Here is a 56,796-nt window from a genome sequence, read left to right on the forward strand (position 1 = left end):
CCATCAGCATCGGAGGAGGCCCGCCCTCATTGGCGGAGCCACACGGGTGAGCACTTTCAGAGATCAGATCTGGGCACTTTCACTGAGCGCCGTCAGTGAGGGGATTAGTTTTCCACAGGTCGATCTGAACCAAGATTCGTCATTGGTTGTCGGTACGGTTCGGGAGAACCTTATGCTCGGAATCGATGGTGGTGTATCCGAGGATGCCATCTGGCGATCCCTTGGTCAGGTTTGTTTAGCCGAGAGAGTTCGTCGACTTCCTGCCGGCTCGGACACTGTTATCGGAGGTGGCGTTGAACTTTCTGGTGGAGAGCGCCAGCGGCTTGCGCTGGCAAGGGTCTTCATGGTTGATCGACCGCTGGTGTTGCTTGACGAACCGACATCGAGCGTGGACAGCAACAACGAACGGTCGATCGTCGAAAGCTCGACTGAACTTTCGGTTCGGAGCTCCGTAATCGTGGTTACGCGCAAGTCGGCTATTGTTGAGGGTGCAAATACCGTGATTACGGTAGAAGGTGGTCGCGTGCAGAGCACGCTGGGTGTCTAAACCCCGTCGCTATTTAGATTACGCTTGTTCTCTATCTGACTACATTCGATGGTCGGGGTCTCCGGAGCCTTACTAGACCTGGCTGGCGGGCCAATTCTTTGCGCATTGAGGGGTGGAGAATCGGTCAATCTCATCCTGGCTCTTGGTGTTTGAAGTGGTAGTCTGAAACGTATGAATGAAGCAAGCGCGGCCTATTTCGGAATAGTCGTTTTTGAGCTGGGGAAGGTGGACGGTAGCGGTTCATACTTTCGTGAGGACTTCTATCTAGTTCAAGCGCGCGATGAATCGTCGGCGAAAGCGAGTGTGGAGGGTCTTGCGAAGGATCAAGAGTACGAACCTGGCGACTCAACGGACCGTTCATTTGTTCGATTGAAAGCTGTCGTCGACGTTGCGCCCACGTTACGGGAGGTCGCTGGTGATCGCGTGGATCTATATTCCCGGCACTTCGCTTCCTTCGATACATATTCGTCACTCGAAATGAATTTGGGCGGTCGCGACCCTCTGGCGGAGTAAGTCAAAGTGTGCGCCGCGAGTTCTGCACTACTTTCTGTACAGACTGTCGTGTTGAACGTAGTGCGGCGACCTTGGCATTAGATCTAACTCGGGAAACGCATACATCGTAAACTCGACTATTGCCGGAACCACCGGTGCAGATGGAATCGATTATGGTGCGATCACATAAGGCAACCAACGGTCCATAACAACGTCCACCGAAGCGCACGGCTTCGAGCAGTCCGTAGCCCCAACGGAACACCGGGGTTGCGGCTTCTTCCCGTGGTTGGGCCGTGAGTGGAGACATCCTGCTACCCCTGCAATAGCAGCACCCTGCGCCCGACGGTCCAGCAGCCGGCCGTCGGGCGCAGCCGTGGTGTTACGTTCGACCCGCACCCGACGGCACGACACGAGGCGGACGATGTGACCCGGTACGAAGCACTGACAGAACTGCTCGACGAGAGGTACTCGTGCCGGCAGTTTCTGCCGAAGCAGGTCTCGCGCGAGGTACTCGAACAGCTACTGTCAGCCGCCCGACGGACTCCCTCCTGGTCCAACACCCAGTCGTGGCAGATCATCGTGACCGAAGGCGATGCCACCCGGAAGTTCTCCGACGCATTGGTGGAGCACGTGACGTCCGGGGTGCCGCAGCCGGACTTCCCGTTTCCGGCCAACTACAACGCCCTGCACCGAGCGCGGAGACGTGAATGCGGCGGCGCGCTGTACGAGAGCATCGGCGTGGTCAAGTCCGACACCGAGGCGACGACTCGCCAGTTCATTCGTAACTACGAGCTGTTCGACGCCCCGCACGCGGCCATCATCACCACCGACGCCGATCTGGGTGTGTACGGGGCGGTCGACTGCGGGCTGTATCTCCAAACTTTTCTGCTTGCCGCGCAGAGTCTCGGTCTCGGAGCCATCGCTCAGGCAGCGCTCGCCGCATACTCGCCGTTTCTGCACGACTGGTTCGACATCCCGGACACCCGAAAAGTGGTGGCCGGCATCTCCTTCGGCTATCCCGACGAGACTCACCCGATCAACGGATTCCGTACCAACCGAGCGCCTCTCGATGAGACGGTGAGATTCGTCAGCAGCTAGGGAGCGAGCTGCGGCCCGAACTTCGCCTCGATCTCGGCGAAGTACGCGTCGGCCAATCCGACGAACTGTTTCTCGTCGAGCGCGATTCGATCGCCGACGGCGTACCCCAGAATGCTTTTGGCGGGATCCAGATTTATGGTCGGATCGTTGGTCATGATGTCGTCGGCCGTCGTCATCGACGCGGCCAGGACTCGGACCTCGTTGAGTGGATTGCCGTTCTTCTTCTCCTGGCCGCGCATGCGGTGCAGGAAGTACACCTCCAGCGTCAGGACGAGATTGTTGAAGAAGGCGACGTCGAATGCCTCGTCCAACGCAGTTGTCGTCGTTCGATTCGACGCAACCGCACGGTATGCGGCGAGCTGAGAATCGAGGCGCGCACGGCAGGCGTCGATGTATTCGCGGGAGTACGACTTCACGGACAGCACGCGGGCGATCTTAATCCGGCTCGTGGGCTGACGCTGGGCAAACGTCAGTGCGAGAGGCGTCCAACCAGTTCTCTGCCCACATCGGTTCCCGAACGCCAGGCGCTCTCCACCCGGGGCACTCCGGATTCGCACCACTGATCGCCCGCCAAACCGACGTAGCGTCCGTCTTGCTGCTGCAGTGCGAAGTTGGAATCGTGTTGCGCCGCAGGCTTGGCGAAGGTCCAGCGATGAGCGTGAGTCCATGTCGGTTGCGCGGTGACGACGGACAATTCGCGTAGCGCGTCGAGAACCGGGGCGATCGCGTCGTCGGGGAAGTCGAGATGCTGCTGCGCGCGTTCCGACGTCGTGTGCACCACCAGAACCGGAGCGCCGTCTCCGCGCCGGGCACCGTCGTCGACGACGAAGTCGATGTCGGGATGATCGTTGACGAATGCGGCGTCCCGAAAGGGAATGTCGAGCCCGTCGAACCCACACGCCACCGCGATGACAGGAACGTAATCGACGGCATCGGGGACTGCGGTCAGTCGCGTCGCCTGCGGATCCGGCATCGCGACCACGACGTGACCGTCGGGCAAATCGGTCAACTCGGTGGGATGTTGGATGTCGACGCCGTCGAGCATGTTGCGTACCAGCGATCGCAGTCCGTTCGGGGTCGCCCAGCGAACCGGCCCGGTCGTCGTGCACGGTGCCGTATCGGGCTTGAGGATGCCGAACGTGTTGGCCCACTGGCGCGCCAATCCACCCGACTCCCACTCGGCGACCACCGTCGAGAATTCCTGATCTCGGACGGTGAAGTAGCCGGCACCCAGGTCGACGCGACGTCCGTGCAACTCGGGCGAGGACATTCGCCCGCCCGGAGCGCGTCCTCTGTCGACGATGCGGAACGGCACGTCTGCGTCGCGGAGAACCCGCGCACAGGCCGCACCGGCTATGCCGGCACCGACGATGGTGACCGGATCGGTGATGCGGCCCGTTTCGGAGTTCATCGGTCCAGTATGCCGGGATCAGTCGGTCGCGTCGGTGAGCCGAAGGAATTCGGCACCGCGGGGTGAGATGCGGTAGCCCGTCTCGAGGCTGATCGTCAGCCCTAGAGTCTTCAGCCGGCGTACACGGGCTTTGAACGTCTTCGTATCCAGTCCGGCCTGCTCGGCAAGGTCCGCTGCGCGGCGTCCGGGTTCGGCGGCGATGGCCGTCAATACTTCTCGTGTCCAAGCAGATTCGGACCGCGAGTCCATCCGCGAAAGAGTCGTCCTCAAAGCGTCGAGTGCGGTCTCGTCCAGTGCGGCATCGTCGGCCAGGGCATCACGAGGATCGGCACCGAGGTACGAGACCTCGATCAGATAGGTGGGATGCGAGCTGGGGCCGAAGAACGACTTCTCGAGGTGACTACGCGATATTTCCCCCGCGGCCCGGGCATCCGCGTCGGTCAGCCCGTCAGGATCCACCTCGCGGACGGAGTCGATGCGAATCATGCCCGAGGGTGAGCGCTGAATCGACCCGGCAGTCACTTTCGGACTCGACCACCGCCGATAGACCCGGCTGACTGTGCCGTCGGCGATGGCTCGAGCGACGGCGACAGTGAAGATCACGAGCCTGCTTTCATGAATCGAGAGGATATCAATTCTGCTCGTCGTGCGGAAAAGATCTGCACCAGAGGCATTCTGGACAATTCGGTCACCCGCTGCATCGGCGTTCACTTTGTGTTCGACTACAGGGATGTCAATCACGGATAAGCCGGAAACCGATGAGCAAGGACTCGGCACCAGCCTGAAGCCACGGCACGTGACGATGATTTCGATTGCCGGAGTCATCGGTGCGGGATTGTTCGTGGGTTCGGCCAACGCCATCGCGACGGCAGGCCCAGCGGTGCTGCTGGCGTACCTGTTCGCGGGAACACTCGTGATCCTGGTGATGCGCATGCTGGGGGAGATGGCGACGGCCAATCCTGACACCGGCTCGTTCTCCACGTATGCCACTCGCGCGCTGGGTCATTGGGCCGGATTCTCGGTCGGATGGCTCTACTGGTGGTTCTGGGTGCTGGTGATCCCGGTCGAAGCCACCGCGGCTGCATCGATTCTCACGAACTGGCTCGGCGGAGCCCAATGGATGTGGGCACTGCTCATCGTCATCGCCCTCACCGCGACCAACCTGATCAGTGTCGGCAACTACGGTGAATTCGAGTTCTGGTTCGCCCTGGTGAAGGTCGTGGCCATCATCGCGTTCATCGGCCTGGGGATTGCGGCGATCTTCGGGTTGCTACCCGACTCGGAAGTCAGTGGTGTGGACCAACTCTGGGCCTCGGGTGGTTTCATGCCGCTGGGATTCGGCGCGGTGATCGCGGCCATGCTGACGACGATGTTCTCGTTCATGGGCTCGGAGATCGTCACCATCGCTGCGGCAGAATCGAAGGACCCTGCCAAGGGAATCACCCGCGCCACGAACTCTGTCATCTGGCGAATCTCGATCTTCTACTTCGGTTCCATATTCGTCATCGTCGCGTTGGTGCCGTGGAACGAACTGGATCCCAACACGGGGTCGTATCAGTTCGTCCTGTCCAAGATGGGGATCCCGCACGCCGAGACCATCATGGACATCGTCATTCTGACTGCGGTTGCCTCGTGCCTGAATTCCGCGCTCTACACCGCGTCGCGAATGCTGTATTCGCTCGGCGATCGAGGCGACGCACCCAGGGCGGTCAAGAAGATCACCACGAACGGGGTGCCGTGGGTTGCGGTGATCGCCTCGATGGTGCTCGGGTTCCTCGCCGTGGTCGGAAATTACATCCTGCCCGAGAAACTCTTCACCTACCTGCTGGCGACCACCGGAGCCGTCGCGCTCTTCGTCTACCTCGCCATCGCCAGCAGCCAGTTGGTGCTGCGGCGTCAACTCGACCGCGACGGCGAACGCCCTGCCGTTCGGATGTGGCTCTACCCGTGGTTGACCTACCTGGCCATCGGGTTCATCGTGTTCGTACTGGTGATGATGGTGGTCCGGCCGGAGCAGCGGTCGTCCATTCTGCTGTCGGCAGTGCTGGCGGCCGTGACCGTGATCGGTGGAATTGCGGTGCAGCGCCGAAATGCGCGGCGCGACACTGTCGTCGCCCGCGCATCGGAGTGAATGCGATCAGATCCCCGCGTACACCTGCCGGTACAGATCGACGATCTGCTCGGCCGTAGGCACAACCGGATTGTTGCCTGGGCTTCCGGACGCGAGCGCCTGCTCGGCCATGAGCGGCAACAGATCGTCCCACCTCGCCTTGTCGATACCGAAGGTCTCCGGCGTCGGAACCTCCACCTCACGGCACAGTGTGACGATCGCATCCTGCAACTTGCCACCGGCAAGCTGATCCGAATCGCTTTCCGATGCCGCGCCCAGTGCGCGTGCGCAATCGGCGTAACGCGCCTGGGCCCCGTCGATCGAGAATGCCGTGACGGCAGGCAACAGCATCGCGTTGGAAAGTCCGTGTGCAACGTGGAAGTGCGCGCCGATCGGTCGACTCATGCCGTGCACCAAACAGACACTCGCATTGGAGAACGCCATCCCGGCCTGCGTCGAGGCATGCATCATGGCCTCGCGCGCCTGCCGGTCGTCGCCGTCCCGATACGCCCGCAGCAACGACGTTCCGATCGTGCGAATCGCACTGAGCGCCAAACCGTCGGAAATGGGGTTGGCCTTCTTGCTGACGTACGCCTCGATGGCGTGGGTGAGCGCATCGACACCGGTATCGGCCGTCAAGCGCGCCGGCATCGACATCGTCAACTCGAAGTCGATGATCGAGGCGATCGGGAGGAACGACAGCCCGGGGCACAGCATCTTCTCGTCCGAGGCGACGTCGGTGATGATGGTGAACTGAGTTGCTTCCGAACCGCTTCCGGCCGTGGTGGGAATGGCGATGATCGGCAGGGCCGGGCCGGTGGAGAGCACCGGAGCCTTGAAGTTGCGCATCGTGCCGCCCTGCACCGCGAGAATGGCCAGCGCCTTGGCCGTGTCCATCGGACTACCACCGCCGAACCCGATGATCGAATCGGCCGAATGCTGCTGCACCGCTTCGAGACCCGAGACCAACGAATCCGTCGTCGGATCCGGAACGGTGCCCGAGAACAATGCCGGCGTCTTCCCGGCCTCGGTCATGATCTTCATCAAACGATCCGCCGACCCGTTGCCCGCCATGAACGCATCGGTGACGAGCAACGGCCGGGACACGTCGAGATCGGTCAGAACCGTACCCAACTCTTCGACGGCACCGCCGCCCAGCTTGAGGAACCGAGGAAACGAAATATTGGCAACCATGGTGTGCTCCTTTGTGGGTGACCATGTGCGCGGAACTTCGTAGTGGGCTACGAGGTTCCGCGCACATGGGTTTTGTAGAACTCAGCTGTTTTCGGGGAATCCGAGGTTGATGCCGCCGTGGCTGGGGTCGAGCCAGCGACTGGTGACGGCTTTGCCACGGGTGAAGAAGTGAACGCCCTCGGTGCCGTGGGCGTGGCTGTCGCCGAAGAGGGAGTTCTTCCAGCCGCCGAAGCTGTAGTACGCCATGGGAACCGGGATGGGGACGTTGATACCGACCATGCCGACTTCTACCTCGTTCTGGAAGCGGCGGGCCGCACCACCGTCGTTGGTGAAGATGGCGGTGCCGTTGCCGTACGGGTTGTCGTTGATCAGCCGCAGTGCGTCGTCGTAGGCCTCGACACGGACGACCGAGAGCACGGGTCCGAAGATCTCGTCGGTGTAGATGCTCATGTCTGGAGTGACGTTGTCGATGAGGGTGGGGCCGAGCCAGAATCCGTCGGTGCCGCCGTCGGGCTGGACGGTGCGACCGTCGACGACGAGGGTGGCCCCGGCCGCTTCGCCTGCGTCGACGTAGGAGGCGACCTTGTCCCGGTGTGCCTTGGTGACGAGCGGGCCCATGTCTGCGCCTCGGGTTCCGTCGCCGGTGACCAGCGGCGTGGTGCGTTCGGCGATCTTGGCCACGAGTTCGTCGGCGATGTTCCCGACGGCGACGAGGGCAGAGATCGCCATGCAGCGTTCGCCTGCGGAGCCGAAGCCCGCGTTGACCATCGCGTCGGCGGCGAGATCGAGATCTGCATCGGGGAGGACGACGGCATGGTTCTTGGCACCGCCGAGTGCCTGGACGCGTTTTCCGTGGGCGGTGCCGGTGGCGTAGACGTACTGGGCGATGGGAGTGGAGCCGACGAAGGAGATCGACTTGATCTTCTTGTTCTCGAGGAGCTCGTCGACGGCCACCTTGTCGCCCTGGAGGACGTTGAAGACGCCGTCGGGCAGGCCGGCCTCGGCCCAGAGCTGTGCGAGCCAGATGCTGGCGCTCGGGTCTTTCTCGGAGGGTTTGAGGACGACGGTGTTGCCGGCGGCAATGGCGATGGGGAAGAACCACATCGGGACCATGGCGGGAAAGTTGAAGGGGGAGATGATCCCGACGGGTCCAAGCGGTTGACGGATGGAGTAGACGTCGACGCCGGTGGAGGCGTTCTCTGTGTATCCGCCCTTGAGCAGATGTGCCATGCCGCAGGCGAATTCGACGACTTCCTGGCCGCGGCCGATCTCACCCAGAGCGTCGGAGAGAACCTTGCCGTGTTCGGCGGTGATGATCTCGGCGAGCTCGTTCTTTCTGGCGTTCAACAGCTCTCGGAACGAGAACAGGATGGAGGTGCGCTTGGCGAGGGAGGTGTCGCGCCACGCCGGGAACGCGGCTGCGGCGGCGTCGATGACCGCGCGGGCGTCCCCGGTGTCGGCCAGGGTGAGCGTGCCGGTGACCTCACCGGTAGCGGGGTTGGTGACAGGGGCGGTCCGGTCGGAGGTTCCGGAATAAGTCTTTCCATCGAGCCAGTGCGCAATGACGTCGGTCAACGTTCGATCCTTCCATCGGTGTGTCTCGAGTCTCACTTGTACAGATGCACATGTCAAAGGCCAAAACCGCAGATCGCTGTGCAGAAATGCACACCGGCGATAGTCTCGGCGGGTGTTCAACGCAGACCATCTCCGCTACTTCCTCGAAGTGTCGAGGACCGGGCGTTTGACCGACGCCTCGCACACTCTCGGTGTGGACCACACCACCGTCGGCCGGCGCATCACGGCGCTCGAGAAATCGGCCGGGCAGCGCCTGTTCGACAGAACGCCGTCGGGTTGGCGACTGACCGAGGCGGGTCGACGCCTCGTCGCGTATGCCGAGACCGTCGAATCGACACTCATCGCCGCGTTCGAGGACCAGACCGCCGATACCGGATCGCTGCGAGGGACCGTGCGCATCGCAGCGCCGGACGGGTTCGGGGCATTCGTCCTGACGCCCAAACTGGGGCTGCTCAGGGACAAGCACCCCGATCTCGACATCGAGTTGGTCACCGCCACGGAGCACAATTCTTTGGCTACCAGGGAATTCGACATCGCAATCACGTTGGAGCGGCCGTCGCCGAGATTCGTGGTGAGTCGCAGGCTGGCGACGTACTCCCTCGGGCTCTACGCTGCCGCAAGGTATCTCGCTGCGATGCCCCCTGTCGACACCGTCGAGGATTTGCGAGAACACACTCTCATTTCGTATGTCGACGCTCTGCTCGACGTTGCGCCACTGCGAATACTGGACGCCATTCTTCCCGACGGGCGTGCACGGATACAGACCAACAACATCACCGGTCAGTGGATCGCCGCGAGGTCCGGGGTGGGAATCGCGCCCTTGCCCAGTTACATCGGCGAACCGGACGACGCTCTGACGTCGGTGTTGCCCGGAGTCGTCTCGGTGGAGCGAACCTATTGGACTGTGGTGCCGCGAGAACTGACCGGTCTCGCGAGGGTGAAGGTGGTCGACGAATTCCTCAGATCGGTCGTGACCGACGAACAGCATCTCTTTGCTGTGCAACAGAAACCACAGTAGATCCGCACAGCCCGAGAGTGTCGGTGGCCGTTGGCATTTGGACGTTCAGATGAGACGTCCGTCTCGTGATGACGGACACACGTGACGCCGACCTCAAAAAAGTGGGAATCGGCCAACATAGGGGTAACAATCTGTTACAGACAAGTCCGCAATGGCGGATCCACCCGAGATTCTGGGGGAATCATGACACTGTTCGTAATGGCAACGGTCGGCTTCGTCGGCATGGCAATCGCACTGCTCAACGACGGAAGCGACATGAATTTCCGTGGTCGCCAGTTGGCGGGCGCGTACCGCCAGCGCTGAGTCCGGCATACCGAATTCCCGCGCCGGGTGCGCAGTTGGCAAGATTCGTGGGATGTGGACACACCCCCGAGCGGTCGGCTTACTGGTCGGCTACGGCCTCGATCGAGTGTTCGCAGACCCGCAACGCTGGCACCCGGTTGCAGGATTCGGTACCACGGCACTGCGCGTCGAACACGTCCTCTACCGCGACAGCCGGGCTCTCGGCGTCGTTCATGCGGTCGCGCTGATCGGCTCGGTGACCGCACTCGGCTTCGGGTCGACTCGCGTGGCCCATCGTGTGGGTGTACCTGCTGAGGTTGCTCTGGTCGCGGCCGCTACCTGGGCCGCGCTCGGAGGCACGTCCCTATCGAAGGTGGGTCGGCAGATGGCGGACCACCTCGACAACGACGACCTCGAGAGCGCACGCGCACTGCTGCCGTCACTGTGCGGTCGAGATCCGGAACCACTCGACTCCGACGGCCTCGCACGCGCTGCACTGGAGTCCATCGCGGAGAACACCTCCGACGCGACGGTCGGGGTGCTGGTGTGGGGAGCACTGGCCGGGGTGCCAGGAATTCTGGCCTACCGAGCGAGCAACACGCTCGACGCGATGGTCGGCTACCGGTCTCCCAAATATCTGCGCTTCGGTTGGGCCGCAGCACGAATCGACGACATTCTGAACCTGCTACCGGCTCGCGTCACCGGCGTAGCGACGGTTGTCGCAGCTCCCTCGGTGCAGGGTTCGCCCGCCCGAGCCCTGAAGATGTGGCGACGCGACGCTGCGCAGCACCCCAGCCCCAACGCAGGTGTTGCGGAGGCGTCGGCTGCCGGGGCACTGGGGCTGCAGCTCGGCGGCAGAACGCAGTACCGACATGGCGTCGAGATCAGACCGACACTCGGTGACGGCCACTCGCCGACTGCACGCGACCTTCGTCGATCGGTCGCACTGTCGAGCCGAGTGCAGGAACTGTCTGCTCTCGCGTCAGCGATTCTTGCCGTAGCGATCGGCCAAGCGAGGATCCGACGGCGTCGTCGAGCGTGACGCCGCACGCGCCCTGGCTCGCTTCTCGCGGCGTGTGGGCAACGTGAACTCTTCTTCGTCCTCGGGACCGAACTCGGGTTCGGCGTCCGGCTCGCCGGACATCGCGTCGGCGAGTTCGGCACGGGAGTTACGGCGTTCCCGTATCTCCGCCCGTGCGAAATACGCCAGGCCCAGCGGTGCCATGATGCCGAACGCCAGCCACTGCAGACCGTAGGACAGATAGGGGCCTGCGTCGGTCTGCGGCAGTTCGATCAAGCCGAGACCGCCCGGCTGAGCGTCGTCGAGCTGTAGATATCCGTCGACGGCGTCGACTCCGACCGCTGCGCCGATCTGTTCCGGATTGATGTTGTAGACCTGCAGCCGACCGTCGTCCTCGACGGGCTCGCGCGAGGTGCCCTCCGCTTGGCGTAGCCGCGCGTTCAGCGTCACTTCACCGGCGGGTGCCGCCTCGAACTCGGGCGCTCTGGTTCCCTCCACCGGCAACACGTACCCGCGGTTGACGAGGACGGTGGGCCCGCCGTCGATCACGAACGGGGTGATGACCTCGTATGCGGGCTGATCACGGATGCTGCGCAGCCGCACCAGGACGTCGGAATCTGCGACATAGGACCCGGGGGCGATGACCCGACGCCACTCGTCCTCGGCCGGGAACCCGTTTGCGGTGAGAACATCGGAGATCGGCACCGGATCCGCGTCGACGGATCGGGTGATCAGATCGTTGCGCTCGGACGTCGAGGTGTTCTTTCCCAACTGCCACGGAGCGAGCACGCTGAAGCACAGGAACGCAAAGGCCAGCACTACCGCAGCCAGCACCAACCATTTGGGTCGCAGCAAGAACGCTAACTTTCGCACTCCACCACGGTAGCCGGGTCAGCGAGAGAGTCGAGACCGTGCCCAGTCCAGGATGCCGGGAACGGCACTTTCTATCTGCTCGCGCACCTCGGCGAACGCCGAATCGGAGGAGTAGTACGGATCGGCCACCGACGAGTCGTCGGCATCGGGATCGAACGACCGCAGCAGTGCGACACGATCTGCCGGAGCGCCGAGCTGCAGCAGGGCGCGCGCATGGCCGGTATCGAGCGCGACGATCAGATCTGCCGCGAGGTGATCCGGGCCGACCTGCGCCGCTGCGTGCTCGCTGTCGTATCCGTGGGCGTCGAGCTCAGCGACGGTTCGTGGATCTGCGCCGTCGCCCACATGCCAGCCGCCGGTCCCGGCGCTCGAGACACGCACCGCGTCGTCCAGACCGGCGTCGCGCAGATGCCCCGCGAAGACCTTCTCGGCCATCGGCGATCGGCAGATGTTGCCGGTGCACACGAACGTCACATGCAGTGGCTCGTTCACAGCACGGCCGCCGTGTTCTGCTCGAGCACGGTGGCCAACTCGTCCATGCTCGACGCAGTGAACGCGGCGTCGTCGCTCTCGCCGTCGACGCCGTAGCCCCACTCCACGTACACCGTGGGAATGCCGAATCGAGCGGCACCGTGCACGTCGTGGTCACGATCACCGATCATGATGACCCCGGCCGTGCCGCCGTCCGCGGACTCCACCGGGTCGATACCGAGGTTGGTCAGCGAATGCGCGATCACATCGGATTTCGCCCGCCGGGCACCGTCGTTGCTGGCACCGCCGATGAACTCGAAGTACCGCGACAGGCCGAAGTGGTCCAGAATCCGAACGGCGAATCGCTCCGACTTCGACGTCGCCACACCGAGGCGGACGCCGCGATCCTGCAAGCGCGTCAACACCGACTCGATACCGTCGAACGCGGTGTTCTCGGCCCAGCCCCGCTCGTCGTAGCGCTCGAAGTACGCCGACAGTGCACGTCGCGCCGCAGCCTCGTCCAGGCCGAGACCGCGCAACGTATCGATCAGGGGCGGCCCGACGACCATCGACAGCTGTTCCTCGGTCGGTTCGGGGGCGTCCACCGACGCCAATGCATGACGAAAACCGGCATGAATCCCCGGTGCGGAATCGGTCAACGTCCCATCGAGATCGAACAGGACAACGGACGCGGGAGCATCGACAGACATGGTCGAAGCGTATCGGTGCGGGCTGTTCGGTGACGGCGAGGCTACGCTCGTCGCGATGTCCGACACAGCTGCCGATCCCGATGCGCTACTCCGTCACCACGGAGACGTCGAGGTCGATTCCGGATTCGTCGACTTCGCCGTCAACGTGCGGGGTGACGGTCCGCCGGCCTGGCTTCGCGATCGGCTGAGTGCGGCACTGAGTTCGTTGGGTTCGTATCCTTCTCTGGCTGCGGAGAAGGCCGCGCGCGAGCAGGTTGCCGCACACCACGGCCGCTCAACGGACGAGGTGTTGCTGCTCAGCGGTGGTGCCGAGGGTTTCTCGATGCTGCCGCGCCTCGAGCCGAAGCTGGCGGCCACGATCCACCCGTCGTTCACCGAGCCCGACTGGGTGCTCGAGCAGGCGGGCATACCGGTGCACCGAGTGATCCTGCCGCCGCCCTTCGAGCTCGATCCGACGCTCGTGCCCGACGCCGCCGACATGGTGATCCTCGGCAACCCGACCAACCCCACCTCGGTTCTGCACCCACGCGAGATGGTCCTGAGACTTCGTCGACCCGGCCGCACACTGGTGATCGACGAGGCCTTCGCCGACGCCGTGCTCGGGGCGGGGGAGTCGGTAGCGTCCCAGAGCCTGGACGACGTGTTGGTTCTGCGGAGCCTGACGAAGACGTGGGCGCTGGCGGGATTGCGATGCGGATACGCACTCGGCCACCCCGACGTCCTCGCGCGACTGCAGCACGGACGCGCGCACTGGCCCCTGGGGAGTCTGCAGCTCGAAGCGATCCGCGCCTGCACCGAACCGTTCGCCGTCGATCAGGCACGCGCCGAATCCGAGCGCATCCACCGCGAACGCATCGCGATGATCCCGCGACTCGAGGCTCTTGGCCTCTTTGTCGCAGGCCCGGCCCGGGGGCCGTATCTATTGGTGCGCGTCCAGGATGCCGATTTGGTTCGAGAACGCCTGCGCACGATGGGGATCGCGGTTCGGCGCGCAGACACGTTCCCGGGGCTCGACCGTCACTACCTGCGCGTCGCAGTACGGGACTCGCAGCAGGTCGACATACTGGTGGACGCGTTGAACACCGTTCTGTGAGGAGAGCAGCGAACATGGCAGTGACACTGGCAGACGTCATCGAGATACTCGACGACGCGTACCCACCCCGCCTGGCGGAGAGCTGGGACTCGGTGGGCCTGGTGTGCGGAGATCCCGAAGCTGTTGTGCAGCAAGTCGTGTACACCGTCGACGTCACCGATGCAGTGGTCGACGACGCCATCGCCCGGGGTGCAGATCTCATCGTCGCCCACCATCCCTTGCTGCTCAAAGGCGTCGACACCGTCGCGGCCGACACCGCGAAGGGATCGGTGATCCACCGCCTGATCAAAGCCGACTGCGCGCTGTTCACCGCCCACACCAACGCCGACTCCGCCGATCCCGGCGTCTCCGACGCACTCGCAACCGCGCTCGGGGTGATCGACACCAGGCCACTCGACCCCATTCCTTCTCCCGCACACGACAAGTGGGTGGTCTTCGTGCCGACCGCCGACTCGGCCGCAGTGCGGCGGGCCCTGTTCGACGCCGGAGCCGGGCAGATTGGCGACTACAGCGAAGCCAGCTGGCAGAGCGCGGGTCTCGGCCAATTCCGTCCTGGCCCGAACGCACACCCGACGCTCGGTGTTCTGGGAGAGGTACACACCGAGGCGGAGGATCGCATCGAAGTCGTTGCCCCCAAAGGGCTACGTGCTCAGGTGCTTTCGGCGATGCGTCGGGCACACCCCTACGAGGAGCCCGCGTTCGACGTCTTCGAATCCGCGGCTCTACCGTCGTGCACCGGCCTGGGCCGCATCGGAAAGCTGCCGAGTCCGATGACGTTGGCCGAATTCACCGAGGTCGTCCGCGAGGCGTTGCCCACTACGACTTGGGGAGTACGCGCTGCAGGAAATCCCGAGGCCACGGTCTCGGTGGTTGCGATGTGCGGGGGAGCGGGTGACTCGTTCCTTTCCGCGGTGGCGCGCACCGACGCCGATGTGTACGTCACTTCGGACCTTCGGCACCACCCCGTCGACGAGCACCTGCGCGCAGGCGGCCCCGCGGTGATCGACACCGCGCACTGGGCCTCAGAGTTTCCGTGGTGCGAACAGGCGCGAGGAATCGTCGACGCCGCATTCGGCGACACCGACGGGTGGAGTAGCCGGGTTACCGAGGTCCGTACCGACCCGTGGACGCTGTGACCCGGCTGCTGGGCCGGAGTGGAGCCTGCAGAAACGACCCCGATGGGCCGGAGTGGAGCCTGCAGAAACGACCCCGATGGCTTGTATCCGGCGCTCTCGCCGTTCTGCAGCCGGTAGGGTGATCGGAACCAACTTCCATAGTCGCAGGAGTCATCAAGCGTGAACGTCGATCCCAAAGTCCAGGCCTCGCTGCTCGAATTGGCCGGTGTGGATACCGAACTCTCGCAGATCGCCCACCGCCGCAAGAGCCTCCCCGAGCAGCAGGAGGTGGACAAGCTCGAGACCGAGCGCACCACCCGCAAGGACGCCGCGGTGACGGTGCAGATCTCGATGGACGATCTCGATCGGGACATCCGCAAGCTCGAGGGTGAGGTCGACGCGGTTCGGAAGCGCGAGGCCCGCGACAAGAAGATGCTCGAGAGCGGCACCATCGCGCCGAAGCAGATGACCGAACTGCAGCACGAACTCGGCAGCCTCGAGCGTCGCCAGGGCATCCTCGAGGAGGAATTGCTCGAGGTCATGGAGCAGCGTGAGGCCAGTGAGCGGGACTACGAGCACGCCGGCGCGCAGCTCACTCAGATCGAAGACGAATTGGTCGATGCCGGCCGTCGCCGCGACGACGCCGTCGCAGACCTCGATGTCGCCGAGAAGCGCAGCGCCGAGCGCCGCGAGTCGTTGGTCTCGGGATTGCCCGCGGACCTTCTTGCGCTCTACGAGAAGCAGCGAGCGCTCACCGGCCGCGGTGCTGCACTGCTGCAGGCTCGCCGATGCGGAGCGTGTCGCATCGAACTCGATCGCAACGAGATCGCAAGCATCGCCAACAAGCCCGCGGATGCTCTCATTCTTTGTTCCGAGTGCAATGCAATCTTGGTGCGCACCAAGGAATCCGGAATTTGAGTCAGGTATCGAGGGTCGTCGCCGAGGCCGACGGTGGATCGCGCGGTAACCCCGGCCCGGCCGGGTACGGCGCGGTGGTGTTCAGCGCCGATCGTTCGCAGGTTCTCGCCGAACGTCGGGCATCGCTGGGCGTCGCCACCAACAATGTCGCCGAGTACAACGGTCTGATCGCGGCTCTGAGCGCGGCACGCGATGTCGGGGCTCGTGAGGTTGCCGTCCGGATGGACTCCAAACTCGTCGTCGAACAGATGTCCGGGCGCTGGAAAGTGAAGCACCCGGACATGATTCCGCTGCAGCGCAAAGCCGCCGAACTGGCTCGCGGCTTCGACTCCGTCACCTACGAATGGATTCCGCGCTCGCAGAATTCACACGCCGACGCGCTGGCCAACGAGGCGATGGATGCAGCGGCCGAGGGTGTGGACCTGTCTGATCTGCCCGACGCCGAGCCGGTCGCAACGAAGCCTGCGTCGCCTGGGTGGACCGGTGCGATGGGGGAGCCGACCCGCCTGTTGTTGCTGCGTCACGGCCAGACCCCGATGTCGGTCGACCGGCGATACTCCGGCCGCGGCAACCCGGATCTGACCGAACTGGGTCGACGGCAAGCCGATTCTGCTGCAACGGTTCTGGGCTCACGGACGGATATCGACGCCATCGTGGCTTCGCCCCTCGCTCGCGCCCAACAGACTGCCGCGGCAACAGCCGGCCGTCTCGGATTGCCGGTTACCACTGTCGACGGACTCATCGAAACCGACTTCGGTGACTGGGAAGGGCTCACGTTCTCCGAGGCCATGGAACGTCACCCCGAGGGCCACAAGGCGTGGCGCGGCGACACCTCCGTCGCACCCCCGAACGGGGAGAGCTTCGACGCGGTGCGCGTACGTATCGAAGCAACCCGCGATCAGTTGCTCACCGAGTACGCCGGAAAAACCCTTCTGGTGGTCACCCATGTCACCCCGATCAAGATGCTGCTGCAACTTGCACTCGACGTCGGCCCGTCGCTGCTGTATCGACTGCACCTCGACCTCGCGTCGCTGAGCATCGCCGAGTTCTACCCCGACGGTGGGGCCTCGGTGCGATTGGTGAACGACACCTCGCACTTGACTCGACTGGCCTGATCCTTTCGGAGCATCGAAGGAGGGCGCGGTTCGTATGTCCGAGAACAGTATTCGCGAGCCTGTGGCGGCCCGCTGGATTGTCTTGGCGGCGTTCGCATCGGCCGTTGCCGGTCTGGCAGTCGCGTTCGGGTGGCGGTACGGGGTGAAGCGGAGTTGGCTCGATGCCGATGCCCCACCGCCCGTGGATCCGGGCGATTCTGGGTACTTTCGCGTGTTCGACTACGTGCAGTATGTGTCGGGACCGCCATGGTGGCCGATCACGTGGGTCGCTCCGGTTGCCGCTCTTGTGGTCGGCACCGTCGTCTCGGTCGCTATCGGATGGTTCCGGCTCGGCCGAACGACTGGCCGGGTCCCGCTCATCGTGGCCCCACTCCCACAAACGCACCGACCTCGCTGAACTATTCACCTGACGTGCACAAACGCAGGACAAGATGCCAGCTGCGTTCCAAGAGCTCGATCGACGCGCGAAAAGAGCTGAAGCAGCGAACGATCGCCTTCGGCAAGAGGACCATCGGCTGCAGAACCAAGTCAACATCTACGCGCAGGCCATCCACGAACTCACCACCGAACCAGTCGCGAGCTATTCGCGCAAGCTCTCGCAGATAGCCGCACTTAGGCACTGACCGGTCGACGGCGCGCGGCACGTTTCTGCCTATGCGACGATTGGCCGATCCAAACTTGCTGCGAGGTAATAAGTTTGCGTGGTAGGCGCTATCCGTCCGTGACAGGCCTAACGCGTGCTGCAGAGGGAAGGCACGTTGCGAGATCTTCGCGCAGCCGTAGTTGCTGCTCCGGGGTCAACGGCGCGAACAGCTGCCTTTCCACCGTTCGGACAGCGGTGCTGGCACGTCGCAGGATTGCCTGACCGTCGTCGGTGAGTCTGCTCGGTAGCGCACGGCCGTGGGGAGCCTCGTCGGGTCGGGTGAGCAGGCCGCGGTCTTGCAGTCGGCGAAGCACCAGGTTCATTGACTGCCGTGTCACGAAAGCGCGACGGGCCAGCTCGGAACTGGACAAACCGGCGTCTTGCCCGAGTAGCTCCAAGCAGGCGTACTGCGGGACGGTCAGGTCGAGTGGCCGGAGCGTCTCATCCATCGCAGTGCGCAGTGAAGCATGCACCTGCTTGAGGACGTAGCCGACTGAGAGCCCCAATTCGCCGACTTGCTCTTGCTTCATGTCAGCAGTCTGACATACGCTTTATGTCAACACACTGACATGGAGGAGGCTGTTCATGGCTGGCAACGTCACGTACTTCGAGGTACCCAGTAGCGATATCCAGGCGACCCAGCAGTTCTGGGGTTCACTATTCGGTTGGAAGTTCAACGAGGGGAACTTCCCGGGCTACTCGATGATCGACGGGCCCACGCCGATCGGCGGCGCACCGCACGAGGATTCGTCACGACACCCGCGAATTTTCTTCGCCGTTGATGACATCCATGCGGCCGTAGCGCGGGTGCGGGAACTGGGTGGCACTGCAGAGGATCCTGTGACGATTCCATCCGGGGCGTTCGCTCACTGTGTCGATGACCAGGGTGTGAAGTTCAGCCTCTCCCACGAGCCCGAGGGGCAGGCTTGAGCCAGGCGTCTACTCGAATGGCTACCACGACGCCAAGCCTGTTCACATCTCTTCTACCGCTGGCAGTAGCGCCTAGTTGTCCGTCTCGCCCCGCTGCGTCAAGTCAACGTGCTCACGATATTGGGAGCAACGGCGCTGATGATGGCCGGGCATTACACCGTCTACACCTACTTGGGCGCCATCACGGCGGGAGCCACCGCGGGCCCGTTCGCCAACGCGTTAACCCTGATTCTCGTCGCGTGGGGCGTCGGCGTGCTTGCCGGAAACTTCCACGCTGGGTTCTGGGCCGATAAGGGTTCAGGGCTGGGAGCCGCTCTGGCAGCACTCGGCGGTGGCACCCTGCTACTCGCGATCAGCCCGCTCACAGTCAGCCACCTGACTACAGTGACCGTTTGGGCTGCTGTGTGAGGAGCCACCGACGGGATGGCCTCGGTGGTGCAGCAACACCGCCTGGTTGCGGTCACACCCGCATCCGCGCCGTTACCTTTCGGACTGAACTCCTCTGCGATCTACCTTGGCGTCGCGGCAGGAGGCTTCATCGGAGGAGGGGCGCTGGAGTGGATGGTACCCACTCTGCACGGTGTTCCCGCCGCCATCCTGGCGGTACTCGCCACTTTGGTGACCGTCGCCCAAAGCGGACAAAGCCGCACGAGAGTAGCGAAGCCCGATCCAGACGAGGCCCGACGAAACCCTGGACCTGAACAGCACCGTCCGCAGCCCCGTCACGAATGCCCGCGTAGCTCTTGGCGGACCGTTCGAGCATAGGGCGTCGGTGCTGGTGCGATTTTCAATACGCTGGCGATATCCGCCGCCCCTAACATGTAGAGCATGCGTGTGTTGGTCGTTGAGGATGAGCTCTTCATGGCGGAAGCCATCCGCGATGGGCTGCGCCTGGAAGCGATCGCGGCAGACATCGCGGGTGACGGGGACGCTGCCCTGGAGCTGTTGGACGTCAACACCTACGACATCGCCATCCTCGACCGCGACATCCCTGGACCCTCCGGTGACGAGATCGCCAAGAGCATCGTTGCCTCGGGTAGCGGTATGCCAATTCTGATGCTCACTGCTGCGGACCGGATGGACGACAAGGCCTCCGGGTTCGAACTCGGCACCGATGACTACCTCACCAAACCGTTCGAGCTGAAAGAGCTCGTGCTCCGTCTCCGGGCGCTCGAACGCAGACGCGCACACAGCAGGCCGCCCGTGCGGGAGATCGGTGGTCTACGGCTGGACCCGTTCCGCCGCGAGGTCCACCGGGACGGCCGATACGTCGCGCTGACGCGGAAGCAGTTCGCGGTGCTCGACGTTCTCGTCGCTGCCGAAGGCGGTGTGATCAGCGCCGAGGAACTGTTGGAGCGGGCGTGGGACGAGAACGCCGATCCATTCACTAACGCCGTACGCATCACGGTCTCGACGTTGCGCAAACGGCTCGGCGAACCGTGGCTGATCGCGACGGTGCCGGGCGTCGGGTACCGCATTGATGTCCAACCGGACTCCAGAGGCGGGAGTAAGGGTGAATAGAGCGCCTGGGTCGAGTGTTCGCCTCAAACTCGCTCTCAGCTATGCCGGGTTCCTCATGCTCGCCGGCGTCTTGCTCCTTGCTGCGGTGTGGGTCTTCCTACTGAGAGGAGGTTCCGCAGACTTCCCTGAACTGGCCGACTTTGCCCGGGTCTTCGATCCCAGCAATTTTGGTCCCGTGGTATTTGTCCCAGCAGCGATCTTGGCGCTCGGGTTCTTGCTGGTGTTCGGCCTTGTGGGTGGTTGGATTCTCGCGGGCCGAATGCTTGCCCCGTTGACGCGTATTACGCGCGCCGCGCGTATGGCGGAGGGCGGCTCACTGTCGTACCGGATCGAATTGGAGGGACGAAACGACGAATTCCATGAACTTGCTGATGCTTTCGACGCTATGCTCGCGCAGCTCGAAGCACGAGACGCCGAGCAACGGCGGTTTGCCGCCAACGCCTCCCACGAGCTGCGCACCCCGTTGGCAATTACGCAGACCCTTCTCGATGTCGCCCGCAACGATCCGAACCGCGACGGCGTCGAGCTCGACGAACGCCTCCGCGCCGTCAACGCACGAGCGATCGAGCTCACTGAGGCATTGCTGCTACTCAGCCGTACCGACCAGCAGTCCTTCAGCCGAGAAGACGTCGATCTATCCCTGCTCGCGGAAGAAGCCGCCGAGACACTCCTCCCGTTCGCGGAGAAGTACGGAGTCACCATCGAGACCTCCGGGGACATCGCGATGGCTGTCGGCTCACACACACTCTTGCTGCAGCTGACTACGAATCTCCTGCACAATGCGATAGTTCACAACCTCCACGAGCACGGCACCGTACAGATCAACACCGCCATCGGCCCAGGGGTCGTCATACTCACGGTCGAGAACACCGGTGGCACGCTCAGTGCACAGTTGCTCTCGACACTCACCGAGCCGTTTCAGCGCGGCACTGCTCGCTTACGGCGTGACGATGCGGGTGTGGGCCTTGGCCTTGCGATCGTCAAGAGCATCACTACGGCGCACGAGGGAACCCTTACACTCAGCCCCCTTGAGTCGGGCGGACTCCACGTCGCAGTGCGACTGCCCGCCGCTCAGCGACAACAGTAAGCACACGCCGGGCCAGCAGCGCACCCACTTCGGGTGCGCCGGCCGCCAACGCATGAGCTGACATCTCTGCTCTGTGCTCTCTATCGGTGAGCAGTGGGATCAGAGTGGTTTCGATCCAGCAGCCGTTGAGATCGGCATCGTCGACGATCACTGCCCCGCCTGCAGCAACGACCGCCTCAGCGTTCGAGCGCTGCTCACCGCCGCGCAGTGGCAGCGGCACATAGGCGGCCGGCAAGCCGACAGCGGCGAGCTCGGCGCACGTCATCGCCCCTGAGCGGCAGATCACGAAGTCGGCCGCAGCGTATGCGTACTGCATCTCATCGACAAACGGAACGACGACGTAGGGCGGATCGCCAGGGTCGTCGTCGGGCGATTCGACTACGTGCTGTGGCCCGGTGATGTGAAGTACCTGTACGCCGGCCGCCCTTAGCGCTGTCGCAGCGCTTGCCACCGCGGCGTTGATCGAGCGGGCTCCCTGCGAACCGCCAGTGACCATCAGTACTGGCGTGTCCAGGCGCAGGCCGAATCGTTGCCGAGACGCATCACGCAGCGAGACCCGGTCGAGCCCGGCGATCGCTGGCCGCAGCGGGATGCCGATCGCGGTGGCATGAGCGAGGCGGACGTGGGGTGCAGCGGTGAACACGTCCTTCGTCATCCGGGCCGCCAGTCGGTTCGCCACGCCGGGACGGGCATTCGCCTCATGGACGACGATCGGGATGTCCCGCTGGCGTGCAGCAAGATATGCGGGCATGGCCACGTAACCCCCAAAGCCCACCATGACCTCGGCCCGCGCGCGGTCCAGCACAGCTCCGGCCGCACGGACGGAGCCGCGCAGCCTGCCCGGCGTGTGCAGTAGATCGCGGCTGAGCTTGCGCGGCAGTGGCACGGGCGGGATTAGTTCGAGCGAGTAGCCGCGGGCAGGAATGAGCGTGGTGTCCAAACCACGGACGGTGCCGAGGGCGGTGATCTCCGCAGTGGGTTCCAGCAGGCTCAGCGCGTCGGCGAAGTTCATCGCTGGCTCGATGTGCCCGGCCGAATGGCCGCCAGCGACAACGACGCGCGGTGCTGGTTCACCAGGCAACATCATGATGCCCTTCCGACCAAGATTCCTCGGTTGGCGTGAAATCGCTCGAACATATGCATGGGCAGCGACACAGAGTCCGAATTGTGGGAGTAGCCCGACGGATTGTGAAACCTCACCTCTCCGTCATCGACTGCATACATCAGCACAAGATGTCCTCCCTGTAGCGGCTCAATGGTGTTGGGATCGCGAATCTCAGGCGATACCGAAGCGATCATGACCTGCCCGGGCCGCACGTCTCGGGCCGAGATCTGAATCGGGGTGCGCTCGACCAGTTGGCAGGTGAATCCGAATTGTGAGCTGACCCATGCCATGAATGGCCTGTAGAGCAGTCCGTGGACCTTGCCCGAAGGCTCCATCACATAGCAACCCCACTCGATGGCCAGCGCAAGAAGTTCGCCCATCGACAGTCGGACGTCAGTCCAGCCGTGGAGTAGCGACTGGAGACACGCCAAGCCGCAGACCTTGCGAGACCAGAACAGGTACTCCTCGCTCGAGCGGTATCCATCGCAGGCCCAGTCGTGCGGTGGGTCTGGATCGGCGTTGCGCAAGAAGGCCTCCAGTCCCGATTGGCCAGTGCGCCGGATCACGACCTCGTCATTGTTCTCCATACGTCCCCACTGCGAGACGTAGTGGAGACACCCCTCACGTGATCGGAAAGTCGAAGTAGACATCTGGATATGGTTCGCGTGTGAGCGTGTAGTGCCACCACTCGCAGTCGTACCGATCAAATCCACAGTCCTCCATGATGAAACGAAGAAGCTCACGATTCTGGGACTCGATCGGCGTGATTCCTTGCGCGCGATGACCTGAGATTGGGTCCATCAGGTCATGGTCACCACCCATCGGAGCAAGTTCGCCGGTCGCAAGGTGATAGAGAGTCAGGTCGACGGCGCTCCCCCTGCTGTGTCCCGACTGTGTTGCCACGTAACCCTTTTCGAGCATCTCAGGTCTGGTGATATTGGGATAGTGCCGCTGCTTCGTTTGGCCATCCTCTGGCTGTTCCGACCAGCGCAAGAATGCGTCGACGGCACGCCGAGGACGGTAGCCGTCCCAGAGGAGTAGCCCGAAACCGGCGGACGCCGCCTTTTCGCGTGCTTGCTCGAGTGCTGCGCACAATGCCCGGGTGCCGACGATGCGATTCGCGAGGTAGCCCTCAACCGGCTTCCCGGTGAAGTTGTCCCACGTGGCGTACTTGGCATCCCAGCGGACCCCGGGCACCCAGTCGTCGACGTAGACGAAGTCCTCGATCATCGCTTCTTGCCGTTCAGTGCTATCGAGATGAGCCGGTCGACCACGTCGGAGAGCGGCAGACCCGCGGCGACCATCATCCGCGGGTACCGGCTGTACGACGTCAGGCCTGGCATGGTGTTGACCTCGTTGAGGATTACTCTCCCGTCGTCGGTGAGGAACATGTCAACGCGGGCAAGTCCCGTGCAGCCGAGGGCGCGGTAGATGGCCTTGGCGGTCTCTTGGAGGAGCCGGCGCGATTTTTCGGAGATGTCGGCGGGAACGATGAAAGTCGCGTTTTCCGAACCGGTCTCGGGTGAGTCCTCCTGGTGGATCCTGAAGAATCCATGCGAGAGGTCGACGCGATCTACCTCGCCTGTAATCAGGCCGCACAGGTCACCCATGACCGCGCAACCGATCTCGCTGCCGGCCACGGCTTCTTCGATGAGGACCTTCGAGTCGTACTGTCGCGCAACGCTCAGCGCATTCGGCAGCTCGTCCTCTCGGGTGACCTTGTTGACGCCGAAGGACGAACCCGACCGGGCCGGTTTCACGAAAACAGGATAGGAGAGACTACCGGCGTCGACACTGTCGTTCGCCGCGAAAACCCCAAAGTTCGGCACGGTGATTCCCGCGCTCTCGGCGACGACGTAGGCCAGGGACTTGTCCATACATACAGCCGAGCTCTGGATGTCGCACCCGACGTAGGGGATGCCGGAGAGCTCCAAAAGACCCTGGATAGCACCGTCTTCGCCGAGCTTGCCGTGAAGAACGGGGAAGACGACGTCGAGGCGCACGGTTTCGTAGCCTGCTTTACCCATGACCAGCAGGCCGTGCACACTTCGATCGGGTGACACCATGGCCGGACGGGCGCTGCCATTCTCCCAATCTGCGTCGGGGCCGTCACAGAGCTTCCAATTGCCGCCGTTCGTGATGCCGATCCAAAACGGTTCGTATCTCTCGGTGTCGAGGTTTCTTGCCACCTCTCGCGCCGACTTGACGGAGACAGGATGTTCTTCGCAAGCCCCTCCGAAGATCACCCCGACCTTCAGTTTGCTCATGCTGTTTTCCCACTTTCGAAGTTCAGGCAGTTCAAGAGACTGTTTGCGACGGTGTCGTTCAGAGCGTGGTCTGTGTAGTACGCGGAGTGCGGACTGATCAGCACATTCGCCAGGCGCTGGAGCCGCACCAGGGCCGTGTTGTCGATGAGCGTATTTCTGCAGTCGGCGTAGAAGATTCCTTCCTCTCCTTCGACTACATCGAGTGCCGCGCCGCCCAACCTGCCGCTCTCCAAGGCGAAGAGGAGGGCCTCGGTATCGAGCAGCGCTCCGCGACCGGTGTTGACGATGTACGCGCCGCGTTTCATCCGATCGATGCGTCGGCGATCGAGGAGATGATGTGTATCTACGGTCAGCGGAGTGTGGAGGGTGACAATGTCGCTGCGGCTTAGCAATTCATCGAGCGCAACGTAGTCGACAGAGGCGTGAGGGCGACTGTCACACGCCAGGATGCGACAGCCGAATCCCCGCAACCTGTCGATGACTGCTGTTCCGATGCGCCCTGTCCCGATCACCCCGACCGTCAAGTCGCGCAATTCCCTGCCACGGGTGTCGCTCAGCCGATAGTCATGCGTGTCGGCGCTACGGACAATGGATTTCGCGTGGCGCACAGCCATCAGCATCAACATCAACGTGTAGTCGCCCACGCTGTCGGGTGAGTAGTCGACGGTGCCGACCGTGATACCGATGCTCGCCGCGTACTCCACGTCGATGTGGTCGGACCCGATACTTCTGGTGGAGATGTACTCCACTCCGGCTCGGCTGAGCGCCAGCAGCGTGGAGTTGGTGATTTGCGTCTTGTGACTCACGCTGATGCATCGGTTGCCGCGCGCCAGTTCAGCATTGGTTTCACAGACCGCGGCCTCCGTGATGGACGGCGTTACCCCGAGACGGGCCCCCATCTCGCGGAACAAGACGGCTTCATCGTGACCGCATCCGAAAACTCCGACCCCCGTGGCCGCAACATTCAAGGGTGTCGAATCTTCGAACGCTCGGACGCCCCACTCCGTGATCATTTCGCTTGAGATCGCACCCAGTTCGCTGTAGACCATGACTACAGTCAAGACAGCACGCTGTTACCAGCGCGTATGAAATTCTTGATATCCGCACGATATGCCACCCGTTGGAAAGGCGTTGGGAGCTAGGAGAATCTGATGCGGTCGATTGTCGGTGACCTCCAATCCGTTGTCGGGTCACGGCATCGAAATCTGACCCGGTCAGCGCAATCCTCGACTACGAGTCGACGAGGTACACCTACTGCCGGCGACGCTGTGGTTGCTTAGGTCTCGACCGGCCGCAGGACGCGATTTCATTCTCGAACAGTCACGCTCCAGCAACAGTGACGGACAGGCGAGAGATCCGTAGGGCTCGCGATGGACGTCAAAGCCCCCGGTCTCTTGCATGCGTGGGTGGGTGAAAACTGCGCCCGGCGATTGGCTTGCTTGTAGCTACGGTTGCCGCTGCCCGATTGACCGAGCCGTTTGTCACCTTCTCTACGCTGCGCTCGAACGACGCGGTGTCGTGCTGGAGACCCGGTGATGGTGCGCCTCGACCGGTAAGCGGCGCGCTTGACTTGATCGAACTACCACCCCCGGGTGCTTAAATGCACCTCCGTAGCCCGTCAACGGCTGACTACATCGCCCGTATCGGGTAGCCACTCACTGCCCGACGGATGACGAAAGATGATCGGCACACCCTTCGCACGTGGCCAGTCAGTGCTGTCCGATACCTGAAGGTGCACATGCGGTTCCGTACTGTTCCCCGAATTTCCGCATCTCCCCACCGGTTGATCCGTCACAACCTGCTCGCCCTCGCGAACGGACGTCGATCCCTGTTGCAAATGCGCGAGCACGACGAAAGGTCCCTGCGCAGACAAGGCGATGACCACCCGATTTCCAGCAACCGCGTCGACGCCCGCACGAATTCTCTTCGGCTGTCCCAGCATGTAAGGCACCAGGGTCACCTGCGAGCGTCGGGCACGATGATCGGGTTCCTCGTCATGGATCTCCACCACAGTGCCCGCCACCGGCGACAGGAGCGGCACACCGAAACCGTGAAAGATGCCCGGCGGTTCGGCCGAGAAGATACTCTGCCAACGCCAGGGGGCGGATCGGCCGAGCGAGTCGACTGCGACGAAGTCGATCGCATGGGAAACACCGAACAAATCGGTGCCATGGCTGGGGATCTTCCTCGCAGGACTGTTCTCCACCCGCCACTGTCCGCGAAATGGAAACTGCATCACCACTTTATGCAAGATCGCCCCGATCGCAAGAGTTTGTCAGTGCCATCGGCCACATTATCGACACCGCGGTCCCCGGGCGCGTGATCCGGTCTCTGACCGTATTCACACAAGCTTGCAGCCGTGTCGTTCTCGATCCCCACCGGCAACAAGAAAGGCCGACTCGACCTCTTCTGGCGGTCGTTCGATCTGTGTCATTGTCCAAAACTGGTTTGAAGTTTCCTGTGATCAGCGATGCGCCACGGCCCACGACTGCATCGTGGTCGATCGCGCTATCTTCGATTTGAAGCGGATCTTCTCAAAGTAGGGTCGTGTCGGTGATTGCCGAACTGACAGACGGAATCAAAACCGCCTTGCATCCAAAGTTGCCCACGGTTAGAGGGCGGACCGACGAGCCTGGTAGTCGATCGAGATTCATGGCGCTTGTAGCTGGAGCGTTGCTTGTTGCCGTGCTGTTCGGTACGGCGGTAGGTCAACTGACGAGCATGGTCAATTCGGTGGCCGGCAGCTATGTACTCGGCGCTGTTCAAACACTTCCCCTTCTCCTGATCCGGGTGGCACCGCTGCTCACCTGGCAGATGGTCGCACTTGGCATGTTTGCGGGAACGCTGTCAGGGCTGGTCCAGGACGAGGTTTTTCCATGGCCGGCGGCAAGCTGCATTGCGGCGGGGCTCTCCCTGTATCGAGTGGCCCGAGTGCATCCGCCTGATGTGGCGGCCGCAGTCGCCCTCGTGTCGTTCTCGGCGATTGTGCTACCGACTGTTTGGACGGTGGAGATGCCACCGTTTGCGTTGCTGATCATTGCCGCGACGTTGGCCGCGATCACAGCCGCGGGAGTGGTCATGAAGCGACTGTCGTCGGCGGAAAGCGCCCTGGCGGACGAACAGCAGCTCCGCATGGGACAGGAGAGGCGTCAGGCAGTGATCGAAGAGCGGGCGCGGATCGCACGGGAACTGCACGATGTAGTGGCGCACCACATGTCGATGATCGCGGTGCAGGCTCAGGCCGCACGGTTCAAGAGCCCCGACCTCCCACCCGAGGCGATTGCGACGTTCGACGACATACATCGCGCATCGGCAACCGCACTGACCGAGATGCGCCAGGTTATCGAGGTCCTTCGTGACCCGGATGAGGCAACTGAACACTCACCGGCACCGAACCTGTCCGACATCGGCGCCCTTGTGCGCCAATGGAGCGCGGCCGGAGCCCACGTCACGTTGTACACGGACGGGAAGCTCGACACGCTGCCGGAAGCGCTGTCCACTACCGTCTACCGCATCCTCCAGGAATCGCTCGCCAATGCAGCACGTCACGCACCCGGCATGAAGGTTGAGATACGCGTGACCCGCACGAACGACGAGCTTCGGGTGACTGTCGGCAACGAAACTGAACAGGTGTCCGCCGACTCGAGAGGCCGAGGACACGGACTTGTCGGTATCGCCGAGCGGGCAGCCGCATTCGGCGGAAGTATGAGTGCCGGGATGACGAAGAACGGACGATACGAGGTGTCTGTAATCTTCCCGGTTCGTGGACGAAACATCGCACCACGCAGTAACATTGGCGATGGTCCGAGCGCAGTGGAGCGCCGCCGGTGACCATCCGGGTTCTGCTGGCGGACGACCAGGAATTGGTGCGCGACGGAATCGCAGCCGTGCTCGGGGCCGAACCTGACATCGTGGTGGTCGGCGAGGCCGCGAACGGTGCGGAGGCCGTCGATCTCGCTGTCAGCCTGCGGCCCGACGTTGTCGTGATGGACATCCGAATGCCAGTGCTCGATGGAATCCGGGCGACCGAGCAGATCCTCGCATCACAGGGTGAGGCGACGAACTCGATCCGCGTGCTGATGCTCACGACGTTCGACCTCGACGATTACGTGTACGAAGCGCTCAGTGTCGGTGCAAGCGGGTTTCTGCTCAAGCAATCCACCGCGGCGGATTTCGTCCGGGGCGTGCGCACCGTCGCGGCCGGGGAGTCGATGCTGGCACCGACTGTCACAACCCGGCTCATCTCGGAGTTCGCCCGGCGTCGGCGCGGTCGCCCGAACACCGCCGCAGTGTCGGCGTTGACTCCCCGAGAGCTCGACGTGTTGGACGCTCTGGCCACGGGTCTGTCGAATCGAGAGATCGCGTCCGATCTCGTGCTGGCGGAGGAGACAGTGAAGACCCACGTCGGGCGGATTCTCACCAAGCTCGACCTTCGTGATCGGACGCAGGCTGTCGTTTTCTATTTCGAGAATGAGCTCTCCCACCGGCTCGACTAGCTCCTCCGGGGGATGCCGAGTTTGGCTCTGATGCGTGACGACATGATCCCTTCGTCTTTGTAGCGTCGAAATATGCTCTTACAGAGGGATTTTCGTACCATTTTCGGTCGGGACCGCCTGCTCGTCGGCATCTACGTGGCACTGGCCGCGTACACCGCCGTGTACGTGATGGCCACCGAATTGACCACGCATCGGGTGTGGGGAGTGTGCGCTGTCGCTGGCTATCTCGCTGCGGGTGCGGTCCTGTTGCGATCACGTAATCGACCTCGAGCGGCTTATATCGCGGTGTTGGGTGCCGTGTTGGTTCCGATGATCGTGCTGATCGGTAGCGCACTCGCGCAGCTCGAGGTTGCAGTCGTCGTCGACTCGGCTCGCCACTTGCTCGACACCGGTAGTCCATACGTAGATGACCCTCACGAGCTGACTCAGTACAACCCTTACCTTCCGGCGATGGCGTTGTTCGGGCTGCCTGGCGTCGTCCTGGAGGGTCCGCTCGGGGACCCGAGAGTATGGTTCGGAGTGTTCTTCGCCGCCTGTGTGCTCACCGTTGTTCGGCTGACGAGATCCGACCGGGGACGAATTGATCAGGAGTTGTTCGGAAAGCTCGGGCCTCTCACAGCGTCCCCTCTCATCGCGATTCCGCTGTGCACAGGTGGGGTTGATCTGCCGGTCATCGGTGCGTGTCTGCTCGGTGTGGCACTGATGGCGGCGGACCGCCGATGGGCCGCGGCTACTGTGTTGGCGTTCGCGTGCGCACTGAAGTGGACCGCATGGCCGGTAGCCATCGTCGCGTTGGTACTACACCGCCAACGCGCGGGTACGTGGTCAGCCGTGCGGGTCGGCGCGGTGTCCATGGCTCTGGCGGGAGCAGCAATCGTTCCTCCAGCAATCCTCGATGGCGGCGCACTGGTGGAGCACACGGTGTTGTTCCCACTCGGCCGCGCGGACGTTCCGACCCCGGCAGGGTCGTCGGTGATCGGCGGAGCGTTGTCGGCCGCGAGCGAGTACGGCGACATCGTTTCTTCGCTTGCACTTCTCGTCGGTGCCGTCGTCATCGGAATCAGACTGTGTGTGAACCCACCGCGCACGTTCGCGGCCGCCTGCTCGATCGCTGCAGTCGGGCTCACCGTGCTGTTCCTCCTTGCCCCTTCGGCCAGGTTCGGGTACTTCGCCTACCCTCTGATGTTCTGGGGAATGGCGTGGATTGCGAGGGTTGCCGGAACGGATACCGCCGTCTCCAGTTCCAATCGTGCAAGCGAGCGGGTCGCGGCATGAGCCGGACCTTGATCGTGACCAACGACTTCCCGCCGAGGCAGGGCGGCATCGAGACGTTCGCATCGGAGATGGCTCGCCGCTTTCCGTCCGACTCGATCGTGGTCTACACCTCGGCAGAACGGGGAGCCGCCGCCTACGACGCTTCGCTTCCATTCTTGGTCATACGGGACCGCAGCCGAACCCTGCTTCCGACAGGACGGGTGATGCGCAGGGCAGGTCGAATCGCGCTTGAATACGGCTGCGATACCGCGTGGATCGCTGCTGCAGCTCCCCTGGGCCTGATCGCTCCCGCGCTTCGGGCCTGCGGGGTGAAGCGGGTCGTCGCCACTACTCATGGGCATGAAACATGGTGGGCCAAGTTGCTTTCAACGCGGTGGGGACTACGGACAATTGGTCGTTGGGTCGACGTGCTGACGTATATCTCTGGCCATACCTACCGCGCAATCCTGCCAGCGATGTCACCCGATACCGCGCTGGTGCGCCTGAGCCCGGGCGTCGACGTCGAACAATTCAACCCCGTGCGCGGCTCCGGGGCGGGCCCCGATCCATCCCCGGACGGGAACAGTGGCGTGATCGTGTGCACCGCGCGTCTGGTTCCGCGGAAAGGCCAGGACTCGTTGATTCGTGCGCTTCCTGCGGTTCTGGAGCGACATCCCGACACCAAGTTGCTTCTTGTCGGCGACGGCCCTGACCGTCGACGTCTGCAGCGTCTGGCCCGGACAAAGGGCGTGGAGGACGCGGTGACCTTCGTTGGGGGACTTCCGCACGAGCTCGTTGCGCAAATCCTCGCCGGCGCCACGATCTTCGCGATGCCGTGCCGAACGCGTCGCCTGGGACTGGAAGAGGAGGGACTTGGTATCGCATATCTGGAGGCCTCCGCGATGGGGTTACCGATCATCGCGGGTGATTCCGGAGGTGCCCCCGAAACCGTGCAGGCAGGCCGAACTGGCTATGTAGTCAAAGACGTCGAGCAATTGACCCAAGCCATCGTCGAACTCCTCGACAACCCGGCTCGCGCTCGCGCGATGGGGGAGCGCGGCCGCAGGTGGGTTGCGGTGCAATGGACTTGGAACACCGCGTACTCAACTCTTCTCACTGCTCTGTTCCCGAACGTCCTTGCCGACGGCCAGGATCGGTCGAGTACGCCACAACAGTGATTCGCAGAACCTCCCGACTCTGCAATCTCGAACTGCAACGATTTCTCGCGCCGACAGGGCGACCCCGGGTTGGTGTTGCTCAAGTCGACGGCGTTGTGGTCGCCTAGACATTTCGGCGTCTACGCATGACTGCATAGTGCTTGGGTCGGTGCGGTGTCAGGACAGTGTGGTCTCGACCTTACCGGCGGCATCTATCTGCTCACGGATGATGTCACCGTGACCTGCGTGCCGGGCGAACTCCTGAATCATGATCAGCAGTGTCCATCGCATGCTGATGGTTCCTTCGATGGGCAGATCGATGGTGTCGTCGAGATCGAACCGGGAGGCGATGGCGCGCGATCGTGTGCTGGCGCGCTCGAACTCATCAATGACGTCGGCCAAGGTCTCGTGATCGTCGACAGTAAAGGGTTCCTACATCGCGTCGTGCGTAGCCGTCGCAATCGTATTCGTCGAAGTCGGCCCAATGCCTTTGGAACCAAATGCGTTCTGCCGCAGCAGCGTGCTTGATGAGTGAGATAGGTGTCGTGAGGGATGGGACCAAACGCCTGCGGGCTTCGGATTCGCCTAGGCCGCGGGCCGTGTCGATAAGGGCTCGTCGGTTGCGGTCCAGCATGGCGTCGATGATCTGTCGATCATCTCCAGCGGTAATCATGTCGTCGTACATCGTCGTCCTTTCTTTTCGGCGGGTAGGGGAGTCATGCGAGGGCCGCTTGTGTTCGGGGAAAGCGTTGGGTTCGACGAAGTCGTGTCGTCATGGTTTGCGGCCGCACGATCAGGGCTGGCAACGCAGTGTGTGGTTTGCCCCAGCGGACGCTTCTAGCAACCGATGCCGGGCGAGTGTCGAAGACCGCGCAGAGGCCTCAGCGGACTCGTGAACATCAACGCGTTCGGCCACTGGAATTCTAAGCCTTGCGCTCAGCGGCAACCTCACGACCTTGACCACCCCGCCACAGTGCCGCATCCCGGCACTGGGGCATCCAACCTCACCAGCTGGAGGGAACTGCCCCTGATCCGCGCTCGAGCATGGGTCACCATGATCATCGGCGACTCCGGCACACATCGGAGCCGGTAGCTGCTTTCTCAGGCCTAGACCTGCAGCGCAAGCCACAGGCCTGCCACTGCACCGACGATGGTCAGCGGAGTCGTAATGACGCCCAACACTGTGAAGGTGCGTAGATCAGCCGGCTCGTCGTTGGCCGATGCGACGCGTCGCCACAGCATGATTGCCAACGACCCGACGTAGGTGAGATTGGGGCCGAGGTTCACCCCGATCACCATGGCCAACAACAGCGCCGGGGGAGCGTCGGCTCCGAACGCTGCCAGCAGCAGCAGCGTCGCGGGCAGGTTGTTGACGATGTTCGACGCCACCGCCGCAATGGCCGCCGCGGCCAGGAGCGACGTGAAGGTTGTGTCGGACGGCAGGATTCGCGTCAGCCAGTCACCGATCGGGCCTGTGGTGACGCCGAGAACGACGATGCCGAGCAGAAAGACGAAGCCACAGAACGGCAGATCGGCGCCGCGCAGAATGGCGCGAGGCGTGGTGCGCTGATCTCGAAGTGCCGGGATCGCGAGCGCAATCGACCCCACCGCCGCCACCCAGAACGGTTCGATGTCGAACAGGCCTGCCACTGCGAAGCCGATGAGTGTCGCGCCGAGGATGACGAGCGTGGCTCGCGGTGCGGGGACGTCGTCGGCGCTCTGCTGGGTCGAGTTCTCCGGCGGTGTGGCGGTGCGGGTCAGATCCTTGCGGAAGAAGATCAAGAACACCGCCAACTCGATGGCCACCGCGAATATCCAGGGCAATGCCATCAGAGCGGTGAAGTGCAGGAAGGTGAGTCCGGTCGCGGCGAAAGCGAGCAGGTTGGTCAGGTTCGATACCGGCAGCAACGTCGAGGCCGAATTGGACAGGTGCGCAGTGGCGTAACTGTGCGGACGCGGCGACATCCCCAGGATCCGCGCAGCACCGATGATGGCCGGCGTCAGCAGCACCACGGTGGCGTCCAGGCTCAGTACTGCGGTGGTCGACGCCGCTGCCGCGAACACGAGGGTCAGCAGTCTGCGTGGGCTGCCCTTCGCGCCTCGTCGTAGCTTCGCCGCGATCCAGGTGAATACTCCGAGCGCGTCCGAGAGATGCGCCAGGATCAGGATGAATGCCAGAAACACCACGGTCGGAGCGAGTTCGAGAACTTGCTCTCGTGCGGCGTCGAGGCTGACGAGACCGACGAGCAGAACGATCGCCGCAGCCGGAAGTGCGGCGACGATCTCGGGCAGACCACGAGGGCGCACGATCGCGAAGACGAGGACAGCAGCGACCAATGCCGCGGCGAGAACGGTCACGCGAGAATCTTCACGAGCGTCCGCAGGTTTCGAGTGGTCGTCGTGGCCTTGTACTTGGCTTTCGCCGTGGCTTTCCCGAACGTGCTGTCGGTGGTGCTGCCCTTGCGCACCTCCCAGTAGAGAACGCTGTTCCCCTCGGTGATCCTTTCGAGCTCGGGGTCGAGTTCGTCTGCAAGAGCAGACAATTCGGTCAAATGGCTATCATCGCTACCGAACACCACATAAGGATGCCAGCCTTCTCGTTCGGCGTCGAACGGGTAGGACTCCACTATCGCTCGAAGTGTCGGCACGTCCAGCACGACAACCCAGGCCTGGTAGCCGAACGCCTGGGCCAGTGTGTTCTCCGCCTGTGCCTTCACCCCGGCGGCAGTCAGCGGGGAGCGCAGCAGGACATTTCCGGTCGCCAGAACGGTCCGGACATCGGTGAAGCCGGCCGATGTCAGAGCCGCGCGGAGATCGGCCATCTTGATGTTGATGCCGCCGACGTTGATGCCGCGCAGCAACACGACCCATTCGCTCATGGGAGGAACTGTAGTGAAGCGCTCGACAAAGGCCTTGAGTAAGTAGTTAGTAACCAGTAACTTGTTGAGCATGGCGCAGCGGGAACGGATGACCGGACCCGACCGTCGCGAGCAGATCCTGCGGATCGCAGCGGAAGAGTTCGCGACGGCCGGACTCCACGGCGGTTCGACCGAGGCGATCGCGCGCACGGCCGGCATCACTCAGGCCTACATCTTTCGGATATTCGGAACCAAGAAAGCGCTGTTCTCCGAATTGGTCGTCGCGTCCTTCGATCGGTTGGCGGACGGAATGCGCGAAGCGGCGGGTACGGACACCGGGCAACGGGCGTTGGCGTCGATGGGGGAGCGCTACTACGCCATGCTCGAGGATCGAACCTCACTGTTGCTGCAACTACAAGGGATCGCAGCATGTGGCGACCCCGAGGTCCGGGACGCGGTGCGGGCGGGCTTCGGCCGGATGTGGAACACCGTTGCGGAGATCACCGGGCTCGATGCCGTGACCGTGAAAGCATTTCTCGCGTTCGGCATGCTGCTCAACAGTGGTGCGGCCCTGCAGATCGACGACGTCGACGCACCATGGGCGAACGGAGTGGGCACTCGCATCCAGGCCGGATTGTTCGACCACATCACGAGCGACACGAACCGATGACCGCCGAGGCCGAGTGCCACGACTCGCGATTGCTCGTGCCTTCGCTGGTGTTCGTCGGGGTCGTCGTGGCCGCCGTCGGCAGTCTCGGTGCTCCGTTGATCACCAGTGTTGCAACCACATTCGATGTATCGCTGTCGAGCGCGCAGTGGACGTTGACGGTGGCGCTGTTGACGGGTGCCGTCACGACACCGATTCTGGGCCGTCTCGGATCGGGCCCGCATCGAAGGGCAGCGATTCTCGGGACACTCGGTGTGGTGTCGGTTGGAGGAGTTCTGACCGCGCTCCCACTGTCCTTCACCTGGTTGCTCCTCGGTCGAGCGGCACAGGGAGTGGGGCTTGCTCTGACCTCGATGCTGATGGGAGTTGCCCGAGATCATCTGTCCGACAGACGCTCTGGATCAACCATTGCGTTGTTGTCGGTTGCATCGACGGCGGGCGTCGGCGTGGGGTACCCGTTGTCGGGGCTGTTGACCGAGCACGGTGGAATCCGCGCCGCCTACGGATTCGGTGCTGTGATCACCGTCCTTGCGCTGCTTGTTGCGCTGAGAGTCATTCCTGCTGCTGCGCAGAAACACTCGCTGCGGATCGACGTCCCCGGTGCACTGCTGCTCGCGCTCGTTCTGTCGATGGTCCTGATTCTCGTGAGCGAGAGGGCGCTGTGGACGAGCTATCCCTGGTGGGCGGGAGCGATGGCCACAACAGCTGCCATCGCAACATATATCTGGGTGCGGATCGAGATCGGAAGTTCGGCACCGCTCGTCGATCTCCGGTTGCTCCGCCATCGGGCCGTGGTCGGGGCGAACGGAGCGATGTTCCTGGGCGGCATAGGCATGTATCTCCTGCTCACCATAGTGACGCGATACGCGCAGACGCCGTTCGGTGCCGGATACGGCTTCGGGCTCGACGTCCTCACGGCAGGACTGGTCCTGGTTCCGTTCTCCGTGTTCGGGTTTCTCGCGGGCAAACTGGTGCCCCGCGCACTACGTCGGGTGGGGCCCGCCCACGCTCTGACGGTCAGCGCACTCGTCGTTCTAGGGGCCCTGGCGCTGTTCGCCGGAACCCGAACCAGCGTCCTGGAACTCTGCGTCGCGATGTCGATCCTGGGCTTCGGTGTCGGGAGTTTTTCGGCGGCGATGCCGTCCGTCGTTCTTTCGGTGGTTCCGTCGGGGGAGACCTCGAGCGCCATGAGCGTCAACCAGGTGGTGCGCAGTGTCGGTTTCGCGTTCGGTAGTGCGATCGGCGGTCTGGTTCTGGCCGGCGGAACGCATGCCGGTTCGACCTTTCCCACGGAAGGGTCGTACACGTCGGCCGCCTGGGTCGGCATGGCCGTCACCGCTGCCGCAGCCGTCACGAGCGTCACCGTCCTTCGTGGCCGGGCAGCCGCCGAGCCGTCGTCGTGAGACGAGTAGAGTACGCAACCGCGAACGAGTTGGCCGGACGGCTGCGGCTCGGAGGACCGGCGACCGAGTGTCGTCGCGCTTCGAGCCGAGGAAAGTCCGGACTCCACAGAGCAGGGCGGTTGTTAACGGCAACCCGAGGTGACTCGCGGGACAGTGCCACAGAAAACAGACCGCCTGCGGATCGGTTCTTCGGAATCGAACTGCAGGTCAGGGTGAAACGGTGCGGTAAGAGCGCACCAGCATCCCAGGTGACTGGGATGGCTAGGTAAACCCCGCCCGGAGCAAGGTCGAAGGCTGCACCTCGAAAGTGGTGCAGCTGCGCAGGTGCTCGAGGGCTGCTCGCCCGAGCCTGCGGGTGGACTGCTCGAGGTACCCGGCAACGGTGTGCCCAGATGGATGGTCGTCGACGTCGAACCTGCGAAAGCAGGAACGGCAGACAGGATCCGGCTTACAGGCCGACTCGTTCGCACTCACTATTTCTCCGCAGTTCTCCTGCGGCGTCGCTCCATGGGGCACACTGGAAGTCATGACCGACGACGACACCTCCTGGTACTACGACATCAGCACCAAGCAGGTCGTACAGGGCAAGCAGACCAACGCCCTCGACCGCATGGGCCCGTATCCGGACAAGGCCACCGCGGAACAGGCGCTGAAGATCGCCGCGGCTCGCAACAAAGCCGCCGATTCCGACGACGACTGGAACAACTGACGGTGCTGCTCACCCGGCTGAGGGCTCCGGGCTTCGACTTCGAGGCCATCAGATCCGAGTTCGCACTGACCGAAGCGTTCGACCCAGACGTGATGCGCGAGGCGGTCGAAGCCCGAGACCTGCACGCCGACAGCAGAATCGACCGCACCGACATCCCGTTCGTCACCATCGACCCACTCGGCTCGAAGGACCTCGACCAAGCCGTACACATCGAGAAGACGTCCAACGGATTGGTGGTGCACTACGCGATCGCCGACGTGGGCGCACTGGTGACGCCCGGGGGAGCGCTCGACGCCGAAACTCGTCGACGCGGACAGACGTTCTACCTCCCCGACGGATCCGTACCGTTGCATCCACGAGAGCTGTCGGAGGGTTCGGGCAGCCTGCTGGAGGGGCAGACTCGCTGCGCCGCGCTGTGGACCATCGAACTCGACGACGTCGGCGAGGCAGCCGCGTGGACGGTCACCCGCGCGCTCGTTCGATCGACCGCCCGGCTCGACTACGCCGCAGTGCAAGCCGATGTGGACGCGGGGACACCGCATCCGTCCATCGCCGCGCTGGCCGAATTCGGGGCCCAGCGCGCAGCTGCGGCCAGACGACGCGGAGCCGTCGATATCACGCTTCCCGAGCAGGAAGTGGTGCCCGACGGGCAGGGCTGGCGCACCGTCCTGCAACCACGCACCGCAGTGGACGGTTGGAACGCCGAAGTATCGCTGCTGACGGGAATGTGCGCCGCCAGAATCATGCTCGACGCCGGAATCGGCATCGTGCGCACCCTGCCACCCGCCTCGTCGGAATCCGTGGACACACTGAAGAAGACGGCACAAGCACTCGAAATTGACTGGCCCGCAGGCGCATCCGCCGGGGCAGTGCTGGCCGGACTGCCCACCGACGAGCCGTCGACGCTGGCGATGATGACCCAGGCGACCGGTTTGCTGCGCGGTGCGGACTACCTCGCATTCGACCGCGCAACGAACCCGGTGGACAGTGATACATCGGTCGAGCATTCGGGAATCGGCGCGCCGTACGCGCACGTGACGGCACCGCTGCGTCGGCTGTCCGATCGCTTCGCCACCGAGGTGTGCCTGGCCGTCGTGGCCGGAGCGCCGGTACCGGACTGGGCGGCGCAGGCATTGCCGGAGTTGCCCGCCACCATGCGCGGATCGGATTCCGCGGCGTCGAAAGTGGACCGCGCCTGCATCGACCTCACCGAAGCGCACGTACTGAAAGACCGAGTGGGCGAGCAGTTCTCTGCGGTCGTGCTGCGCGGTGCCGAGGGGAAGCGGGACGCCGAGGTGTTGGTGTCACAGCCGATCGTTCTCGGAAAGTGCGACGGAGAACCGCCCGCGGGGGAGTCGGTGAAGGTCCGGTTGACCCGGGCCGACACCGACTCTCGCACAGTCCGGTTCGACTACCCGGCCGTCACGGCCTGAAACGATCCGTCGCCTCGACGAGGTGATGCACGGTGCCGGGCTCGGCCGCAGAATGGCCGGCGTCGTCGACGATCACCAGATCGGCACCGGGCCAGGCCTTGTGCAGCGCCCACGCGCTCGTTGCCGGGCAGATGACGTCGTAGCGGCCCTGCACGATGACGCCAGGAATGCCGTCGAGCAGGTGGGCGTCACGTAGCAGTTGATTCTCTTCGAGAAAGCAGTTGTTGCGGAAGTAGTGGTTCTCGATACCGGCGAATGCCAGGGCGAACCGTGGATCCGAGTTGTCCTGCACTGCATCCGGTTTCGGCAGCAGGTAACTCGTCGCCGCCTCCCAGGTGGACCACGCCACCGCAGCTCGGGTTGCGGCCTCGCGGTCGTCGGACATCAACTGTCGGTGGTACGCCTGAACGAGATCGCCGTCGCGCTCGTCCTCCGGAATGGGTTCGAGAAACTTCTCCCACAGATCGGGGAAGATGTGGCCTGCCCCGCCGCCGTAGTACCAGTCGATCTCCGACGGCCGCACCAGGAATATCCCCCGCAGTACCAGCCCCCGCACGCGATCGCGGTGCGACTGCGCGTACGCCAGCGACAGCGTCGAGCCCCAGGATCCGCCGAACACCAACCACGTGTCGATACCCAGGTGCTCCCGGAGCTTCTCCATGTCCGAGATCAAGCGGTGGGTTGTGTTGACCGACAGATCGGCTCCGTCGGCGATGTGCGGGGTCGACTGCCCACAGCCCCGCTGATCGAACAGCACGATTCGATAGGTCTGCGGGTCGAAGTACCGGCGCTGCAACGGATTGGTGGCACCGCCCGGACCGCCGTGCACGAACACCACCGGCGCACCGTCGGGGTTGCCCGAGACCTCCCAGTAGATCTGTTGGCCGTCACCCACGTCGAGGTGTCCGGTGTCGATCGGGGCGATCTCGGGGTAGAGGGTCCGCATCCTAGAAGCCCACCAGACCGGACGCCAGATCTGGAATGTCCAGGGATCGGATGGCCTCGTCCCGCACGTCCGAGCACGTCTCGGTCGTGATGTCGTCGACGATCGCTCGGTTCTGCACCACCTGCAGATTGATGACTCCGCTCTGCGCCGCCCAGGTCTGCACCAGGATGTTCAGCCCGCCGCGGCCCAGGGTTGGCCCCTGAACACGCCAATTGGACAGCTGCGCCTCGAGATCGGTGCACAACTGCTGCTTCTGTGCGTCGGTGATCACTGCGTCCGCGGGCGGTGCGGTGACCGTGGTGGTCGGTGCGACCGTCGTGGTGGATGACGAACCGGTGTTGGTGGTGTCGGTACTGCACGCCCCCAACACGGCGAGAAGCGCAGCCGCGCTTGCTACTGCGACTACGCTTCTCGCGGCAATGGAGGTCGATCCCCGTCTGAGTGTCATGCCCCAGAGTGTGCCACCCGAACGAGGCAGAGACGAGGACGATCAGTAGCTGTGTTCGGGCCCGGGGAAGACTCCCGACCGCACCTCGGACAGGTAGGTGGTCGCCGCGGTCCGCAGTGAATCGCCGACGTCGGCGAACTTCTTGACGAACTTCGCGGTCTTGCCATTGGTGTATCCGGCCATGTCCTGCCACACCAGAACCTGCGCGTCGCATTCGTTGCCCGCACCGATACCGACCGTCGGAATGGTGAGCTTTCGGGTGACCTGGCCGGCGATGTCGGCGGGAACCATCTCCATGACGACGGCGAACGCACCGGCCTCCTGGACTGCGATGGCGTCGGCCACAAGCTGCTCGGACGCGTCTCCGCGACCCTGGACGCGGAAGCCACCCAATGTGTTGACGCTCTGCGGGGTGAAGCCGACGTGGGCCATCACCGGGATGCCTGCGGCAGTGATCGCGGCGATCTGAGCGGCGACGCGCTCACCGCCTTCGAGCTTGACTGCGCCCGCGAGCCCTTCCTTCATGAACCGAACTGCGGTTTCGAGGGCCTGCTGCGGCGAGGCCTCGTACGTGCCGAAGGGCAGATCTGCGACGACGAGGGCGTGCGGTGCACCGCGGACCACTCCGCGGACCAGCGGGAGAAGCTCGTCGACGGTGATCGGCACGGTGGTGTCGTAGCCGTAGACGACGTTCGCTGCCGAATCACCGACGAGGAGAACAGGTACGCCGGCTTCCTCGAAGATGCGGGCGCTGGAGTAGTCGTAGGCGGTGAGCATTCCCCAGCGTTCACCGTCGGCCTTCATCTGCAGAAGATGGTGGGTGCGGGTCTTGCGGGTCAAGGCGGTGGAGGGCGCTTCCTGAGCAGCCCCGCCGTACACAGCAGTTTCGGACATCTTTGTCCCTTTCTGGTCCTCGAGGCCCGCTCGGCGGGTCCCCGGGATGGGGTGTGATGACGTGGTCGAGTCTGCCACTGCGCGCGACCTGCCGGAGCGCTACCGGCAGTGCAATTCGTCACACCTCGTCGACTGCGGTGTAGTCCCGCCAGCCGTTGGTGATCGGCATGCGGCGGTCGCGCCCGAACGCACGAGAGGTGACCTTGGTGCCGATCGGATACTGACGCCGCTTGTACTCCGACGCGTCGACCTTGCGCAGAATGTCCGCCACCACCGCCGCGTCGAACCCGGCCGCCACGATGTCCGCGAAGCCTTGATCGTGGTCGACGTAGCGGAACACGATGGCGTCCAGTTCGTCGTAGTCGGGCAAGGAGTCGGTGTCCAGCTGGCCCGGCCGGAGCTCGGCGGACGGCGGTTTGTCGATGCTCGACTCGGGGATCGGTGGGATGTCCCCGCGGTCGGCAGCGGACTTGTTTCGCCACCGCGCCAGATCCCAGACGAGCGACTTCGGCACGTCCTTGATCGGCGCGAAGCCGCCGACGGCATCCCCGTAGATCGTCGAATAACCAACGGCCAGTTCGGATTTGTTTCCGGTGGCCAACACCAGATGGCCGAAGCTGTTCGACAGTGCCATCAACAGCATGCCTCGGCAGCGGGCCTGAATGTTCTCCTCGGCGAGCCCGGTCAGGTGCAGCTGGTCTACGTAGCAGGCAACCATGTGGGCAATCGGTTCGACGCGGAAATGAATACCGGTGCGCGACGCGAAATCCTCTGCGTCGGTGCGGGAGTGACTCGACGAGTACGTCGAGGGCATCGACACTCCGTGTACGGCATCGCTGCCCAGGGCGTCGACGGCGATGGCGGCGACCACCGCCGAATCGATACCGCCGGACAATCCGAGGGCCACCGAACGAAAACCGTTCTTGTGCACGTAGTCTCGTAGACCGGTCACCAGTGCGCCCCAGACCTGTTCCTCGGTGCTCACGATCTCTGCGAGGAACGGCTCGGCTCGCTGCCAGCCGGTGACCGCCACGTCGGGGAGCGTCACCCGATCGATGGTCCAGCCCGGCACGTCGGCGACATCCGGACGTGGTGCAGCCGGGGCATCGACGTCGACGATCAGGAGATGCTCGACGAATTGGGGGGAGCGGCCCCAGGTGGAACCGTCCGGCCCGACGACGAAACTCGCCCCGTCGAACACCAGCTCGTCCTGGCCGCCGACGACGTTGACGTAGGCGATCGGAGCGCCGATCTCGGTGGCCCGTCGCAGGGCGATGGAGCGCCGCACCTCGTCCTTGCCCTGCTCGAAGGGGCTGGCATTGAGGCAGAGCAGCATGTCCACCCCGGCCGCGGCATAGGCGGGCACGGAGCCGCCGGGTTGCCAGATGTCCTCGCAGACAACGACACCGAGCCGCAGTCCGTTCACCGTCGTGATGCTCAGGCCCGATCCCGGAGCGAAGTAGCGGGCCTCGTCGAACACTCGGTAGGTGGGCAGTGAGTGCTTGTCGTATCGAGTGGTCACCCGCCCGTCGACGATCACTGCCGCGCTGTTCCGTGAACCCTCGGCGTCGCGATCGAGGTAGCCGACCACCACGATGCGATCGCCGCATCCGGCACTGTCCAAGGCGGTCGCCAACTCGGTCAGGGCGCGAGCGGATGCGGCGGCGAACGACGGTCGCAGAGCCAGATCCTCGACGGGGTACCCCGTCAGCGCCATCTCGGGGAACACCACCACGTTGGCACCGTCGTGGGCTGCGCGGACCGTCCACTCGACGATCGCCGCGGAATTCGCGGCGAGATCGCCGACGACGGAATTGATCTGGGCGAGGGCGAGTCGAAGTGCCTGCACTGCGTCCACGCTAGTGCTCGGACGACGTCCCCGCCCGGCAGCGGGAGCGAAGCGCTCGAAATACCTGGCACGATCGAGCCATGAGAACGCGCACCAGGAGCACGGCCGTGGCACTGTCCACGGTCGCCGTGTTGGCCGTCGGCTGCTCCACCTCAGAGCCGACAGCCACTCCCGAGAACTCCGCTGCGCCCGACAGTTCCCCGTCGGCATCCGCCGTCGGCCCGATCCCTTCGGGCCTCGAGACGTTCTACACCCAGACGCTGGAGTGGGAGTCCTGCGACCGGTACAACACCGACGGCAGCGAGCTGGGGAGTGCAGTCGAGTGCGCGATGGTGACCGTGCCGTTGGACTACGCCGACCCCGAGGGCACGACGATCGAGGTCGCCATCTCGCGGACGAAGGCGACGGGCGAGAAGATCGGATCGCTACTGATGAACCCGGGCGGGCCCGGCTCGTCGGGGCTCTACCTCGCCGGGCAGGCCGCCGGTACCGCCGTCGCCGATCGCTTCGATCGAATCGGCTTCGACCCACGCGGGATCGGAGCATCCGAGCCGGAAGTGCGGTGCCTGACGTCCGAGGAGATCGACGAGGAGCGTCGCGAACCCGATGTGGACGTCAGCCCCGAAGGCATCGCGGCGACCGAGGCCGAACATCGGGACTACGCCGCACAGTGCGTCGAGCGCACCGGGGCGGATGTGCTCGAGCATGTGGGTACCCGTGAAGTGGTGCGAGACATGGACGTCATCCGCGCGGTTCTCGGCGACGAGAAGCTGACCTACATCGGCTACTCCTACGGCACCCGGATCGGGACCGCGTACGCCGAGGAATTCCCGTCCAACGTTCGCGCGATGGTGCTCGACGGTGCGCTCGATCCGGACCAGTCACCCGTCGACGAGGCCGTCGCCCAGGGTGCCGCGTTCCAGACTGCGTTCGATCAGTTCGCCGCGGACTGCGCACAGACCGAGACCTGCCCGCTCGGAACCGACCCGGCGCAGGCCGTCGAGCAGTTCCGATCGCTGGTGGAACCGCTGATCGACCGGCCCGCCGAGACGACCGACCCCCGCGGTCTCAGCTACGACGACGCGATCACCGGTGCCCAGCAGGCGCTGTACTCACAGCAGCTGTGGCGTCTGCTGCGGGCCGGATTGAACGAATTGCGCGACGGGAGGGGCGACACACTGCTCCGGCTCGCCGACACCTACTCCGGACGGCTCGAGGACGGCAGTTACACCAACATCGACGACGCGTTCAATGCCGTTCGTTGCGTCGACGGCCCGCCGACCACCGATCGCGCAGCAGCCGACGAGGCAGACGCCAGGTTCCGCGCCGCCGCGCCGTATCTGGACGACGGCCGGGCGACGGGTAACGCGCCACTCGACCTCTGTGCCTTCTGGCCGGTGCCGAACACGAGCGATCCGCACATCGTCGACGTCGAGGGACTGCCGACGCTGGTGGTGGTCTCGACGACAAACGATCCGGCCACGCCTTATCAAGCGGGTGTGGAGTTGGCTGCTCAGCTGCGCGGCAATCTGGTGACGTACGAGGGCACCCAGCACACGGTCGCCTTCTCGGGCGTCGAGTGCATCGACGATCCGTTGGTGAACTACCTCGTCGATCTGGTTCCGCCAGGGGATGGATTGCGGTGCTGACGTGCTACCTCACGACCTGGGAAGTGCGCTGAGAGTTTCACGAAGTGAGACCGAATTCACGATGTAACACAGATTTAACTCCGTTTGCTTACTCTCGCGTTCATGGATCGTCAAAAGGAATTCGTGCTCCGGACCCTCGAAGAGCGCGACATTCGTTTCGTCCGCCTCTGGTTCACCGACGTCCTCGGGTACCTCAAGTCGGTGGCCATCGCCCCCGCCGAGCTCGAAGGGGCATTCGACGAGGGAATCGGTTTCGACGGTAGCGCCATCGAAGGATTCGCCCGCGTGTCCGAGGCCGACACCGTGGCCAAGCCCGATCCGTCGACGTTCCAGATTCTGCCGTGGTCCACCAGCAAGGGTCACCAGCACTCGGCGCGGATGTTCTGCGACATCGCCATGCCCGACGGCTCGCCGTCCTGGGCCGACTCACGCCACGTGCTGCGTCGTCAGTTGAGCAAGGCCGCGGACCTCGGATTCAGCTGCTACGTGCACCCCGAGATCGAATTCTTCCTGCTCAAGGACGCCCCGCAGGACGGCTCACCGCCGACCCCGGCCGACAACGGCGGCTACTTCGACCAGGCCGTGCACGACTCGGCCCCGAACTTCCGCAGGCACGCCATCGACGCGCTCGAGTCGATGGGAATCTCGGTCGAGTTCAGCCACCACGAGGCCGCGCCCGGCCAGCAGGAGATCGACCTCCGCTACGCCGACGCACTGTCGATGGCCGACAACATCATGACCTTCCGATACGTGGTCAAGGAAGTCGCCATCGAAGAGGGCGTGCGCGCGACGTTCATGCCCAAGCCGTTCAGTGATCAGGCCGGCTCGGCGATGCACACGCACATGAGCCTGTTCGAGGGCGACGCCAACGCCTTCCACAACCCGGACGACCCGATGCAGCTGTCCGAGACCGGCAAGTCGTTCATCGCCGGCATCCTCGAACACGCCAACGAGATCAGCGCCGTCACCAACCAGTGGGTCAACTCCTACAAGCGACTCGTGCGCGGCGGAGAAGCACCGACCGCTGCGTCGTGGGGACCGGCGAACCGCTCGGCACTGATCCGCGTGCCGATGTACACCCCGAACAAAGCATCCTCGCGTCGCGTCGAGATCCGCAGCCCTGATTCGGCGTGCAACCCGTACCTCGCGTTCGCGGTGCTGCTCGCGGCCGGTCTTCGTGGAATCGAGAAGGGCTACACCCTGCCGCCCGAGGCCGAGGAAGACGTGTGGGCACTGACCTCCGCGGAGCGTCGCGCCATGGGCTACAAGGAACTGCCGGGCAACCTCGATCAGGCACTGAACGCGATGGAAGGTTCCGAACTGGTCGCCGAAGCACTGGGCGAGCACGTCTTCGACTTCTTCCTCCGCAACAAGCGTCGCGAGTGGGAGGAATACCGCAGCCACGTCACGCCCTACGAGCTGAAGGCCTACCTGGGTCTTTAACAGCACGGCGTCGTCATGGGCTACGTTCTAGTCGATCGTGAATGGTAGTTCCGATGCCGGCGCGGGCACCCTCGCGTCGCATTACTGACGACGGGGTAAAACTGTGGCACGCCGAGGTGGATTTTAGATGGTGCGTCCTCCGACTTCCAGATCCGTCGTTCCCGGACCGGGCCGTCTGGGCCTGGTCGAAGAAACTGCGCCGTCCGATCTGCGCACTCTCGGATGGACGGATGAGGACAGCCTCGAGCTGCTCTGGTCGCTCTCGCGTGCGCCCAATGCCGATCTCGCGCTCCGCACCCTGGTGCGGTTGTACGAGTCGCTCGGTTCCGGCTGGTCGGAGTTCGACACAGCACTGCGCACGGACAAGGGATTCCGCGGCCGCATCCTCGGTCTCGTCGGTGCCTCGAGTGCGCTCGCCGATCACCTGGTTGCCGACGACAGCACCTGGCGTCTGCTGCTGACCAAGGAAGGCCAGAGCAGCGGAGTCTCGGCCAAGATCGAGCTCCCCACCAAAGCCACCCTGGTCGCGGAACTGCTCGAGGCCGTCGGTGCCGAGCCCGAGACCGGCCCCAACGCCGCACCGGACCTGTACCGCGCGTCCCTGATCGGGCCGCCCGCCGTGATCGCGCTGCGCAAGAAGTACCGCGACCAGATCATGGTGCTGGCGGCATACGACCTCGCCGCGACCGTCGAGAACGAACCCGTCCTGCCGTACACGGTGGTCGGATCGCAACTGTCCGACATGGCCGACGCTGCGCTCACCGCTGCGCTGGCCGTCGCCGTGGCCACCGTGTGCCCGGACACCCCGTGTCCGACGCGTCTGGCCGTCGTCGCAATGGGCAAATGCGGTGCACGCGAACTCAATTACGTCTCCGACGTCGACGTCGTGTTCGTCGCCGAGCCCGCCGACTCGCAAGCGAGCCGCATCGCCGGTGAAATGATGCGCATCGGGTCCTCGGCATTCTTCGAGGTGGATGCGGCGCTGCGTCCCGAGGGCAAACGCGGCGAGCTGGTCCGCACGCTGGATTCGCATGTCGCGTACTACAAGCGCTGGGCCAAGACCTGGGAGTTCCAGGCGTTGCTCAAAGCTCGCCCCATGACCGGCGACATCGCGCTCGGCAACGATTACGTCGACGCGGTCAACCCGATGGTGTGGTTGGCCAGCCAGCGTGAGGACTTCGTGCCCGAGGTGCGCGCCATGCGGCGTCGCGTCGAGGAGATGGTGCCGCCGGAGCTCCGCGAGCGCGAGATCAAACTCGGACGCGGAAGCCTGCGGGACGTCGAATTCGCGGTCCAGCTCCTGCAATTGGTGCACGGTCGAACCGACGAGTCGCTGCGAGTACTCGGCACGACCGACGCACTGACCGCGCTCACCGAGGGCGGCTACGTCGGCCGCGACGACGCTGCGAACCTGACGGCCTCCTACGAGTTTCTTCGGCTGATCGAGCACCGCCTGCAGATGCAGCGAATGCGTCGCACACACACCCTGCCTCCTCAGGACGACGAGGAAGCCCTGCGGTGGCTGGCACGTTCGGCGCACATGCGACCCGACGGCAACCGCGACGCACTCGGCGTGCTCAACGCCGAGATCAAACGTAACGCGCAGCGCATCAGGCGGTTGCACGCGAAGCTCTTCTACCGGCCGTTGCTGGACTCGGTGGTCAAGTTCGACTCCGAGACAGTGCGTCTGACCCCCGACGCGGCGACGCGTCAGCTCGCCGCGCTCGGCTACGCGACCCCGCAGAACGCGTTGGGTCACCTCCGTGCGCTCGTCGGCTCGGGTACCCGCCGCGGTCAGATTCAGGCCGTGTTGCTGCCGACTCTGCTCGAATGGCTCGCCGACACCCCTGATCCCGACGCCGGACTGCTCAACTACCGCAGGCTGTCGGAATCGGCGGGGGAGCAGACGTGGTTCCTGCGCGTGCTGCGCGACGAAGGCGCAGTGGCGCAGCGGCTGATGATCGTGCTCGGTTCCTCGGCGTACGTGCCGGATCTGCTGATCAAGGCTCCCGAGGTCATTCGGTTGTTCGCCGACGGACCCACCGGCCCCCGACTGCTCGACGCCGAGCCGGAGGAGACCTACCGCGCGATCCTGTCGTCCTCGGCTCGGTACGAGGACCCGGTACGAGCCATCAACGCAGCCAGGGCACTACGACGCCACGAACTGGCGCGGGTGGCCTCGGCAGACATTCTGGGCATGCTGGACGTACCTCAGGTGTGCCGCGCGCTGTCCTCGGTCTGGGCCGCAGTCATCAACGCAGCGCTTGCCGCAGCCGTACGCGCCAGCGAGAAGGAACGGGGAGAACCTGCACCGGCAACGCTGGCCGTCATCGGCATGGGTCGGCTGGGCGGCGGTGAGCTCGGCTACGGCAGCGACGCAGACGTGCTGTTCGTCTGCGAACCGGTGGACGGCGTCGACGAGACCGTTGCGGTCAAGTGGGCCAACACCATTGCCGACCGCATCCGCAAACTGCTCGGCGCGCCCAGCACCGATCCGCCCCTCGAGGTCGACACCGGTCTGCGGCCGGAAGGCCGAAGTGGACCGGTGGTGCGCACCCTGTCTTCGTACGCCGCGTACTACTCGCAGTGGGCTCAGGCCTGGGAAGTCCAGGCTCTGCTGCGAGCGCACCAGGTGGCCGGCGACCAAGATCTCGGAATCCGATTCCTGCTGATGGCCGACAAGGTGCGCTACCCCGAAGGCGGAGTGTCCGCCGACGCGGTCCGCGAGATTCGACGCATCAAGGCGCGCATCGACTCCGAGCGTCTACCCAAGGGGGCCGACCCCTCCACCCACACCAAGCTCGGACGTGGCGGACTGGCAGACATCGAGTGGACCGTTCAGCTGATCCAGCTCAGGTACGCGCACAAAGTCCTGACGCTGCACAACACCTCGACCCTTCAATCACTCGACGCCATCGGTGCGGCCGAGCTCATGAGCGAGACCGACATCGAATTGCTCAGGGAGGCATGGATCCTGGCGACGAAGGCACGCAACGCGCTGGTGTTGGTCCGCGGCAAGCCCACCGATCAGCTGCCGCGACCGGGAGCTGTCCTCTCCGCAGTCGCGCAGGTGGCGGGCTGGGAGAACGGCGATGCCGGAGCGTTCCTCGACAACTACCTGCGTGTGACGCGTCGGGCAAAGGCAGTGGTGGAGAGAACGTTCGGCGGACTCTAGTCCCGTCGGTCTCTAATCACTGCCCACGGTGACGAAGCCCTGCGCAACCATCCAGTCGCGCGCAACATCGGCTGGATCGCGGCCGTCGATGTCGACCTGCTTGTTCAACTCGGAGATGGCCTCGTTGGTCAACGCGTCCGAGATCGGAGCGGTCACCTCGGCGATCTCGGGGTACCGGTCGGCGATCTCCTGGCGGATGATGACCGTGGCGTTGTAGCGCGGGAAGAACGACTTGTCGTCTTCGAGCACCGTCAGGTTCAGGCCCTTGATGCGGCCGTCGGTGGTGAACACCTCACCGAAGCTGCACTGGCCACCCTCGGCCGTGGCCTGGTAGATGACACCGGTCTGCAGGATCTGCACGGGCAGCGTGCTCGCGTCGAATCCGTAGGTCGCTGCGAGCCCTGGCAGACCGTCCTGGCGGCTGTTGAACTCGGTCTCCACGCACAACGCCGCCGCAGCGGGATCTCGGTTCACCAGAGCGGCATAGTCGGACAGCGTGCGCACCCCGGTCGCCTGCGCCACCTGCTGATTCATCGCCAACGCATACGTGTTGTCCATCGGTGCAGGATTGACCCAGTCGATGCCGTTGGCCTTGTCGGCATCGCGCACGGCCTCGAACTGCTCGGTGGCGTCGGGAATGGGGGTTTCGTTGCCCAGAAAGTTGATCCAGCCGGTGCCCGTGTATTCGTAGGCGACGTCGACCTGGCCGCTCTGCATGGCCAGTCGCACGCTCTGCGAGCCGGCGATGTTGGTGAGGTCGCGAACGTCGGCACCTGCAGCGCTCAAGGCGAATTCGAGGATGTAACCCAGAATGATCTGCTCGGTGAAGTCCTTGGACCCGACGGTCAACTGCGCTCCCTCGAGGCCCGGGAGCGGGGTGATGCTGCCCGGTTCGACCGACAACGGCATCGCTCCGCCCGATTGCAAGCCACATCCGGTCAACGCCATGGTCGCGGCCGCACACAGGGCCACGAGTCGTCGAGTGCTGCGCCGCATCAGCGGAGTCCTTTCGGTCCGAGAAATGCCTCGGCGAGAGCGCCGAGCCAGTCGACCAGCAGCGCCAGAGCGACCGCGAGGACTGCTCCGACCACAAGGATGATCGGTTGGTTGAGCTTGTAGCCGGTGTCGATCAACACTCCGAGTCCGCCGGCACCGACGAGGAAGCTCAGGGTTGCAGTGCCAACGGCCAGCACCAGTGAGGTGCGCAGACCTGCGAGGATGAAGGGCACCGCCAGGGGGAACTCGATGCGCCGCAGGATGCCCATGTTCGACATGCCCTGACCGCGAGCGGCGTCGATGTAGTTCGGATCCACCGTCTGAAAACCCAGCATGGTGTTGCGCAGAACCGGGAGCAGTGAGTAGAACGCGATGGGTAGAACGCCTGCGGTGAAGCCCGTCCACCCGGTGGCCAGGAACAGCAGCACCAGCAAGCCGACCGCGGGTGCGGCCTGACCGATGTTGGCGATGCCGATGAACAGCGGAGCCAGCTTTCGATACCGGGGCCGCGTCAACAGGATTCCCAGTGGAACCGCTATGACGAGAACGAGGGCAGTGACGACGATCGTGATCGCGACGTGCTCTCGAACGGCGGTGAAGATGCTGCCGGCGTTCAACGTGCCGGACTGGGTGGCGGTGAGGTCTCGGCTGAAGGTGTACACCAACAGAACGGCCACGATGGCGAGGATGACCACGGGCTGGATCAGCAGCCTGAGACGTTCGGCCCGCTTGGCGGCTCGCGCGGTGTCCTTCGTGTCGTCGCCGGTATCGGCCAGAGTCGTCACGACGGAGTCCCTACGTCGGTGCGCGGCTCGTCGTGGTCGTTCGCGTGTTGGGACCGCAGGGACTTGACGGTATCGATCAGTACGTCGATCGTCACGGTGCCGACGTACTCGCCGCGGTTGCCGGTGACGGTGGCCGTTGCGTTGCCCTCGGACAGAAGAGCTTCGAGCGCGTCCTGGAGGGTGGACTGCGTCGAGACCATCTCGCCCATCGGCACACCGACGTCGCGCAGGCTCCCGACTCCGACGAGGTGGCGTCGATCGGTCCACCGAAGCGGGCGCTTGCGCGAGTCGAGGATGATTCCCCAGGCCTCGGGATCGGAGCCGAGAGCGGTGTTCATCATGTCCACCGAATCGTCCTCGCCGAAAACAGGGACGTCGGACAGTTCGATGTCGCGTACCCGCATCAAGGTCAACTGCTTCAACGCCGCTCCGGCACCGACGAAACCGGCCACGGTGTCGTCTGCGGGGTTGGCGAGAACGGCCTCGGGAGTGTCGTACTGGAGGATGGTCGATTGGTTGCCCAGAACGGCGATCCGGTCGCCGAGCTTGACGGCCTCGTCGAAGTCGTGGGTCACGAACACGATGGTTTTGCCCAATTCTGCCTGGAGGCGCATCAACTCGTCCTGCAGCAGTCCTCGGGTGATCGGATCGACCGCGCCGAAGGGCTCGTCCATCAACAGCACCGGGGGATCGGCGGCGAGTGCGCGGGCGACGCCGACACGCTGCTGCTGGCCACCCGAGAGCTGACGCGGATAGCGCTCGCGGTAGACCGCCGGATCGAGCCCGACGAGATCGAGCATCTCGTCGGTGCGATCATTGATGCGCTTCTTGTCCCACCCGATGAGCCCGGGCACCATTCCGACGTTCTGCGCGATCGTCATGTGCGGAAACAGCCCGGCCTGCTGGATAGAGTAGCCGATGGTGCGACGCAACTCGTTGGGGTCGATCGAGAGCGCGTCCTTGCCACCGATGGTGATGCGACCCGACGTCGGCTCGATCAGCCGATTGATCATGCGCATCGTCGTCGTCTTGCCGCAGCCCGAGGGCCCGACCAGAACGACGACCTCGCCGGCCGGAATCGTCATGGACACGTTGTCCACGGCCGCCAGCTTCTGCGCCGGGTAGCTCTTGGTGACGTTCTCGAGCACGATTTCCGCGCCGGAGACGTTCGATGTACGGGTCGAGTCACTCACGGATACCCCTCGAGGTGGTCAGTTTGCCGATCAACACGTAGATCCCGTCCAGGATCAACGCCAGCAGGACGATCAGGACAGTGCCGGTGAGGGCCTGCGGTAGGGCCGTGGGGCTGCCCACGCGCGCGAGCCCGGAGAACAGCAGGTTGCCCAGGCCAGGGCCTTTCGCGTACGCGGCGATGGCCAGGATGCCCATGGCCATCTGCGTGCTGATCCGCATCCCGGTGAGAATCGACGGCCAGGCGAGAGGGATTTCGATGCGTCGCAGCACCAGGGTGCGACTCATTCCGATACCGCGGGCGGCGTCGGCGACGGCCGGATCGACTGCAGCCAGACCGACGACGGTATTCCGGATGATCGGCAGCAGGGAGTAGAGGACCAACGCGGTCACCGTGGGCCGAACACCCAATCCCATGATGGGGATGAGCACGCCCAGCAGCGCGAACGAAGGGATCGTCAGGATGGTGCTCGCGAGTGCCGTCGCGATCGCCGACCCAGCGGGGCTGCGGTAGACGAGAACTCCGATCGCGACACCGATGACGGTGGCTATGACGACGCACTGTACGACGGCCGAGACATGCAGATAGGAGTCGATCGCCAACTGTCTTCGCCGTCCGACGATGAATTCCCACAGTGCATCCATGCAGTTGTCGTCCCTCTGTTCGCCGGTAGCGGATAAATACCTTTACCCCGCGTACCGACTATCAAACGCCGACCGGTCCCAATTCTTTGTCGATTGCCGAAAACTTTGCCGATCGGAGACAACCGAGAACACGAAAACGCCCGGCCGAAAAGATTCGGCCGGGCGTTTTCAGCGTGAAATCGGGTCGATCACACGTCGTAGTACAGCGAGAACTCGTACGGGTGCGGACGCAGGTTCACCGGAGCGATTTCCTGCTCGCGCTTGAGCGAGATCCAGGTCTCGATCAGGTCGGTGGTGAACACGCCACCCTCGGTGAGGTAGTCGTGATCGGCCTCGAGCCGGTCGATGACCGCGTTCAGCGAGGTCGGTGCCTGAGGAATGTTCTTGGCTTCCTCGGGCGGCAACTCGTAGAGGTCCTTGTCGACCGGTGCCATCGGCTCGATCTTGTTCTTGATTCCGTCCAGACCGGCCATCATCTGAGCGGCGAAGTTCAGGTACGGGTTACCCGAGGAGTCCGGCGCACGGAACTCGAGGCGCTTGGCCTTCGGGTTGTTGCCGGTGATCGGGATACGAACCGCGGCGGAGCGGTTGCGCTGGCTGTAGACCAAGTTGATGGGGGCCTCGTAGCCCGGCACCAGACGGTGGTACGAGTTGATCGTCGGGTTGGTGAACGCCAACAGCGACGGCGCGTGGTGCAGGATGCCGCCGATGTAGTGGCGAGCGAGATCCGACAGTCCGGCGTATCCGGCCTCGTCGTGGAAGAGAGGCTTGCCGTCCTTCCACAGCGACTGGTGCACGTGCATGCCCGAACCGTTGTCGCCGAAGAGCGGCTTCGGCATGAACGTCGCCGACTTGCCGTTCTGCCATGCGGTGTTCTTGACGATGTACTTGAACAGCTGCAGGTCGTCTGCCGCACGAAGCAGCGTGTTGAACTTGTAGTTGATCTCCTGCTGGCCGCCGGTGCCGACCTCGTGGTGCGCACGCTCGAGCTCGAAGCCGGCGTTCTGCAGGTTGGTCGAGATCTGGTCGCGCAGGTCGACGTAGTGGTCGTACGGAGCGACGGGGAAGTAGCCACCCTTGAAACGCACCTTGTAACCGAGGTTCGGGCTGCCGTCGGCCTCGGTCTCGGCTCCGGTGTTCCACCAACCCGAGGACGAATCGACCTCGTAGAACGCACCGTTCGCCTGCGAATCGAAGCGCACGGAATCGAAGATGTAGAACTCGGCCTCGGCACCGAAGTACGCGGTGTCGGCGATGCCGGTGCTGGCCAGGTACTCCTCGGCCTTACGTGCAACGTTGCGCGGGTCGCGGCTGTAGGCCTCACGCGTGAACGGATCGTGAACGAAGAAGTCGATGTTCAGCGTCTTGGCATTGCGGAAGGGATCGACCTGAGCGGTGGCGTAGTCCGGAAGCAGGATCATGTCGGACTCGTGGATCGACTGGAAGCCGCGGACGGACGAACCGTCGAACGCGAGGCCGTCCTCCAGCGTGTCTGCCGTGAACGCCTTGGCGGCGATCGAGAAGTGCTGCTGTGCACCCGGCAGATCCGTGAACCGGATGTCGACGTATTCGATTCCTTCATCTGCGATGAACTTGATGACCTCTTGGGCCGTGGAAAACGCCACGCTTTTGCTCCTTTGTTGAGTCCGTCAACCTGACGTTATGGACTTGGTGTTGCCCGCCCGTCAAGCTCGTGTTTCGCCCGTGTTACGCGTCCTGGCTCACGGCTGGCAGGGACAACAGTACGTCCAGGTGTTTTCCCGTGTGCCCGACCGCGCCTATCCTGGAAATCATGGCACGAATGACAGGGTCCTGGTTGTCCGGACCGGCCTCCGCGAACCCACGTGAACCCCAGAACTTCCGGGGGGAGGAGTTGGGCCTTCCGCAGCAGGGCGTCGGCGCGCTGGCCGGTACCGGCCGCAGAGTCCTCGCGTTGCTGCTCGATTGGACGATGGCCACCGGCGTGGCGTCGCTCATTCTCGGTGGATACACCACGAGCGGACTGATCTCGACGATCGTGCTGGCAGTGTGGTTCGGCGTCGGACTGGTGAGCGTCTCGCTGTTCTCGTTCACTCCGGGGCAGTTCATCGTCGGTATTCAGGTGGCACGCATCGACGCACACGCGCGGGTCGGCTTCGTGCGCGCGCTGGTTCGCCAATTGATTCTGCTGTTCGTCGTCCCGGCCGTCGTCACCGACATGGACGGTCGAGGAATGCACGACCGTGCAACGGGAACAGCCCTGCTGCGGACCCGCTGAGGGTCTGCGCATCAGGGCTGTCCGAGTGGTCGTGAGTGGCTAGCGGCGCTTCATGGTCCGCTGAACACCCTTCATCTTGGCTCCGCCGGGAATGGGTCCCTTCGGCATCGCCGGGCCACCCTTGGTGCCCAGAGCGGACAGCCGCGACTCGATGGTGTCCATGCGCTTGCCGTCGATGTTCTTCGGCAACTTCGACAGGTACTTCTGCAGACCCGAGAGCGGAATCTGGTTCTCTTCGTTTCCGACGATGATGTCGTAGATCGGAGTGTCGCCCACCAAACGGGCGGTTTTCTTCTTCTCCTGAGCCAACAGTGACTTCACGCGATGCGGTGCACCCTCGGCCACGAGAATGACACCGGGCTTGCCGATGACTCGATGCACGGCGTCGAGATGGGTAGTTCCGGCGATCGCATTGGTCACTCGCCACGACCCCTGCAGGTTGTCCAGGGCCCACGCGGCCGCGCCCGCCTGCCCGTCTGCCTTCTTGTACACCGATTTCTGCACGCGGCGACCGAAGATGATGAACGCAACCAGGACGCCCAGGAGCAGTCCGATGGGGAGCAGGAACCACTGGAAGTCGAAGGCCAAGCCGATGAGGAACCCGAGGAGCCCGAGCCCGACCACCGACCCGATCATCAGCGGAAGGAGAACCTTGTCGTCCTTGCGCTGCATCTGAAACGCCTGCCAGAGCTGCTTGCGTCGTTCCCTCGATGCCTGCTTGCGCGCCGCCTTGGCAGCCGCTTTTGCTTCCTTGCTGGGCTTTGCTGCTTTGCCAGCCTTACTGCCTTTCGCCATACGTCACAGGATACGTCCTGTGCCGACGCTCACGTGCACCGCGCCGGGTTGGCAAAAGATCTAGCGAGCCGCCAGACGCGCCATCAGCGAACTGGCCTCTTGGGAGGCTTCGCCGCCATCGGTCAGGTGACTCATGCTCTCGGGCAATTCACGGCCGTGATGCGCCATGGCCTGCGCGTAGAGGCGTCCGGCGCGGTAGGAGGAGCGGACCAACGGCCCGGCCAGCACACCGGCGAACCCGATTTCGGTCGCGTAGTCGGAGTGCTCGACGAACTCCTCCGGCTTGACCCAACGCTCGACCGGATGGTGGCGCGGCGACGGGCGAAGGTACTGGGTGATGGTCAGGATGTCGCAACCGGCCTCGTGCAGGTCGCGAATGGCTTCCTGCACCTCTTCCGGAGTCTCGCCCATGCCGAGGATCAGATTGGACTTGGTGACCAGACCGTCGTCGCGGGCTGCGGTGATGACGTCCATCGACCGCTGGTACCGGAAGGCGGGACGGATGCGCTTGAAGATGCGCGGCACCGTCTCGACGTTGTGAGCGAGCACCTCCGGGCGTGAGGAGAAGACCTCGGCCAGTTGATCGGGCTTGGCGTTGAAATCGGGGATGAGCAGTTCGACGCCGGTGTTCGGATTGAGCTTCTTGATGTACCGAACCGTTTCGGCATACAGCCACGCGCCGCCGTCCTCGAGATCGTCACGAGCGACGCCGGTGATCGTGGAGTAGCGCAGACCCATGGCCTGCACGCTCTCGGCCACCCGGCGCGGCTCGTCTCGATCGAGATCCTCCGGCTTGCCGGTGTCGATCTGGCAGAAATCGCAACGGCGGGTGCATTGCTCACCGCCGATGAGGAAGGTCGCTTCGCGATCTTCCCAGCATTCGTAGATATTGGGGCAGCCGGCTTCCTCGCACACCGTGTGCAGACCTTCGCGCTTCACAAGACCCTTGAGCTCGGTGTACTCCGGGCCCATCTTGGCTTTGGTCTTGATCCAGCTCGGTTTGCGTTCGATGGGGGTCTCCGCGTTTCGGATCTCGAGGCGGAGCAGCTTGCGTCCTTCTGGGGCCACAGTCACAGAAACGATGCTACGCGCCGAAGCGAACCGTCGTGAACTGCGGGTTGATCGACGCCTCCGTGACCGGCGGATGCTC

58 protein-coding genes and 1 other RNA gene (1 of these 59 only partly in view) are annotated in these 56,796 nt (G+C 63.9%); 28 read left to right on the forward strand and 31 right to left on the reverse strand.

The features are described 5' to 3' along the window. The first annotated feature begins 46 nt into the window (after positions 1-46). From AB0366_RS25805 to AB0366_RS25815, 3 genes are all read left to right on the forward strand, one after another. Positions 47-547: an ATP-binding cassette domain-containing protein gene (locus tag AB0366_RS25805; RefSeq protein ID WP_347871639.1), complete on the forward strand. Its 501-nt coding sequence runs from the start codon at positions 47-49 to the stop codon at positions 545-547. A 171-nt stretch (positions 548-718) separates the two neighbouring features. Then, on the forward strand, positions 719-1,060 hold the full coding sequence (locus AB0366_RS25810) for a DUF4288 domain-containing protein (RefSeq protein WP_347871638.1): 342 nt from the start codon (positions 719-721) through the stop codon (positions 1,058-1,060). Between the two features lie 402 nt (positions 1,061-1,462). Continuing rightward, the gene (locus AB0366_RS25815) at positions 1,463-2,137 is read left to right on the forward strand and encodes a nitroreductase (protein WP_347871637.1); all 675 of its coding nucleotides are present in this window, start codon (positions 1,463-1,465) and stop codon (positions 2,135-2,137) included. On the opposite strand, the gene AB0366_RS25820 is transcribed toward AB0366_RS25815, so the two are convergent. The 3 genes from AB0366_RS25820 to AB0366_RS25830 are packed head-to-tail and all read right to left on the reverse strand — an operon-like array spanning position 2,134 to position 4,151. Then, positions 2,134-2,562, reverse strand: coding sequence for a hypothetical protein (locus tag AB0366_RS25820; protein ID WP_366246508.1), 429 nt, complete (start codon positions 2,560-2,562; stop codon positions 2,134-2,136). The genes AB0366_RS25815 and AB0366_RS25820 overlap by 4 nt on opposite strands. A gap of 44 nt (positions 2,563-2,606) precedes the next feature. Next, entirely contained in the window at positions 2,607-3,548 is a 942-nt protein-coding gene (locus AB0366_RS25825; RefSeq protein ID WP_366246509.1) for an NAD(P)-binding protein, read from the reverse strand. An 18-nt stretch (positions 3,549-3,566) separates the two neighbouring features. Then, positions 3,567-4,151: a winged helix-turn-helix domain-containing protein gene (locus AB0366_RS25830; protein ID WP_366246510.1), complete on the reverse strand. Its 585-nt coding sequence runs from the start codon at positions 4,149-4,151 to the stop codon at positions 3,567-3,569. Positions 4,152-4,278: 127 nt separating this feature from the next. On the opposite strand from AB0366_RS25830, the gene AB0366_RS25835 reads away from it, so the two are divergent. Then, complete coding sequence (locus AB0366_RS25835; RefSeq protein ID WP_366246511.1) at positions 4,279-5,679, forward strand: amino acid permease; 1,401 nt, start codon at positions 4,279-4,281, stop codon at positions 5,677-5,679. A gap of 6 nt (positions 5,680-5,685) precedes the next feature. On the opposite strand, the gene AB0366_RS25840 is transcribed toward AB0366_RS25835, so the two are convergent. Both AB0366_RS25840 and AB0366_RS25845 read right to left on the reverse strand, forming a co-directional pair. Then, a complete protein-coding gene (locus tag AB0366_RS25840; protein WP_366246512.1) occupies positions 5,686-6,852 on the reverse strand; it encodes an iron-containing alcohol dehydrogenase in 1,167 nt (388 codons plus the stop codon). A gap of 81 nt (positions 6,853-6,933) precedes the next feature. Then, positions 6,934-8,427 (reverse strand): CoA-acylating methylmalonate-semialdehyde dehydrogenase, encoded by a 1,494-nt coding sequence (locus AB0366_RS25845; RefSeq protein ID WP_366246513.1) that lies wholly within the window; start codon positions 8,425-8,427, stop codon positions 6,934-6,936. A 112-nt stretch (positions 8,428-8,539) separates the two neighbouring features. Between AB0366_RS25845 and AB0366_RS25850 the strand changes: the two genes are divergently transcribed. Further along, positions 8,540-9,445 carry a LysR family transcriptional regulator gene (locus tag AB0366_RS25850; protein ID WP_366246514.1) on the forward strand — a complete coding sequence of 302 codons (906 nt, stop codon included), beginning with the start codon at positions 8,540-8,542 and terminating at the stop codon, positions 9,443-9,445. A gap of 355 nt (positions 9,446-9,800) precedes the next feature. Beyond that, positions 9,801-10,769, forward strand: coding sequence for a cobalamin biosynthesis protein (locus tag AB0366_RS25855; RefSeq protein ID WP_366246515.1), 969 nt, complete (start codon positions 9,801-9,803; stop codon positions 10,767-10,769). On the opposite strand, the gene AB0366_RS25860 is transcribed toward AB0366_RS25855, so the two are convergent. From AB0366_RS25860 to AB0366_RS25870, 3 genes are read right to left on the reverse strand one after another with little or no spacing between them, the layout of a single operon-like run. Beyond that, on the reverse strand, positions 10,710-11,621 hold the full coding sequence (locus AB0366_RS25860; RefSeq protein ID WP_366246516.1) for an SURF1 family protein: 912 nt from the start codon (positions 11,619-11,621) through the stop codon (positions 10,710-10,712). The two genes, AB0366_RS25855 and AB0366_RS25860, sit on opposite strands and share 60 nt — an antisense overlap. 18 nt (positions 11,622-11,639) lie before the next feature. Beyond that, entirely contained in the window at positions 11,640-12,113 is a 474-nt protein-coding gene (locus AB0366_RS25865) for a low molecular weight protein-tyrosine-phosphatase (RefSeq protein ID WP_366246517.1), read from the reverse strand. Beyond that, complete coding sequence (locus tag AB0366_RS25870; protein WP_366246518.1) at positions 12,110-12,802, reverse strand: HAD-IA family hydrolase; 693 nt, start codon at positions 12,800-12,802, stop codon at positions 12,110-12,112. The genes AB0366_RS25865 and AB0366_RS25870 overlap by 4 nt, the downstream gene beginning before the upstream one ends. 55 nt (positions 12,803-12,857) lie before the next feature. Here AB0366_RS25870 and cobC point away from each other — a divergent pair, with 55 nt between their 5' ends. The 5 genes from cobC (at position 12,858) to AB0366_RS25895 (ending at position 17,440) form a co-directional block, all read left to right on the forward strand. Further along, complete coding sequence (cobC, locus tag AB0366_RS25875; protein ID WP_366246519.1) at positions 12,858-13,895, forward strand: Rv2231c family pyridoxal phosphate-dependent protein CobC; 1,038 nt, start codon at positions 12,858-12,860, stop codon at positions 13,893-13,895. 14 nt (positions 13,896-13,909) lie between these two features. Next, entirely contained in the window at positions 13,910-15,031 is a 1,122-nt protein-coding gene (locus AB0366_RS25880) for a Nif3-like dinuclear metal center hexameric protein (RefSeq protein ID WP_366246520.1), read from the forward strand. 159 nt (positions 15,032-15,190) lie between these two features. Beyond that, complete coding sequence (locus tag AB0366_RS25885) at positions 15,191-15,928, forward strand: C4-type zinc ribbon domain-containing protein (protein ID WP_366246521.1); 738 nt, start codon at positions 15,191-15,193, stop codon at positions 15,926-15,928. Continuing rightward, positions 15,925-17,043, forward strand: coding sequence for a bifunctional RNase H/acid phosphatase (locus AB0366_RS25890; protein ID WP_366246522.1), 1,119 nt, complete (start codon positions 15,925-15,927; stop codon positions 17,041-17,043). Before AB0366_RS25885 ends, AB0366_RS25890 begins: the two co-directional genes overlap by 4 nt. A gap of 34 nt (positions 17,044-17,077) precedes the next feature. Further along, entirely contained in the window at positions 17,078-17,440 is a 363-nt protein-coding gene (locus AB0366_RS25895; protein WP_366246524.1) for a hypothetical protein, read from the forward strand. A 314-nt stretch (positions 17,441-17,754) separates the two neighbouring features. Here the strand turns inward: AB0366_RS25895 and AB0366_RS25900 are convergent, their stop codons facing one another. Next, positions 17,755-18,216: a MarR family transcriptional regulator gene (locus AB0366_RS25900; protein WP_366246526.1), complete on the reverse strand. Its 462-nt coding sequence runs from the start codon at positions 18,214-18,216 to the stop codon at positions 17,755-17,757. Positions 18,217-18,271: 55 nt separating this feature from the next. Here AB0366_RS25900 and AB0366_RS25905 point away from each other — a divergent pair, with 55 nt between their 5' ends. The 4 genes from AB0366_RS25905 (at position 18,272) to AB0366_RS25920 (ending at position 21,224) form a co-directional block, all read left to right on the forward strand. After that, positions 18,272-18,616 (forward strand): VOC family protein, encoded by a 345-nt coding sequence (locus AB0366_RS25905; protein WP_366246527.1) that lies wholly within the window; start codon positions 18,272-18,274, stop codon positions 18,614-18,616. Positions 18,617-18,724: 108 nt separating this feature from the next. Beyond that, a complete protein-coding gene (locus AB0366_RS25910; protein ID WP_366246528.1) occupies positions 18,725-19,024 on the forward strand; it encodes a hypothetical protein in 300 nt (99 codons plus the stop codon). Between the two features lie 420 nt (positions 19,025-19,444). Continuing rightward, positions 19,445-20,137, forward strand: coding sequence for a response regulator transcription factor (locus AB0366_RS25915; protein WP_366246529.1), 693 nt, complete (start codon positions 19,445-19,447; stop codon positions 20,135-20,137). Positions 20,138-20,312: 175 nt separating this feature from the next. Continuing rightward, positions 20,313-21,224 carry a HAMP domain-containing sensor histidine kinase gene (locus tag AB0366_RS25920; protein WP_366246530.1) on the forward strand — a complete coding sequence of 304 codons (912 nt, stop codon included), beginning with the start codon at positions 20,313-20,315 and terminating at the stop codon, positions 21,222-21,224. On the opposite strand, the gene AB0366_RS25925 is transcribed toward AB0366_RS25920, so the two are convergent. The 6 genes from AB0366_RS25925 to AB0366_RS25950 form a co-directional block, all read right to left on the reverse strand. Continuing rightward, entirely contained in the window at positions 21,157-22,311 is a 1,155-nt protein-coding gene (locus tag AB0366_RS25925; protein WP_366246531.1) for a UDP-N-acetylglucosamine--N-acetylmuramyl-(pentapeptide) pyrophosphoryl-undecaprenol N-acetylglucosamine transferase, read from the reverse strand. The two genes, AB0366_RS25920 and AB0366_RS25925, sit on opposite strands and share 68 nt — an antisense overlap. After that, positions 22,308-22,916, reverse strand: a complete 609-nt coding sequence (locus tag AB0366_RS25930) for a hypothetical protein (protein WP_366246532.1) — start codon at positions 22,914-22,916, stop codon at positions 22,308-22,310. The genes AB0366_RS25925 and AB0366_RS25930 overlap by 4 nt, the downstream gene beginning before the upstream one ends. A gap of 34 nt (positions 22,917-22,950) precedes the next feature. Then, entirely contained in the window at positions 22,951-23,559 is a 609-nt protein-coding gene (gene vanX, locus AB0366_RS25935; protein ID WP_366246533.1) for a D-Ala-D-Ala dipeptidase VanX, read from the reverse strand. Further along, a complete protein-coding gene (vanA, locus tag AB0366_RS25940) occupies positions 23,556-24,596 on the reverse strand; it encodes a D-alanine--(R)-lactate ligase (RefSeq protein WP_366246534.1) in 1,041 nt (346 codons plus the stop codon). The genes vanX and vanA overlap by 4 nt, the downstream gene beginning before the upstream one ends. Then, positions 24,593-25,645 (reverse strand): D-isomer specific 2-hydroxyacid dehydrogenase family protein, encoded by a 1,053-nt coding sequence (locus tag AB0366_RS25945; protein ID WP_366246535.1) that lies wholly within the window; start codon positions 25,643-25,645, stop codon positions 24,593-24,595. The genes vanA and AB0366_RS25945 overlap by 4 nt, the downstream gene beginning before the upstream one ends. 569 nt (positions 25,646-26,214) lie before the next feature. Then, positions 26,215-26,637, reverse strand: a complete 423-nt coding sequence (locus AB0366_RS25950; RefSeq protein ID WP_366246536.1) for a M23 family metallopeptidase — start codon at positions 26,635-26,637, stop codon at positions 26,215-26,217. A 512-nt stretch (positions 26,638-27,149) separates the two neighbouring features. Here AB0366_RS25950 and AB0366_RS25955 point away from each other — a divergent pair. From AB0366_RS25955 to AB0366_RS25970, 4 genes are all read left to right on the forward strand, one after another. After that, a complete protein-coding gene (locus AB0366_RS25955) occupies positions 27,150-28,427 on the forward strand; it encodes a histidine kinase (protein ID WP_366246537.1) in 1,278 nt (425 codons plus the stop codon). Then, the gene (locus AB0366_RS25960; protein ID WP_366246538.1) at positions 28,424-29,092 is read left to right on the forward strand and encodes a response regulator transcription factor; all 669 of its coding nucleotides are present in this window, start codon (positions 28,424-28,426) and stop codon (positions 29,090-29,092) included. Before AB0366_RS25955 ends, AB0366_RS25960 begins: the two co-directional genes overlap by 4 nt. A 72-nt stretch (positions 29,093-29,164) precedes the next feature. Next, positions 29,165-30,367 (forward strand): glycosyltransferase 87 family protein, encoded by a 1,203-nt coding sequence (locus AB0366_RS25965; protein WP_366246539.1) that lies wholly within the window; start codon positions 29,165-29,167, stop codon positions 30,365-30,367. After that, a complete protein-coding gene (locus AB0366_RS25970; RefSeq protein ID WP_366246540.1) occupies positions 30,364-31,524 on the forward strand; it encodes a glycosyltransferase family 4 protein in 1,161 nt (386 codons plus the stop codon). The genes AB0366_RS25965 and AB0366_RS25970 overlap by 4 nt, the downstream gene beginning before the upstream one ends. A 156-nt stretch (positions 31,525-31,680) precedes the next feature. Here the strand turns inward: AB0366_RS25970 and AB0366_RS25975 are convergent, their stop codons facing one another. The 4 genes from AB0366_RS25975 to AB0366_RS25990 all read right to left on the reverse strand — a co-directional run bounded on the left by AB0366_RS25975 (position 31,681) and on the right by AB0366_RS25990 (position 34,382). Continuing rightward, on the reverse strand, positions 31,681-31,905 hold the full coding sequence (locus AB0366_RS25975) for a DUF664 domain-containing protein (RefSeq protein ID WP_366246541.1): 225 nt from the start codon (positions 31,903-31,905) through the stop codon (positions 31,681-31,683). Next, the gene (locus AB0366_RS25980) at positions 31,889-32,188 is read right to left on the reverse strand and encodes a DUF664 domain-containing protein (RefSeq protein WP_366246542.1); all 300 of its coding nucleotides are present in this window, start codon (positions 32,186-32,188) and stop codon (positions 31,889-31,891) included. Before AB0366_RS25980 ends, AB0366_RS25975 begins: the two co-directional genes overlap by 17 nt. A gap of 422 nt (positions 32,189-32,610) precedes the next feature. Next, complete coding sequence (locus AB0366_RS25985) at positions 32,611-33,861, reverse strand: ArsB/NhaD family transporter (RefSeq protein ID WP_366246543.1); 1,251 nt, start codon at positions 33,859-33,861, stop codon at positions 32,611-32,613. Beyond that, positions 33,858-34,382, reverse strand: coding sequence for a DUF1697 domain-containing protein (locus AB0366_RS25990; RefSeq protein WP_121869565.1), 525 nt, complete (start codon positions 34,380-34,382; stop codon positions 33,858-33,860). Before AB0366_RS25990 ends, AB0366_RS25985 begins: the two co-directional genes overlap by 4 nt. Before the next feature lie 70 nt (positions 34,383-34,452). Here AB0366_RS25990 and AB0366_RS25995 point away from each other — a divergent pair, with 70 nt between their 5' ends. The 5 genes from AB0366_RS25995 to AB0366_RS26015 all read left to right on the forward strand — a co-directional run bounded on the left by AB0366_RS25995 (position 34,453) and on the right by AB0366_RS26015 (position 38,573). Then, entirely contained in the window at positions 34,453-35,031 is a 579-nt protein-coding gene (locus AB0366_RS25995) for a TetR/AcrR family transcriptional regulator (protein ID WP_366246544.1), read from the forward strand. Beyond that, positions 35,028-36,431, forward strand: coding sequence for an MFS transporter (locus AB0366_RS26000; RefSeq protein ID WP_366246545.1), 1,404 nt, complete (start codon positions 35,028-35,030; stop codon positions 36,429-36,431). The genes AB0366_RS25995 and AB0366_RS26000 overlap by 4 nt, the downstream gene beginning before the upstream one ends. 25 nt (positions 36,432-36,456) lie before the next feature. Beyond that, positions 36,457-36,898: RNase P RNA component class A (gene rnpB, locus AB0366_RS26005), an RNA gene on the forward strand. A gap of 59 nt (positions 36,899-36,957) precedes the next feature. Next, a complete protein-coding gene (locus AB0366_RS26010; RefSeq protein WP_045194843.1) occupies positions 36,958-37,140 on the forward strand; it encodes a hypothetical protein in 183 nt (60 codons plus the stop codon). Between the two features lie 2 nt (positions 37,141-37,142). Beyond that, entirely contained in the window at positions 37,143-38,573 is a 1,431-nt protein-coding gene (locus AB0366_RS26015; protein ID WP_366246546.1) for an RNB domain-containing ribonuclease, read from the forward strand. Here AB0366_RS26015 and pip read toward each other — a convergent pair. The 4 genes from pip to AB0366_RS26035 form a co-directional block, all read right to left on the reverse strand. Beyond that, positions 38,563-39,519, reverse strand: coding sequence for a prolyl aminopeptidase (gene pip, locus AB0366_RS26020; protein WP_366246547.1), 957 nt, complete (start codon positions 39,517-39,519; stop codon positions 38,563-38,565). The genes AB0366_RS26015 and pip overlap by 11 nt on opposite strands. Position 39,520: 1 nt before the next feature. Beyond that, on the reverse strand, positions 39,521-39,967 hold the full coding sequence (locus AB0366_RS26025; RefSeq protein ID WP_366246548.1) for a hypothetical protein: 447 nt from the start codon (positions 39,965-39,967) through the stop codon (positions 39,521-39,523). A gap of 42 nt (positions 39,968-40,009) precedes the next feature. Then, a complete protein-coding gene (gene panB, locus AB0366_RS26030) occupies positions 40,010-40,861 on the reverse strand; it encodes a 3-methyl-2-oxobutanoate hydroxymethyltransferase (RefSeq protein WP_121869570.1) in 852 nt (283 codons plus the stop codon). Between the two features lie 118 nt (positions 40,862-40,979). Further along, entirely contained in the window at positions 40,980-42,710 is a 1,731-nt protein-coding gene (locus AB0366_RS26035; RefSeq protein WP_366246549.1) for an NAD+ synthase, read from the reverse strand. Between the two features lie 80 nt (positions 42,711-42,790). Between AB0366_RS26035 and AB0366_RS26040 the strand changes: the two genes are divergently transcribed. The 3 genes from AB0366_RS26040 to AB0366_RS26050 all read left to right on the forward strand — a co-directional run bounded on the left by AB0366_RS26040 (position 42,791) and on the right by AB0366_RS26050 (position 48,977). Continuing rightward, the gene (locus tag AB0366_RS26040; RefSeq protein WP_366246550.1) at positions 42,791-44,359 is read left to right on the forward strand and encodes an alpha/beta hydrolase; all 1,569 of its coding nucleotides are present in this window, start codon (positions 42,791-42,793) and stop codon (positions 44,357-44,359) included. A 102-nt stretch (positions 44,360-44,461) separates the two neighbouring features. Further along, positions 44,462-45,802, forward strand: coding sequence for a type I glutamate--ammonia ligase (glnA, locus tag AB0366_RS26045; protein ID WP_032379097.1), 1,341 nt, complete (start codon positions 44,462-44,464; stop codon positions 45,800-45,802). Positions 45,803-45,929: 127 nt separating this feature from the next. Beyond that, positions 45,930-48,977 carry a bifunctional [glutamine synthetase] adenylyltransferase/[glutamine synthetase]-adenylyl-L-tyrosine phosphorylase gene (locus AB0366_RS26050; protein WP_366246551.1) on the forward strand — a complete coding sequence of 1,016 codons (3,048 nt, stop codon included), beginning with the start codon at positions 45,930-45,932 and terminating at the stop codon, positions 48,975-48,977. 12 nt (positions 48,978-48,989) lie between these two features. Here AB0366_RS26050 and AB0366_RS26055 read toward each other — a convergent pair whose 3' ends face one another. From AB0366_RS26055 to glnA (AB0366_RS26075), 5 genes are all read right to left on the reverse strand, one after another. Next, a complete protein-coding gene (locus AB0366_RS26055) occupies positions 48,990-49,973 on the reverse strand; it encodes a glycine betaine ABC transporter substrate-binding protein (RefSeq protein ID WP_121869573.1) in 984 nt (327 codons plus the stop codon). Then, on the reverse strand, positions 49,973-50,758 hold the full coding sequence (locus tag AB0366_RS26060; RefSeq protein WP_366246552.1) for an ABC transporter permease: 786 nt from the start codon (positions 50,756-50,758) through the stop codon (positions 49,973-49,975). Before AB0366_RS26060 ends, AB0366_RS26055 begins: the two co-directional genes overlap by 1 nt. Continuing rightward, complete coding sequence (locus AB0366_RS26065) at positions 50,755-51,951, reverse strand: ATP-binding cassette domain-containing protein (protein ID WP_366246553.1); 1,197 nt, start codon at positions 51,949-51,951, stop codon at positions 50,755-50,757. The genes AB0366_RS26060 and AB0366_RS26065 overlap by 4 nt, the downstream gene beginning before the upstream one ends. Then, complete coding sequence (locus AB0366_RS26070; RefSeq protein ID WP_037192916.1) at positions 51,944-52,594, reverse strand: ABC transporter permease; 651 nt, start codon at positions 52,592-52,594, stop codon at positions 51,944-51,946. Before AB0366_RS26070 ends, AB0366_RS26065 begins: the two co-directional genes overlap by 8 nt. A gap of 188 nt (positions 52,595-52,782) precedes the next feature. After that, positions 52,783-54,219, reverse strand: coding sequence for a type I glutamate--ammonia ligase (gene glnA / locus AB0366_RS26075; RefSeq protein ID WP_032368128.1), 1,437 nt, complete (start codon positions 54,217-54,219; stop codon positions 52,783-52,785). Positions 54,220-54,386: 167 nt separating this feature from the next. Between glnA (AB0366_RS26075) and AB0366_RS26080 the strand changes: the two genes are divergently transcribed. Next, positions 54,387-54,851 (forward strand): RDD family protein, encoded by a 465-nt coding sequence (locus AB0366_RS26080; protein WP_121869575.1) that lies wholly within the window; start codon positions 54,387-54,389, stop codon positions 54,849-54,851. Between the two features lie 39 nt (positions 54,852-54,890). On the opposite strand, the gene AB0366_RS26085 is transcribed toward AB0366_RS26080, so the two are convergent. The 3 genes in view from AB0366_RS26085 to lipB are tightly spaced (at most 60 nt apart) and all read right to left on the reverse strand, a layout consistent with a single transcriptional unit that may run on beyond the window. After that, entirely contained in the window at positions 54,891-55,646 is a 756-nt protein-coding gene (locus AB0366_RS26085) for a DUF4191 domain-containing protein (protein ID WP_314141479.1), read from the reverse strand. A gap of 60 nt (positions 55,647-55,706) precedes the next feature. After that, the gene (gene lipA / locus AB0366_RS26090) at positions 55,707-56,720 is read right to left on the reverse strand and encodes a lipoyl synthase (RefSeq protein ID WP_317804588.1); all 1,014 of its coding nucleotides are present in this window, start codon (positions 56,718-56,720) and stop codon (positions 55,707-55,709) included. 10 nt (positions 56,721-56,730) lie between these two features. Beyond that, a protein-coding gene (lipB, locus tag AB0366_RS26095; RefSeq protein ID WP_366246554.1) for a lipoyl(octanoyl) transferase LipB crosses the window boundary here: on the reverse strand, positions 56,731-56,796 show its 3' portion. 714 nt of this gene lie beyond the right edge of the window; the window shows 66 of its 780 coding nt (coding positions 715-780); its start codon lies beyond the right edge, outside the window — the gene reads right to left on this strand; its stop codon occupies positions 56,731-56,733.

The organism is Rhodococcus sp. NPDC076796, from assembly GCF_040702765.1.
Classification (GTDB): domain Bacteria; phylum Actinomycetota; class Actinomycetes; order Mycobacteriales; family Mycobacteriaceae; genus Rhodococcoides.

Excerpts from the sequence above, each read along its gene's own strand:
- AB0366_RS25810 (WP_347871638.1), top strand. The coding sequence starts at position 719 with ATGAATGAAGCAAGCGCGGCCTATTTCGGAATAGTCGTTTTTGAGCTG.
- AB0366_RS25825 (WP_366246509.1), bottom strand. The coding sequence starts at position 3,548 with ATGAACTCCGAAACGGGCCGCATCACCGATCCGGTCACCATCGTCGGT.
- AB0366_RS25835 (WP_366246511.1), top strand. The coding sequence starts at position 4,279 with ATGTCAATCACGGATAAGCCGGAAACCGATGAGCAAGGACTCGGCACC.
- AB0366_RS25840 (WP_366246512.1), bottom strand. The coding sequence starts at position 6,852 with ATGGTTGCCAATATTTCGTTTCCTCGGTTCCTCAAGCTGGGCGGCGGT.
- AB0366_RS25855 (WP_366246515.1), top strand. The coding sequence starts at position 9,801 with ATGTGGACACACCCCCGAGCGGTCGGCTTACTGGTCGGCTACGGCCTC.
- AB0366_RS25870 (WP_366246518.1), bottom strand. The coding sequence starts at position 12,802 with ATGTCTGTCGATGCTCCCGCGTCCGTTGTCCTGTTCGATCTCGATGGG.
- cobC (WP_366246519.1), top strand. The coding sequence starts at position 12,858 with ATGTCCGACACAGCTGCCGATCCCGATGCGCTACTCCGTCACCACGGA.
- AB0366_RS25880 (WP_366246520.1), top strand. The coding sequence starts at position 13,910 with ATGGCAGTGACACTGGCAGACGTCATCGAGATACTCGACGACGCGTAC.
- AB0366_RS25895 (WP_366246524.1), top strand. The coding sequence starts at position 17,078 with ATGTCCGAGAACAGTATTCGCGAGCCTGTGGCGGCCCGCTGGATTGTC.
- AB0366_RS25900 (WP_366246526.1), bottom strand. The coding sequence starts at position 18,216 with ATGAAGCAAGAGCAAGTCGGCGAATTGGGGCTCTCAGTCGGCTACGTC.
- AB0366_RS25905 (WP_366246527.1), top strand. The coding sequence starts at position 18,272 with ATGGCTGGCAACGTCACGTACTTCGAGGTACCCAGTAGCGATATCCAG.
- AB0366_RS25915 (WP_366246529.1), top strand. The coding sequence starts at position 19,445 with ATGCGTGTGTTGGTCGTTGAGGATGAGCTCTTCATGGCGGAAGCCATC.
- AB0366_RS25925 (WP_366246531.1), bottom strand. The coding sequence starts at position 22,311 with ATGATGTTGCCTGGTGAACCAGCACCGCGCGTCGTTGTCGCTGGCGGC.
- AB0366_RS25930 (WP_366246532.1), bottom strand. The coding sequence starts at position 22,916 with ATGGAGAACAATGACGAGGTCGTGATCCGGCGCACTGGCCAATCGGGA.
- vanX (WP_366246533.1), bottom strand. The coding sequence starts at position 23,559 with ATGATCGAGGACTTCGTCTACGTCGACGACTGGGTGCCCGGGGTCCGC.
- vanA (WP_366246534.1), bottom strand. The coding sequence starts at position 24,596 with ATGAGCAAACTGAAGGTCGGGGTGATCTTCGGAGGGGCTTGCGAAGAA.
- AB0366_RS25945 (WP_366246535.1), bottom strand. The coding sequence starts at position 25,645 with ATGGTCTACAGCGAACTGGGTGCGATCTCAAGCGAAATGATCACGGAG.
- AB0366_RS25965 (WP_366246539.1), top strand. The coding sequence starts at position 29,165 with ATGCTCTTACAGAGGGATTTTCGTACCATTTTCGGTCGGGACCGCCTG.
- AB0366_RS25970 (WP_366246540.1), top strand. The coding sequence starts at position 30,364 with ATGAGCCGGACCTTGATCGTGACCAACGACTTCCCGCCGAGGCAGGGC.
- AB0366_RS25980 (WP_366246542.1), bottom strand. The coding sequence starts at position 32,188 with ATGTACGACGACATGATTACCGCTGGAGATGATCGACAGATCATCGAC.
- AB0366_RS25990 (WP_121869565.1), bottom strand. The coding sequence starts at position 34,382 with ATGAGCGAATGGGTCGTGTTGCTGCGCGGCATCAACGTCGGCGGCATC.
- AB0366_RS25995 (WP_366246544.1), top strand. The coding sequence starts at position 34,453 with ATGGCGCAGCGGGAACGGATGACCGGACCCGACCGTCGCGAGCAGATC.
- AB0366_RS26000 (WP_366246545.1), top strand. The coding sequence starts at position 35,028 with ATGACCGCCGAGGCCGAGTGCCACGACTCGCGATTGCTCGTGCCTTCG.
- AB0366_RS26010 (WP_045194843.1), top strand. The coding sequence starts at position 36,958 with ATGACCGACGACGACACCTCCTGGTACTACGACATCAGCACCAAGCAG.
- pip (WP_366246547.1), bottom strand. The coding sequence starts at position 39,519 with ATGCGGACCCTCTACCCCGAGATCGCCCCGATCGACACCGGACACCTC.
- AB0366_RS26025 (WP_366246548.1), bottom strand. The coding sequence starts at position 39,967 with ATGACACTCAGACGGGGATCGACCTCCATTGCCGCGAGAAGCGTAGTC.
- panB (WP_121869570.1), bottom strand. The coding sequence starts at position 40,861 with ATGTCCGAAACTGCTGTGTACGGCGGGGCTGCTCAGGAAGCGCCCTCC.
- AB0366_RS26040 (WP_366246550.1), top strand. The coding sequence starts at position 42,791 with ATGAGAACGCGCACCAGGAGCACGGCCGTGGCACTGTCCACGGTCGCC.
- glnA (WP_032379097.1), top strand. The coding sequence starts at position 44,462 with ATGGATCGTCAAAAGGAATTCGTGCTCCGGACCCTCGAAGAGCGCGAC.
- AB0366_RS26050 (WP_366246551.1), top strand. The coding sequence starts at position 45,930 with ATGGTGCGTCCTCCGACTTCCAGATCCGTCGTTCCCGGACCGGGCCGT.
- AB0366_RS26055 (WP_121869573.1), bottom strand. The coding sequence starts at position 49,973 with ATGCGGCGCAGCACTCGACGACTCGTGGCCCTGTGTGCGGCCGCGACC.
- AB0366_RS26070 (WP_037192916.1), bottom strand. The coding sequence starts at position 52,594 with ATGGATGCACTGTGGGAATTCATCGTCGGACGGCGAAGACAGTTGGCG.
- AB0366_RS26080 (WP_121869575.1), top strand. The coding sequence starts at position 54,387 with ATGGCACGAATGACAGGGTCCTGGTTGTCCGGACCGGCCTCCGCGAAC.
- AB0366_RS26085 (WP_314141479.1), bottom strand. The coding sequence starts at position 55,646 with ATGGCGAAAGGCAGTAAGGCTGGCAAAGCAGCAAAGCCCAGCAAGGAA.